We start from the raw sequence: 57,671 nt of genomic DNA, 5'->3' as shown, positions 1-57,671 counted from the left end.
ACAATCCCGATTATTTTTTTAGTTTCAAGTTCATTCTTATCAATACTGTATTGGCCAATTTTCACGATTCCCTGTGTTTTTTTGACATTACCCGCCAGGATGTTGATCAGCGTACTTTTACCTGCACCATTTTGTCCCAGGAGCGCTGTAAATTCTCCCTCTTCAATTTTTAAACTGATATTTTTTAACGCTTCTTTATTTCCTCTCTGATAGGTTTTTGATAGATTGCTAATCTCCAGCATACACTTCCTCCATTTTTCTTTACATACAAAAAACATCACCGACTTTGAAAGGGTTTGGCTCCACCATAATACGCCCGGCCCCTTCAAACGTTGCAATGTTTATATCCAGCCCGACGGGCTGAAACAGGTTCAGCAAGATTGCACAAGAAAATATTATCTTGTCATACCAAATATAGCACCCGAAACAAATGGGATCAGCCATATAATCCAAACAATAATACTTAATTTGTGGAAGTTTGCCTTGGCTTTTTCATCATTCTTTACCATTACCACGGTAGCCCAAAGTGCATGGAAAAGCATTAAAACAATTGCCAGCAGCCCTGTAATGCCATGGAAATTAAGCACAAATCCGCTGGCAGCAATTTTATTCATAATTGTTGTTCCGGTCGTATCAAATGCCAACCCTATATAAAACATGACTAAATGCCATTTTTTAAGCCGACCTTGAATTTTTTCGCTCCAAACCCCTATTGTATAAAATACTAGCGCTAATGTAATTGTTATTATTGCATAAATCAACATAAAAAATACCTCCTTGTAATTTTAAGATCATATCTTCATAGATAAGATTTATTTCAGTATTTCTTTAAGAAACAACTCAAAGGATTCATACCTGAAAAGCGGCGTCTGAACGATTGTTATGAAATTCATGATGATAAAATTTGCGGTTTCCCGAGCCCCTAACTTGATTTGAACATTTTTATCTGCTGCTTCTTTTTTCAGAACCTCTTCAATGATCGCGATCAATTTTTCCATATAACCGTATTCTTTTTGTAATCCGCCTTCTACATACTCCTGATTACCATATAGTTCAGGGGTAAGCCAATACTGTCGAAAATTCTTGATGAAAACTTCTAATTCTTTGAAGACGTTATTTAATTTAGTATAAATATCCGTATTTGAATTTACTATTTCCCGAACGGATTCAAGGTAGTCCTGCCAATAGTCTGTCATCATTTCAACAACCAGGTCCTTTTTTGTCGGATAATAATTATAGATTGTACCTAAAGCTATATCGCAAGCTTTTGATAAAGCTCTCATATTTAGCTTATGATAACCTTGATTATATAATATTTCCTTGGCTTTACTTAATATAAGCTGTTTTGGATTTTCAATTACCCGGGACAATGTACTTCCTCCTCATCTTTCAAATGAACTATGTTCATTCTATGATATTTACCTGACTCTGTCAACAAAATATTTTAAAATTTATTCGCACTTATTTTTTAACACTCTAAATCGACAGACACATATTAGCCCCCAATACCAGAGGAACACTTAACTTAATGCCGGCCGATATTGAGATTGGAACTACCCACAACTTAAATCAAACCGGTGGTTTGAATAGCCCGTACCGGTAGCGGTTGTGGGCGTATTGAATGAAAATATTAATCCCCCAGCTGTACTGGGGAGAATAGAGTAAACGGAAGTGTAACGTATGTCATGAAAAAGCCTCCTATGATAAGATAATACTGGTGTTGTAAGCCAATATTAAAAAAAATAGGAGGCGGTCCCAATGGAGAATTCAAGTTTATCACAGCAATGAATGGTGTGAAACAGTAACGGATGAAGAATATAATAAACTGAACTAAGACTTTGCTGGCGGATCGTAATTGGATGTGATGATACAGTGCTGCATCGCTTACTTGAACAAAACCGAACATAACTTTCGCAGAGACTAAATTCTTAATCAAAAGCAATTAAATTTCTTTTCTCAAAATATCCGGCATCAGTCGATATTGATTTTTAATAAACTGGAAACCTGCGATTCCGATTAAAAAAACGATGCCCACTAAAGTTGCAATGGGTAAATATTGAAATTGTCCCTGAAAGCCTTCCGGTGCCATTAGATACTGATAGATTCCAAAATATCCCCAGGCAATGGGCAGCGGAAAGACAACATTCTTGATGCTTAACGTGATGACCGCCGCCAGCACTACGGCCACAGTCTCCACGATAATCCCCCAGTATTCCGGCGTGATGCCAAATCCTCCCCATTCAATCATGACCAACCATGCCGCTGTGTTGACAACCGTTGCAATCAGAAGCCATCCTGCATACATTCCAAAAGCAGCCGGCAGCAGCCAGCGTTTTCCGGTCTGAATTTTCCCGATTTCTTTGACAATCAGACTCAATATGATGGCAAAACCAAAAATCAAAACGACTGATAAACCGAGCCAGGTATAAGAAAAGCTGATAATCCACAGCATATTGAGGCCGCAGGATAACCAGAAAAGATAAGTGCTGCGATCAATCGCACTGCCATAATAATCATCCTTGTTTTTGACGATCATCACAACCAGGGCGCTGATCAATAGGGCATAGATGACACCCCAAATGCTGAAAGTAAAGGGAGCTGGTGTAATTAAAGTCAAATATCGGTCTGAAACGTCCTTTTGCGACAGACCATTGAAAAATCCGAAAGCTCCCAATCCGTTAATGACCAACGTACTTGCTAATAGAATCAAACTGATCCATGCCTTTGTTAAACGATTCATAACATTCACCTCATTCGTATATTTATTGTCTATATACCAACTTTTCTGTGAATTATTCAGTGACTCAACGCAATTACGATCAGCTGAACCTCCTGAAACCAGAGCGTGTTGATGAAGACAAACAAGTACGGCTATTAAAGTTATGGTCAGTTTTTTTCCATTGATGTGATCATCCGTTTTTCTGCCGATGAAGCCGATCACCATTTTAATGTTATATTTGTCTACTCGCGATCCTGGAATACTTGACGACTGTATTCATATACGTAATTTCTGAATTTCTGATAGGCCGGTTCTCCAAAATTTGCTGCGAAACCAAACTCTGCTGCGACATGGCAATCTTGATAGCGTTTAACCCAGTCTTTCGCGAGCTTTTTAACTTCTTCATCCGAGGCATCATTCGGTATGACCGGATTGCCGACCCCAATAACAATCGGTTGATCTTTATATTTCTGAGCCAGCATATCCTGATCATTTATTTCCGGCTGACCGCACCACATGTCGACGCCGGCTTCGATCATGACCGGAACAAGGGTTTCTACTTTTCCACAGCTATGCTGTTCAAAATACAGTCCCCTTTTATGGACGGACTCTACAATTCGTTTCATATATGGCAACAGCATTTCTCTGGCAGTATTGATTGAAAAGAAAGGCCCTCTTTGATGCCCCCAGTCATCATGCAAATAGATACAGTCAATGTCGTACAATTCAGCCATTCTTCCAATATAATCATCATAAAAATCACACAATTTATCAAAGAATCTATGCACGCCTTCTTGCTGATCCTCATCAACAAGAGCGATTGCGGCTTTGTCAACATCCATGAGACACATCAGTCTTTCCCAAAGGCTCATTTGAATTCCTAACTCTCTCAGTTTGTCAATTTTCAGATAGTCATCATTTTCTTCTTTATAGAGTTTCCAGTCCATTGCATCAAGATCAGGTATACTGACGTAATCTTCCCAATGATTGATATCCGGCACTTTGGGATTTCCTGGCCGTACACTTGCACCTGAGATAGCATAATCCCATTCCCAATCGAGGTCGAACCAACTACTGTGTACAACTTTCCCTAATGCATCATAATCAATACTTGGGCCCCCGTCAAAAATTTGATGATTTGCCACATTATCGGGATTTACTCGCGGTCTGAATTGCACCTGATCACAGAAAATCCAACCGGTTTCAGGAATCCAATAAGGCTTTTTTCCATCGAGTAATAATTTCCAATTCTCCCGCTGCGTGATCGGTCTATTGTATCTTGGACTCTGGGGTACCATAAATTGTGCACCCATCACTGCGAATTTTTCGACGCCCGGATACATCCCCACAATTTCAAACTCATCTACGCTAAATGCTGGTCTTGACATAAAAACTTCCTCCTGAATTATATTTTTCGTAAATAAACGCGTTTATATTATGATATTACATCGCACAAAAATCTTTGTCAAGCAAAAAATAAACGCGTTTATAAATTGGATAAAAAAAAGCCAATCTCAGGATCAGCATTTATCAGATCATTATTTAATTAAAGAAATATAAGTTTTTCAAATCTTCTTCAGGTATCGTATTAAAGATTTTTCGTGTTTCGGCAATGATCTTTTCTTGTTGATGATAATCGATTCCCATCAGTTCAAGAAAAACATAAGGCAATCTTTTTATTGCGTTATCAAATGATACCCGCGATTCATTATTGTCAATTGCCTGAAATGCACTGCATACCCCTTTTATATATGTAAATAGATTTAATTGCAGTTCATCAAAAGTTAAATCGGATATTGCATCGATTATATTTTCGTATAAGTTCTGAGTATACCCCGGTATTTGGTTAACCATATTTGAAAAACTCTGAGCTGCCTGTGCTTCAGTATAAAATTTTCGATTAAATTCATCCCGCAACATTTCCGTTATGATTAAATTTTCTAACAATAACAGCTGAACTGGAGCGGCATCTGTTAAATTGAAATCCTTGATATATTGCTGTACCTTCCGAGCATTCCTTTGTAAAATCAAGGCCGCCATTTTGTCTTTGCTTTTAAAATAAATATAAAACGACGCCTGGTTTTTAAAACCCATCGCTTTGGAAATCATTCGGATAGATGTATTGGCATATCCATGAATTTCAAACAAACTTTTGGAACAGTTGATAATTTCTGCTTGCATTTCCTCTTGTCTTTTTGTTGCCACCGTAAGACCTCCTTAGAATTTGTCAATTATTGTTTTTAATATAACATAAAAGGTAATAAAAACCGAGTTTCAATTTAACGCTACCTCGCCTTCAAAGCAGGTGCGGATCTGCATCCCCTGACTTCGGGCAATTTTTGAAAATTTCCTGCCGATGACTTCCCGGTCTTCTGCGGACACTTCCCGAACTCCTTCAAAATTCCGCTTGGTTTTTCTGTACAGATCGATAATGCTGATCACACAGTGATCGGTATAGCCGTTGAGGTTTGCTGCCATCCGCTCAAAACTTTCCAGATGAAAATCCAGCGAGTAGCGTTCCGAAATAAAAATCGGGTCATAGCGCCACCCCACCGCTTGAATTCCGACCGGATGCGATTGTAAAACCATTCACTGTAATATGCCGGGATATCGGTGCGATTGCCGGTGTTTAAAATCATCACTACTCCTTTCTAAACGTTGCTCGTGCCAAAAATGAAACTGCCCTGAGCTTTGTGAGCCGTTTTGCACGACACAACTTCGACACGATCTGGCAGTCCGTGCAGAAAAGCCGCTACAGATACTCGACCCGATTGCGTCCCTGGTTCTTGGCCAGATAGAGGGCATCATCGGCCCGTTTGATCAGGGTTTCGTCCGTATCACCGGGGCTAAACGCCGCCACGCCAAAGCTGATCGTGACCGGCTCTGGCAGCTGTCGGGAATAATCTGCAACGGCCCTGCGCAGCTTTTCGGCCAGGTGAATCCCCCTGTCTAAAGGCGTATTGGGGCAGATAATCATAAACTCCTCACCGCCCCAGCGCCCGCAGATATCAGAGTCCCGAATCGTCTGATGCATCACTTCAACCAGATCCTTCAGGATCTTATCGCCAAACAGGTGACCAAATTTATCATTGACGTACTTGAAATAATCGATATCGCAAATCAGCACCGCGAGGATGATCCGCTTTTTGAGGGAACCGGTAATTTCTGAAGCCAGCATTTCATCCAGCTTGATGCGGTTGTAAGCGCCGGTCAAATGGTCGGTCATCATCACGGTGGCCAATTCACAGTTCTTTTTTTCAAGGTTTGTTAAGGCCTCCTGCATGGTCAGCTCATAATAACTGGTGATCATGACCAGCCCAAAATACGCAAACCCGAGATTGAATAAGCCAACCAACGTATAGCCCTGGAGTTTCCAGACTGGATAATGCCAGATAATAAAAATCAGCACTACCACCGAAAAACCGATCGTCACGATGCGGCCGATTTTTCGGCCCAGCAGAAAATAAGCCGTGACGGGAATAACAATAACCCAGACCAACACATAGTTGTTGAAGCCGGCAAACCAGAACAGGGACAGCAGATTGAAAAACTCAATGGCAACAATCATAATCGCGGTGGCGAAAACCGAATGCCGCTGATGAAAATCATATAAGACCCAACCGGCCAGCACCAGACCAGCCAGATTGCTGGCCAGCACCGGATACAGGGCGATCGCATAGGAAACCCATGAAAAAATCAGCAGAATAAAAATGAGCGTCGGCAACACAAAGTTCATTAAAAACACCCGACGAAATTGCGGGTCTTCAGCCGAAAATTTGAAATTATTGGTCATGAATTGATAGATCCGCTTTTTAAGCATCATTTTCCTCCTCGTCTGACTTCTCACTCGGCCGGTTTTCAACTTGACATTATTTGCTCCCACTGTTTGTGCAGACCGCTTCGCTGCCTTCCCCGCTCGTACATGCTCAAGTTTGAGCCCGGCCTTCCAGCGCCGATAGGCAATCTTGTAAAGTTCTGGTTATTATTATACCCCAGTTTATGAGATAATTCTAAGCAAATTTGCTGTTCTGCGCAACGCGCGTTCCCTGCTTTCACTTTCCCCCTGCTGTAAATGACCAACGGCAATAAAAAATCGATTTAAAATCATTCGCCGATAAGGAGAACCTTGCCTTGAGGGACGGTTCTTTTGGTCTTAACAAGTTGGCATTTGCACGAACTTTCCCCTGAGCTCTGTTGACCTCTATTTTATTAAATTTGCACCCATCTCAAATGCTTTTTGACAATCCAAAGGAAATTGATTTTGTCTGGTCTTAGCCTTTTCTTCTGCTGAGAAGCATTCTACCTTATATTTTAATTAATCATCAACTTGATACGTATCATTTGAATACATCGCCACAACTTAATATTTTTCTGCTATAATCAATATAACATAAGGGCATAAACTTGTGATCAGAACTCAATATGAAACGATTCCGCCTAAAGTCGAATATTCTTTAACAGCGCGGGGTAAAGCGTTACTGCCGGCCTTGAATGCCTTGTATGACTGGGGTAAGGACCAAATTGAAATTGATAAAGTAATGATCAAAGTTTAAGGATTTAGATGTTATTATTTTAAAAGGTCAGCAAAAGGGTATTAATTTATCAACCGATATCAACTTAGGGAGGTAACTAATAATGAATATTGAACAAGTCATCAAAAACCTGAAGAAAATTGACGGTTCCCGGGATATCTGGCAGGACATTATCAAAGCATTCGAGGGATTTTCCTTTAACGGGGTGATCCAAGTCACCATCGAATCCCAGATCGATGATGAAATCGTCCAGGCCTTTATTGATACCGACGGATCACCGGTGATTGAAATCGCTCTGGATCAGTGGGCCGATGGCTCCTATGTAGTCATCGATGCCGCTCAGATCCGCTAAGCAACTTTTATCCAGAAATAAAAATCACGCTATCAATGGTTGTATCTTCCATTGACAGCGTGTCTTTTTAGTTCTGATTATTTCTGAGAACTGGGAAGCTCCGAAACGTCCCGATCCAGGCACTGTCTCGGTATCCCTGAATCTCCTGTTTGACCTCGCCGTACTCGTAGGGAATGCTCTTTCCCGGCGACACCTGATCGATGATCGCAGTCAGCCGTCCTTCAATACTGTCCCGCCAGTCTGAAAAGAGGCCGTTGCAACCGTCAAGCCAGAGATCATAAAAATTCGCCCTAATTTTTAAATCAAAGACTTCATTCTTCTGAAACCAGAATGGCTTGTTTTAGAGGACAAACAAATGAATAAAACAAAACCTATTCTGTACCAGACCACTAAGAAAACGACCCTTGAAAAAGTCACATATTAAGTCTCATTTCTGGGAATACAGAAATACTGTGGGGCTATTATAAATTTAATTAGAAAGATTTTCCCTCACAAAAATCAATAATTTTTGCTGCTCTTTTTCCGGTATCCATTCACGCAATCTCGCTGCAGCTATCGGCATTTCCCATCTTTTTATCTCTTTCACCGAAACATTTGTTATTTTCAAATATTCTTTAAGATAGTCATTATATACTTTTTTCTTCAATCGACTTAAAATAAAATTTGCCAAACGGGGAACCCTTTGGATTTCGCTAAAGTTTAGAATGATACCAGTACGTGCTACATCTGATAATCGATCACCCTTACAGGCCGTCATCCAATCGATAATAATATAATTGCCGTTTGACAGCATAATATTATCTGGATGAAAATCGAAATGACAAAGCATGCTTCCGTCAGGCAGAGAATCCATATATTGGTATATTCTTTGCTTCTCAGTATCAGAAAGTAACGGAGTGCCATCAATATCCCGCTTTAGCTTTTCTTTCACCGTCGGCAGTTTAAAATCAATTGGCTTTTGTATGTTTACATGGCATTGCGCTAACATATTAGAATATTTACCAAATTTCCACGGCTTTGACACCATTTCTTTCAGCATGGTTTTTCCTGTTATTCGCTCATATACTGCGCCAACTCTACTATCGACATGAACGATCTCAAAGGGTTTGGGAGTAGCATGCAATAGATTATAAACGCTTTTTGTAGCATTAAATTCATTGTTGCACAAAATCTCTGGTAAACCATTGCGATATAATTTTAGAATTTTATCTGTTTCCCATTCATATATCTCAGCAGTATTACCTTGGCCTAATAACAATCCTTTTTTTTCCATAATATTTACCCCAATCAATTATTAGCTGATTCGATCACTAATATTCTCTATCGTCTTTCATCCCGTAAGAACCATCGCTGATTTTAGTTTGCATTTCATGGTTTCGATAAAAATCATCACACCTACTATCTGCTCCCAAATGATACTGTTACAAATGGTCTGTCCCCCGAGTCCCCTTGTATCGACTTCTCAGACAGCTAATGCTCAAATAATGTATTTCATTAATGCATAAGATATTTTTTCATCAACAAACCCTAAATCTTTATATAGTGAATAACCATCTTCTGTGGCTTTTAATTCAATAAAATCAATTTTTTGCTCTTTTGAATACGATAACAACATCTCCATTAACAACTTAGCAATTCCTTGTCTTCTATATTTCGTACAAGTATAAACGCTTAACACTTCTCCAATAATTCCAGTAATAGATCTAGGATTTGCTGGTTTTTCTATTTTTAATAATAATGCCGTTGCTACAATCTTATTTTGTTCTTTCGCAATAAATGCAATCATATCTTTACCTATATGCTTCTTGAAATATTCAGGTAATTGTTGTTCAATTGCCTGTTTTTGATCACTTGTAACCTTTTTGAAATCTTCAAAAATATATAACATTCTCATTTGGATCAACTGTTCAATATCACTGTCAGCAGCTATCGAAAATTCCATATCTCCCTCCAAGTTATTTTATAATATACTCAAAAGCCTTCCATATACTAGATACAATGAGCTTATTGAGTTAACAGGGCATATTAATTAAATAAAAGCGGTTACGGATATATAAAAAAGTCGCATTTTTACCAGTTTCAAGACTTCGTCCGCCTTCAATTTTTTAAATAGAAGTTAATGACCATATCAACTAAATCATCGCGCTGCTTTTGGTTATGAAAGTCAATTCCAATTTCATCATAAAGCAGTGGACTTCTTAAAAAAGCCGACTGAAGTGTCATTAGCATAAAACATGTCCTTCTTTTCACTTCCTGATCATTTATATCCTCACGACAGGCTTGGCGTAATAATGGGAAATAAGCCACTGCTGTCTGAGCTGTGTTATCATTTTGATTGACCCCCGTCAAATCAGTCAGAATGGACATACGTGATATGTTTTCATGCGCTTCAAGGTATGTACAGGTATACTTTGCCATATACCGTAACTTCTCTTCCGGTGTCATATCAGAAAGAGAGTCATAAACACCTTTAGTTTTGTTAATCACCTCACTGATAATCTTCTGAACACACTGCTTAATTAAATTCTCTTTTGTCTGATAGTGATAATTAACAAGGCCGGCTCCTATCCCGACACGTTCACATATGTCACGGATAGTAATATCCTCAGGATTGCTTCCTTTTTCCTCAATTAACTTTATTGTCGCTTCAATAATTTCATTTTTAACATCTTTTTTCATAAATTCTGTCCTTTTACATTTTATTTTACAATAAAGTATGCAAATCGTGCAATAACCGATTTTGCAATTATTGCCACGGCCATAACAATCAAAGCCATCTGAGAATTGCTGATAATTGGGACATTCCACTTAAATACCTGGGTCAGAAATGTCAACATGGCAATTATTCCAATTATGTATCCTAAAATAGATAATGGATGCGCCGGAACCGAAGCGATGAATTTTCCTACACTCAGAGTACACAGCAACATACCCAAAATTCCAAGAACAATTGTTGCCGATCTTGCTCCCTGAATAAAAAAAACTTTCCATCCAGACAATCCAATGACGACCATTCCAATTGCAATAATGATTTCAAAGATAAGGATCGAGATATCTTTCATTTCTATTTGCCTTCTTTCAAAAATAATAGCTGAACACCATTTTGAATACTGTTCAGTTATTATTTTAGTGCTTTTTATTTGTTATGTCAAGACCGCATAAAAACAAAATATCAAATTAATAGATGATTCGATCACTAATATCCTCTATTGTTTTACAGCCGGTCAGAACCATCGCTGATTTTAATTCGCTTTTTATGGTTTCGATGTAAAGTTTCACACCCTCTGTCTGGCCACCGAAAGATGCGGTTACAAAGGGTCTTCCGATAAGCACGCCATCGGCTCCAAGAGCAAGCATTTTCAGCACGTCAACGCCATTTCTAACGCCGCCATCGGCAAGTATTGTCAGCTTTCCTTTTACCGCTTCGGCAATTTCAGGAAGGACATCGGCAACACCTGGCGTTTGATCAAGTACTCTTCCCCCATGATTTGAAACAACAATGGCACTGACTCCAGCCTCCAGGGCCAGCTCTGCTTCGTCCACAGTCATTATGCCCTTCAGAATAAACGGAAGCTGTGTACTTTCAGCAATTTGTCTTATTTCCTCAACTGTTTTGGGTCCCACTGGTTTTCCGTGAAGGGCCAACGTAATCAGTCCCGCTGCATCAATATCCATTCCAACTGCGTATGCACCTGCAGCTTCCGCTAACTTTATCTTTTTGATTACATTGCTATTTTCCCAAGGCTTGATGATAGCAATGCCACATCCATCAAATTTCTTTAACTGTTCGAGATTTGTGGTTAAAAACGAGTCGACGGCCGTATCTCCGACCATTGGATAAATTCCGGCATCGACACATCCTTCGATGACCCACTGGATATATTCTTCTTCGGAAAACTTGCCACCCATATTCAAGGTTGTCCCGGATACCGGTGCTGCAAATACCGGGGCATCCATTCTTTTACCAAACAAGACGGTTGATGTATCTGGATTTTTGGCATTGTGAATGACTCTCATATTTAACTTATAGGCATCTAACGATTCAACATTTATTTTAAACGCTGCTCCGGTACCCTTACCACCCATGCCCGGGACTTGGCCGGCACAAGCTTTTCCGTTACAAATCGGACAGACTTTGCAGCTTCCCTTTAAATTCTCACGGGCTTTTTTTTCAACTTCTTGATAGTTCATATTATCCTGCTCCTTATTAAAGTGATTTTGCGATTTGATCAATGCAATCCGCAATCTCTTTTTCCCGATTTTTGCTCTTCCAACTGATGATAAAAGAATTGTCCACTTTTGCGTTTTTCGCTTCAACCGCACTTCTGATCTGACGAATTGCTTTATTTCCTCCAGTAAATTTAGAAGCCATCTGCTTCGTCACAAAGCTGAAAACCTTCTTCCCGCTGAGGCTTGATACCTGTGTCAGATACGCTTTCATCACCCATGACAAGGAGAATGCCCATACCGGACTCCCAAAAATGATGACATCATAATCAGATACATCCGGAAGATGCCTGAATTCTATTGAATCTTTCGGCCCAGGGTCGTCACTCACCGGAATGACCCGATCAATCACAACATCCAGTCCCCTCTTGACAAGAGCATCCCGCAATCTTTCAGCTATCGAAAATGTGTTGTTCGTTTTCGAAAAAACAATGATTCCAATTTTCATCATAATCCTCCTCTTGCTTTTTTTATCATCTTCTCTGTCTATATACCATACATCTTTTTTTCCCGCTTTTCAAGCTTTGTTCCAAGAATCAATCAATATGAGAAAATTGATAACTGAAGAAAAGGATCGCATGACATAATAAACTTTTTTGAAAAAGTCGAACATTTTATATCGCAATTTTCTGTGAAAAATAAGATCGAAACAAATAAAAAATTAATCAAAAAAACATGTTATAATATTTATTATTATTCTTATCCGATCAAGAAAGGAAATAAAATGTATAAAGAACTTGGTGAGCTGTTTGGTTGGCTTTTGATAGGTGCATTTGCATGCACCATCTTAAATTATTGCATGAAATTTATTAACAAAAAATGGGGCAAAAAAATTTCGGCCAATGATTTTGGTAAAAAGGCAATGAAATTATTTATGAAAATTTTTGTTCGGAATCACAGATTTTTTGGTGTATCAACCGCAGTGCTACTAATTGCCCATTTTGCAATTCAATTTAGCCAATTTGGAATTAATCTTACTGGATTCTTGGCAGCAGCATTTATTATTTTGCAGGTAGCTTTAGGTATCTATGCAAATCTTTCACACAAACCTCGAAAGGGTGCGTGGTTTGTTACACACCGATTAATTGCTATTTTGATAGTATTTGGAATTGCGTTCCATTTGTTAGCTCCATATTCGCTAAATAATGCCATCATAAAAAATTCATCCACTGTTGTACAGTCAACGGAAACAACTAGTAATTTAGCGCGTTTTACAAAGGATGACTTGGCAACGTTTAATGGCAAAAATGGCAATGCTGCATATGTTGCGTATAAAAACGTGGTGTATGATGTTACAAACAATAACCAATGGGTAAACGGTCAGCACAATGGTCATCATGCAGGCAGTGATTTAACCCAGGCTATTTCGGCTTCTCCTCATGGAGACAAGGTATTTAAGGGTCTTCCAGTAGTAGGTGAATATATAAATTAGAATGCCTGGGTGACGTATCGGTTTTCCAAACAAAAAGGAGGCGTAAATTAATGAAATATTACAAATCCAATCAATATAAAATAGAATTCGCTCTTTCAAAGGATTCAGCTATTTCTTATGAGCAGCATAATCATGTTTCGATCTATGCTGTGGGTTTAATCCTGGATGGAAGAATCGTTTTGAAGCGGGAAAAAGATGAGTATGAATGTACTAAAGACGATTTGTTTATTATCTCACCCTACAAAATCCATTCAATTCACTCATATGATGACACCTATACGATGGTAACCTTATGCTTGGGGACTGAATTTCTGAACAACTATGATTTGGAAAGCGGAAAATTTATCCTAATTAGTCTTGCCTATGACCTTGTCCGGATTGCTCCGAATAAAAGTATCAAGAATCATATTCACGAAAAACAGCTGGAAACACATGAAGTAGTCGGCGGTTCCGGAACATGCATAAATGACGGAACCCGTATTGAGTATGAAACCGGCATAATCTCTATGATGCCGGCCGGCATCGAACACGCAGTCACTGCCGGTGACGATGGTCTTTATCTGTTCGCTAAGTTTTTTCCGGCATCATGCTGACTGATCACTATGATGTCAGCAGCATAATGCATCCAGGAGACCTTATGTTTCGTTCTTCAATTTATTCACCACTGCCACCCGGTTGTTGACCTCCAGTTTTCCGTAGATATTATTAATATGGGTTTTAATTGTGGCCAGTGATACACAGAGTTTCTCGGCAATCTGCAGATTGGTGCTGCCCTCTGCCAGTTCATCCAGCACTTCTTTTTCCCGTTCAGTCAATCCATCAATCTGCTTTTTTCCTGAACATTTCTTTTCTTCCGAAAGACCCTTTTGGGGATCGACTGACAGAACCCGGCTGATAAAGTTTATGGATTCCGCTGTCAGTTCTTTTTTAAAATCCATTTTGAACGCATTAAAAACCTCCGCCACTAATTTTCGTTCAAACCAGAAAGGCTGAGCAATGCCATTTTCAGCAGCATAGGTAACTGCCTCAATGAAGAGATTTCGGATGACCCGCTGATCACCATTGGTTTCAGCCAGCATCCGAAGCTTCAGGAGATCCCCCTCCACAATTTTCAGCTTATTCTGGCTTTTCCGAGCATTGGCAATAAGATTTTCAACCAGCTGAAAAGCCAATTCTTTATTTCCCAGTTCAAACTGGATGCTGCTGTAAAGCAGCTCACAGTCCATATTATCGACGAAATCCTCGGATGTTTCATAGATTCTGGCAAACTTTTGGGCCAATTCATGGTGCTGACCCCGATAGCTGGGATAGCGCAATAACCGTGCCGAAAAATAACTGTTTTCAAAGGCTTCCTGGCCCATGACCGCCATCAGGAGACTTTCGGTTTTATCATCTTTGCCGGCAACATAATAGTATTCAGCCAGGGTATATTGATAGGCCTGAAAGATACTGTTCATCCTCAGACAAATATCCAAAAATCTCTTTGGTTATATAATCATTTAAAACCCGGTCAGACAGTTTCATGCTCCCCATTGAGGGAAGATTGCCATGTTTTTCGGAAATTGCCAACAACTGGAGACCGCCGATCCACCCTTCGGACAGCTGGATCATCGCGGAAATCTCATTTTCATCTTTTTTGAGCTTCAGCGTTTGTACCAGAAAATCCCGGCTTTCTTTTTCAGTCAGACGGATGTCATCCTCTTCGATGAGCAACAGCCTGTTTTCAATGGCCAGTTGGCCGAGATAAATAGGCGGCATTTCCCGGGTCAGCAGTACCAGGTGGAGCTGATCCGGCATATTTTCGATAAAATAATCGATGGTGGATACCAGAAAGGCATCCGACACAATTTGAAACTCGTCCAGCACCAGAACAATTTCTTCTTCGGTATTCAATCGACTCAGAAAGTACGAGATCATCTGAAAGAGAATCTCCTTCTGCATATTGCTATCAAGGAGATTCTGACAGTCCGTCTGTTCATCCATCAATTCACTGAGGGAATTGACCAGGTAATTCCAGAAAACGAAGGCCTGGTCTGCATGTTCATCTAAAGTGATCCATTTCAGTTTTTTGATTCCCCGTTCAATAGCAAAGCTTGACAGCAGCGTTGTTTTCCCGCAACCGGCTCCGGCTTTGACAATGGTCACCTTATAATCCGCCAGGTGTTCGAGTTGCCCAAAAAGATGATCTCTGATAATATAATGTTTTCTTGGTACCGGCATTTTATGTTTGACTGAAATAAACGGCTGAGTATAATCCAATGCATTTCACCTCCATCGTATCATTTTACTTTGCTAATGACTAAAGTACCGTGCGCTTTACGAAAATTTTGTCAATTTCCTATCATTTTACTTTTTATCCCGCCTTCCGTCAAGGCTGCTGATCAGTGGTAGACATAATCTTTTCGTGTGTTGACGACGGCGATTGCCAGAAAAAGCACGGATAAAGCCACTACATAAACCAACTGATACCGGGTACTCTGACTAAGACTGCTTTTTCCAGCGCATCAATAAAATTGATGAAATCTTTTTGTGGTAGCAGGTGAATCAATTTGTCAAACAGGGTGGCCTCTTTTGAAAGGGAACAAAAAGAGCCGGCCAGGACGGAGGTCAGTACAATGATGGAGGAACCCAGCATATTGGCGGTATCCGCTACATCAAAGAAGGAATTCAAAAATAAAAAGCCGTGGAGAGCAATGCCAGAACGCCGATGAGCCCGGCATAAACCGGCAGTGAAAAACCAATATCGATCCCCATCAGAGCCACTGCCCCCACAACCAGAAAACTAGGCACGGCAATAATGATAAAGATGAAAGCACCATGTCCCAGGATATATTGGATAAACGGAATCGGTGACAAGGCAATGCGTTTGATCAAGTGTTTTTCCTTGTCTTCGGCGAAAAATCGGGCATAGAGCACCCCCTGCATCAGCAAAAACATCATCATAAAGCCCATAATATTGGTGCCGGTCTGTCTTACCTGACTGTCATCCGGGACAAACCCGTCCGGATTAGTCAGCGCCGATTCAAGCATGGTTTTGAATGCCATGTTTTTGATGGTTGTAATTTCATCATTACCATCACTGTTAGTCGTAATGACAGCATCATAGCGACTTTGCACCAATGCTGAAGTTTCCGGAGCTTTTTCCAGAACCGTCACATTAAAATAGGGATTCGCCAGCAATGCTGAGTCGCTCTCAGACAGTACCTGCTGATCCGGTGCCACCAGTGCAATGTTCCCCTTTGTTTCGATTCCGGTAGTCAGCAGAATGGCGGCGGATACGGCCGCCATCATCAAAATCAATGAGATCACCAGATACATTTTTTCTTCCCAGAGCCGTTTACAATTGTTTTTAAATACTGCTAGCATATGCAATCCTCTTTTCTGAATGTTTTAGCACAAATAATGAAAACCACCAGGGTTGCCAGAATTAACCCCAGAACCGTAGGATAAAACCATGAAAAATTGTGGTCATAGATCATCGAAAAGCTGGTATTCGCCAGCCATTTGGCTGGGGACAGATAACTGAGACCTCGCACCAACGGTCCGTAACCATCCATGGGAAATAAAAGCCCCCCCAGAATAGCAAAGATATTGATGACAATACTGAGAATCTGATTGGCCATGATGATACCGCTGTCCATGATCAGAATCCAGGTGGAAATTTCTTCCACCTCTTCCATATAATGGGTAGTATAAAGAATCGTCATGCCCTGCTGGCTCAACTTTTTGATGGAGCTGAGAATGTGATTTCGGGATTGGGGATCAATTCCCACCGTGGGCTCATCCATAATCAACAGCTCCGGCTCATGAGCAATGGCACAGGCAATATTCAACCGGCGTTTCATCCCGCCGGAAAAGGTTTTGGCCTTATCCTTTTTTCTTTCCAACAGGCCGGAAAAATCCAGAGCTTTATTGACCTTTTCTTCCAGCACACGGCCTTTCAAGCCGTAGAGTGATGCAAAAAAAAGGACGTTCTGTTCCGCACTGAGGTCCTCATAAATGGCCAGATCCTGAGGAACCACCCCCAAATTTCGCTTAAATTGATTCAGACAGTCTTTGATGTTTTTTCCCTGATAGCGCATGTCACCCCCATCATAACCCAATATCCCGCAGAGCATGTTGATGGTGGTGCTTTTACCGGCCCCATTAGGCCCCAGCAGACACAGGATCTCGCCTTTCTCTATTGCAAAAGAGATTTCTTTAACAACCTGCTTTTCATCAAAACTTTTTTTCAATTGGTTCACTGATATAATCGTGTTCATTCTTTTTTCCTTTCCTGTCATGTTCTTGTGTTGATTGTATCGGAAAACGATAAAAAGAAAATCAACCGAAAGGTTGATCCTCAGGGTTGATTTTCAGGGTTGAGACGCGTAGCATAATTTGTATAAAAAATACAGTTTGGCTTATTGCAATGATATAATGCAAATGAAAGAAATAAAAAAGGAGATGAAAATTTGAGCAATGATATACTATTGAGCATTGGTGAACTCGCAAAAATAGGTAAAGTCTCTCATAAAACTTTGCGTTATTATGATTAATTAGGTCTTTTAAAACCAGCATTAGTCAATCAAAATAATAACTATCGCTTTTATAAAAAATCGCAGATTACCCGATTAACAACGATCAAACAATTGCAGGAATTGGGTATTTCACTGGAAGATATCAGCACCTTTTATAATCAGAATACGCTTTCGAATATTTTTGACCATTTAAGCAATCTCTTAGCGACACAAGAAACGAGTATTAAAAATGAAATAGCCTTGCTTTCTGCCAAACTTAAAAAAATCCAAATGATGAAATCACATTACGCCGATATCACAGCTAATTTGGGCGGTAATGATCCTGAAACCATTTTAATAAAAGAAATTCCTGGCAGAATCATCATATATAAAGAATACAATGGCGAATACACATCTTCAATTTTTAGAGAATCTTATAAAATGATTTTAGACCGCATGCAGGAACAGGGCCTGGATTTTAGCAATATCTGTTCTCCACCTCTGGCAATCAGAACTATTTCCAAGAACTCACAGCAGGTCAATTTAAAAATAGGTTATGCAATAAAATCACCATTAGGATTTGAGGATTTTCAAAAAATAACTTTACCAGCCGGACATTATGCCTGTGTTCTTCATAAAGGCAATTACAATTCACTTCGAAAAATAGCTTTTTATGAAACATTCAGTCTAACCTCCACTCTTGAAATTTATTATATCAGTGAGGTGACTACTGACATTACAAATATTTTTTTAACCGAGGTTCAAATTTTTATAAATAATGTTTGACCCTCTCCCTAGGGAAGACTTTATTATTAAATTAATAAGAACACTAAGGAGAAAATCACGATGGAATATTCTATTTTTAAAGACACATTGGTGGATATGCCCTATCCGGAAATTGAAGAATCAATCAAGCAAAATGCCTGTGTATTGCTGCCAGTATCAGTTGTTGAAGAACATGGTCCACATCTCTGCACCGGAACAGACATTTATCTGACTCAATCTTTATGTCAGAAGGTTAAACAAAAACTGGAAGCTAAAGATCATCAAGTCGTTATCGCTCCCCCCTTTTATTGGGGTGTAAACAGTATTACAAATGGCTTTGTCGGTTCTTTTTCTATCAAGCCCGAAACAATGACCACAATACTTCTGGAGATTTTGGAAAATTTAAAAAAATGGGGGTTCGAAAAGATATTCTTATTGAATTTTCATGGCGATTTTATTCATATTAAAACAATTGCTGATATTGTCGCCAAAGCAAACGAAAAGAACATTGAAGCCTATTTTTTGATTGATAATAATTTAATTAGGCGAATGGATTTAAATAAAGACGCTTCTTATCTGGTAAAAGTCGAATTAGATCCAAATAAGACCGATCTTGAAACCAATGTTATTGATATTCACGCAGGAGCGACAGAAACAAGCTGGATGGCACTTTCCTACAAAAAACTGGTAAACACTGAAAAAGCAAAAGCTTTAAAACCAACCAACCTGACCTTAGCCGATTTACAACAATGGGTTAAAGGTGGCGAAATTGCCAAAAACATTACCCCGTTAGGCTATTGTGGAAATCCATCAAATATTGACTTGTCAAAAATAAAAACCATGGAAGATACAATTGCAGAAAAATATGCGACAGCAATAATCAATGTCAGTAATCATTGAAAATAGTCGATATATCAGAGCTGCATCTATATATATGACTGAGCACCCCAAAATTTTATACAAAAAATCCGCCATGTCAAGATCGCCCCAAGGGCGTCAGAATGGCGGTTCTTTTTTTAATTCACAATAATTTGTTTTAAATATTTGACAACCATGTCGGCGAAACTATTGATGTCCTTGATATAAGCAAAGTCTCTACCATAGCTCAGTTTTTTTTATGAGAACCTGTTCTTTTTCTAGAAAAACTTCTAAAACCATAACGCACCTTGTGCAGGCTTGTATTCATTTATCAAATAAAATTGCATTTTGACAACCGCTAAAGGCATCTTGAGCCTATAGCATTGCCTTATGAAAAATATCACGCTATAATTTATATAGGATAGGAAAGAAGGTGAGATGCTTGAAATTAAAGATACATCAAGTTCCCAATGCTTCTGAAACTGAAATTGTAATAAACTGTCAAGTCGTTGATGAAAGACTTGAACAGCTCATCAAATATATCACGCAGTACACCTATACACTGCGTGCTAAAAAAGAGGGAAAATTTTGTTTTGTTCCAGCAGAAAAGATCTATTATATTGATTCTGTTGATAGTAAAACATTTTTATATTCAGCAGAAACTGTCTATAATAGCGCTGAGAGTTTAATAATATTGGAAAACAAACTCTTAGATTCTACATTTGTTAGAATCAGTAAAAACTGTATTTTAAATATCGCTTACCTAGAATCTGTACATGCATTATGGAATCACCGACTTGAAGCAAGTCTCTTCACCGGCGAGAAATTAATCGTAACACGGCATTATATTGAGAGCTTAAAAGCAAAAATCAAAGGTTAGGAGGAAGTCGAAATGAATAAACTACAACATACGCTTGTTTCAAGAGCAACATTATCTTTCACATTAGCTGTTGTCTTTTCAGCGCTTTATAATTTGTCAACTAATCATCTTCAATGTGACTACTTGTTTTTGCTGGAAATACTTGGGTTGATTGTGTGTTTAGAACTCATTGACTATGTTTTTAATCATATATCATTTAACTCTAGAATTCTATATTTATGCACGGAATATGCCTTGATGTATGTTTGCTTTCTGATTTTTTCATTTATAGGACATTGGTTCAGTTTTACTAGCACCAATTTGATCTTTTTTTCAAGCATATTCGTGATATTTTTTGACCTACTACACTTTTATTCTTATTGTTTGCTAAAAACAGAAGCAAACAACATAAATAATCATCTTCTAAAGAAAAAAATATAATATATGGAGGTATTTCTTATGTATTTTTTTGGTGATACATACTTTCAAAGTTTTTTATTAAAAAATGTTTTTCAAATCATTCTCATTCTGGTAATCATAGCTGAATTAGCCGTTCTAGTTATTACTACATGGAACCATCATGATGGTGGCGAAAAAAAAACGATCCAGGACCGTGGTTCTATGCTGTTTATTATACTCGGCTTCTGGCTGGCAATATTCATGAATCCAATCTGTATTAATCAATTTTCATTAATACTGCCTGAGTATTTCTTTTGGCTTGGGATCGTCCTTACACTAGTGGGCATATTCACACGATTGTATTCTGTTTGGACATTAAGAAAATTCTTTACCTTAAGTGTTCAAGTTAGCGCCAAACAGAAAATTGTAAAAGAAGGGCCCTACAAATATGTACGTCATCCCGCCTATACCGGAAGTATTTTGACACTTTTTGGTATTGCCATTGCATTTCGCTCACCATTTGGTATCATTGCAACAGTAATCATTATTGCTGTTGTATATGGCTATCGCATTAAAATTGAAGAAAAAGCATTAGAAAAAAATTTCGGTTTGTCTTATGAAGATTATGAAAAACAAACCTGGCGATTGATCCCCTACATTTTATAAATCACTCTTTCATAAAAAAATACATGGAAGATACAATTGCAGAAAAATATGCGACAGCAATAATCAATGTCAGTAATCATTAAAGATAGCCGATATATCAGAAACGCATCCATTAACATTCGATAAGTTCGGAATCTGTGAAAAAGTTGCGTTTTGAAACTAAACCCCCTCTATCGTTTCAATGTCTTTAACTTCACCGCTCTCCCTCTGCACAATTTTTTGTATTTTTTTATTCATACCCTTATATTGATACACAATAGCAATAAATGCGGGAACAATAAAACTGATTGCAATTGATATACTAATTCCATTGATTCCCAACGCCGTTAATGACAGAAATTTAGCTAATGGGAGACGAAGAAGAAGGAAGTAAAACGCCATAAAAATCATCGATTTAACCTGTTGTTGTAAACCATTAAGCTCTCCGATGAAAGATTGAGTGATACAGTTTAAAACATATCCAATCGCAATAATTTCAAAATATCTCGCTATAATCACTTTGGCGGCTGAACTGACGCCAAACAATCCGGCCATGTTTTGTGAAAAAATGGTAACAAGCGTAACCAGTATCAAATCCAAACTAACTGAAAGGAGCATTCCCCATTTTAAATATTCTTTTATTTTCTCACTTTTTTTTGCTCCATAACACCTGCCAACCGCGCTTGTAACAGACATATTGATTGTTAATGCAGGATATAATACGATGACCTCAAGTTTAGATGCTACACCATAGGCTGCTAAAGATACGACACCAAAGCTGCTGAACAATGCTTGAATCACTGCTGTACTAATAGTAGGGATACCCTGCTGTACTGCTGATGGGACGCAAGCCTTTGTGATCTCATTCAACGATTTAACATTTATTGCTTGCACATCAAATCTAAACATTTTTCGTCTCAATACATATAGAATCATAATCAGAACTGATACTACTTGAGATATTAATGTTGCAATGGCAGCGCCGTTAAGCCCTATTCGCAAAATCAAAATTGGATCGAGAATAACGTTAAGCACCGTGGTTATGATAATTGTTATCATCTGTATTGAAGCATTCCCATAGCTTCTTAATACTGCTGAGAAGTACATATAAAGTTCGATCAATGGGAAACTCAAAATGCAATAAAACAGATAAGTTCTTGCCGCCGCAAATATTTCTTCTGGAGTATTAATGGCAGTTAATATTCCATTCATACCCAGAATGCAGGCCAACGTTAATGCGACGCTAAATAAAAACAAGCTAATCAGTGAGGTCGACAGAGTAGAATCAACTTTTTCATTATCCTGTGCACCTAAATATTTGGAAAGCACAATCGTTATACCATTCGTTGCACCTATTACGATTGCGGAAAAAAACATAACCAATGGTACCGATGCCGATTGTGTGGCAAAAGCCTGTTCACCCAACAAATTTCCGACCCATAAACCACCTATAATGTTATATAAAGTAGTGCAAAAATAAGCGACATATAATGGCAGATACATGGTTAATAAGTTTCGAGCCGAATTTCCTTTTGTAAAATCAATTACTTTGTCATTTTCCATAGGTAATCCTCCAATAAAATAATAATTTGAGTGAAGCATTCATTCAAATTATGAAAAAAAATAGTCGTATTGCAAACGAACACTATATACATTTAAAATGAATCATTCATTCGTAAAAAACAATAACTGCACTGTATCGTCTTTTTATTAAATAGTATACGCATGTAAAAGAGCATCAAGCACTACTTTCTTTGCCATCTCTTGGGATATAGTCGTGTTTGTTTCAAAAGCATCATATCTTACATGCATGCTCCACCATGAAATTGTCTCAATGATAAGCCTAGCATGATGCTCTGGACATTCGAGTTTACGGAACTTACCTTCCTCAATAAACTTAAAAACATACTTTTTTACATCTTCACAAAAATGTTTTCTGAAATTCACATAGTTTGTATAGAGCATTCCACAGTCAGTACCATTTTTTTGTAAAATTAGAAACCCTACTCCGTATTTCGCGAGGACATCAAAGACATCTGAAAGCATCTGCTCAAAATCATAGGAATCATCGTTATCACCCAAATGTTTTTCAAAATCGCGATTGATTGCTTTGCTGAGTTCTAAGACATCATCTTCCAATGTATTAAAATCGCTTTCTTTCACCGGTAACTGAATATCACTTTCCAAATAATCACTGTTCATGATACTTTTTAATACAAAATCGAAAATAGCCTTTTTACTTACAAATAAAGTATATATAGCACCTACTGAAATGCCGGTGGCATTCGCTATATAACTAATTTGTGTCCTTGCATACCCTTTGTTGATAAAAAGTTTGCTTGCTTCTTCAAATATCATTTTTAATCGAATATCAACCACAATAACACTTCCGTTTCATAAAATGAATGGTTCATTCATATAATACTCTTGCATAACCATTTTGTCAACAGTTTGACGACTGTTTGCAGATTATTTCTGGAATTTATGGTTTCAACATAAATTTTCACATCCTCTGACTTACCCCCAAATGATGCTGTTACAAAGGGTCCTCCGATAAGGACACTATCAGCTCCAAGAGCGGGTATTGTCAGCTTTCCTTTTTACTCTTCTGCAATTTCAGAAAGTATATCGGCAACTCCTGGAGTTTGATTGAGTAATCTTCCTCCATGATTTGATATTTTTAACATCCGCCATATCAAGATCGCCTCAAGAGCGTCTGAATGGCGGTTCTTTTTAATTCGCTATAATTTGTTTTAAATATTTGATAACCATGTCGGCAAAACGATTGATGTCCTTGATATAGGCAAAGTCCTTGCCATAAATTAATTTTTCTGCCATTAAATCCTGCTCTTTTCCGGTAAAAACGCCAAGAATCAGAATACCCTGCTGTCTGGCAAAGCGAACCTCTTTGGCGGTGTCTGATATGGCCACCCGTCCGCGATACGCTTCTTTCAAATCATTAACCTGGCCCTTGCCAACTTTAATGTCATTAGGGCGCCCATCGCTTAATACGATCAGAATTTTATTCTCCTCCCGACGTTTCAGCAAATCCTCACAGGTCGCTTTGATGGCCAGGCCGTCCCGGTTATTTCCGGAACAGTAATATTCAAAAATATTGTCGTTGATAGACAATGGGGATTCATAATCCCTAAAACGCTTGATAACCGTATAGTCAAGAAAGCTGGAAAACCCGAGAACCCGATTGGGAATACCTACCAGGGTCAGCGCCTGGGCAAGAATGTAAGACTGAATCGCCACCCGGGATTGATTTCGGCGCTGGGACCCACTGGAATCCATGAGAATATCCACCACAAAACTGCCCTTGTTGTTGTCAATATTTTTCACAAAAACCTTGTGATTGCTGCTGCGATTGATCCGCCAGAGTTTATTCGCCACCAGTTGACCGGCGTCTGACGGGATGGCATCCATGATTTCTTCCTGAACCAAGGTACGGGACATGCTTTCTTTTAGTTTATTCACGTTCCGCTTGCACACCTTGAAATTTGCCCGAAAGACTTCGATATTTTTCGTTTGTTGGCGTTTGACATATTTCTGCTGAAATTCGTTTTTTGAATCACTTCGAAGAACCCCGTCGGTCATGTGAATACGGCAATTGCCATGCTCTCCCTGACACACTTGGTTTTGCAGTTTTTTAACTTCGCTGATGGGCAGAAACGAATTTCCATAATAATAAGCGACTTTCTCATAAATTTTTTCCAGGTCTTCTTCCTGAACTTTTAAAACACGGCTGTTTCCCTCATTTTTATTGACATTCGACATTTCTCCCTGGGATTCGCCCAGGAGGGCATCGGCAAGCTCTTCAACCGAAGCTTCGATTTCGGATTCTTCCAGATCGTCTTCATATAATTCTTCCAGCATAAAATCACTGAAGTCCCCCCGCAAGCTGTTTTGCTTATCTTTGGAATCTTTTCGATCACTGCCATCTTCTTCAATAAAAAGCGGAAAGTATTCGAGATAGATAGCTTCAATACCTTTGAGAAAATCAACGGTATCTTTCCGATTCTGTAATCCCAGCAAGTCTTTTTTGAGTTTGCTTGTTTCCGAATCAAGCATAACACTCTTATCCATTTTTTCAAGAATAATCGCATGCTCCACTTTCTCTAAAAGGTTTTCGGTATGAAGCTTATAGTAATTTGCAAAGATATCATCATAGGCCTTTTTTCTGATGTCATAGACTCCGGGACGTTCGGCAATGATTTTTTCTTCAACAAGCACATCGCTGCCCATGGAGATGAGGCCCAGGACAATGTCTTTATCGAAACCAGCTCGATAACGGCTGATGACGTATTTCTTAACTTTTGTCCAGTCAACAAACTTCCGTCGTCCTCCGGCTGTTACCGCATGGTACAATGCCACATTTTCCGAAATAAAACTTTTCTCGCCACTGTCCATGTTTTCATCATAATCTCCTGAAACCGTCCACATGAGATTGGCTATGCGATTGTCAAATTCATAGTCTTCATAAATCCATTTGGTATCCTTCAAGTCGTTTGCCTCCCTTCCCTAGGATTCAGAAATTTAGAGATTGCCAAAAACATCCGTGGGTTCCCAACTTTCTCTGATTCGTGTTTTGATAACGTCCAATACAATTTCCTTTTCATACTGATCAAATGTTTTTCCGACGACCCCCATATCAACTGCCAGCATCGGCTTTAAGCCCCGCCGAATCGTTTTGAGGCTTCCGATAATACCACGAAGATCGACGGATTTAGTTGAAATTTCCGAGTTTTTTGACTTCTCCTGAAGATCCAAAAATATTCCGGCAAACTGGGGCAGGATTTCTTCATTGGCATCTGGAAAGTATCCCTTAAGGATGACCATCAATGTTTCTTCTTCAATCTGGGGAATATCAATGGTCATAAAACGGGAAACCAGGGCTTCATTAAGCTCTTTTGTTCCGGCATATTCATAATTCATGGTTCCAATAAAACGAGTTGCCTCATGTAGTTTTATTTTTTCATAGCCGGGCACATCAATGACCTTCCGATAATCCAGCGCTGAATGAAGCACCACTAAGGCATCATTTTTAGCCATATTGATTTCATCGAAAACTCCAAATCCGCCATTAATGGCACACTCATAAACAGAACCGCGACGCAGTTTTACCTCATTGTCGATAAAAGTATCGGTTCCGATTAAACTGGTGCTGTCGGTGTTCACATGAAATGAAGTATTCCACTGGGGTCGATTGAATAATTCGCAAATATTATCGGCTAAAACATTTTTACCAGTTGCCTTTGGTCCTGAAAGCAGTACATTTTCTCCCTCCAGAATGGCTGTGATGCACATGGCCCAGATATCTTTTCCATAAAATACATTCTCTGTATTCGGTACCCGGTCCTGAAGCTTTTCATCCAGCTTATAGAATTCTCTGAAATGTTTCACATCGTCCAGTAATTTTTCATTTATTCCTTGTTTCAATAATTCTTCGGTTAATCTCATCTATACTTTCCTTTCTGTCAATGCCTTGCATCGATTGTTGTTAATCTGTTGTTTAGAATGAATTTAATATACCATATAACCACTATAAATCAACCTAAAAAGTTTGAAAAGCAAAAATTTATCACTTATTAGATCATTCGAAAATATTTTTTTGTAAATTGTTATCTAAAATTTAATACACTCCCAATAGCACCCTGAAGGCTCTATTGGGAGTGTAGACAAATCTAAATAAGGCGACGCTGCCTATTATCCTGAAATTTATTGAAATAACTTATATTTTTCGTTCAATGACTTTTTTAGCCGCAGCAACAATATCCTTTGCGGTCAGGCCGTATTTTTCCATGAGCGGTGCAACCTTCCCGGATTGTCCAAAAACATCTTTAATACCAACTCGCTCCATTGGTACTGGCGCCACTTCGCAAAGTACTTCGGCAACAGCTCCGCCAAGGCCACCAATAATGCTGTGCTCTTCTGCCGTCACAATCGCTCCGGTTTTAATGGCGGCCTCTTCAATGGCATCCACGTCGATCGGTTTGATTGAACCCATGTTGATAACCTGTGCTGATATTCCGTCTTTTTTCAGCAGTTCTGCCGCTTCCAAAGCGGGTCCAACCATTAAGCCAACCGCAATAATGGTCACATCTCGTCCCGTTTTTAACAAGCCTGCTTTTCCGACTTCAAATTTATAATCTTCGTCAAAAATAACGGGAACATCACTGCGCCCTAAACGGATGTATACCGGTCCGTCAATTGCAATGGCCGCATCCATCATTTTTCTTGTTTCGATGGCATCGGCCGGACATAAAACGGTCATATTTGGGATAACCCGCATCAGCGTAATATCTTCAATCGACTGGTGAGAGCCACCGTCTTCTCCGACCGAAATACCGGAATGGGTCAATGCAATTTTCACATTAAGTTTTGGATAACAAATGCTGTTGCGGACAATTTCGTAGGCCCGTCCAGCTCCAAAAATAGCAAAGGTACTGGCAAAAGGAATTTTCCCCGTCGTTGCCAACCCGGCGGCCATCCCCATTAGATTTGCTTCTGCGATCCCTACATTAAAGTGCCTGTCCGGACATTCTTTTGCAAATATATTTGTTTTTGTTGCGCCCGATAAATCCGCATCCAAAACAACCAGATTCTTTATTTTATTTCTTAATTCAACCAAGTATTCGCCATAGGCTTGTCGTGTTGATTTCATTTCTGCCATATTTATGCCTCCAATTCTGCCAATGCCTGTTGAACTTGCTCAGCATTTGGTCCCTTTCCATGCCATCCGGCATTGTTTTCCATAAAAGATACGCCTTTTCCTTTGATGGTCTTGCAAACAATAACCGTTGGTTTATCCTCTGATTTTTTTGCCACTTCAATCGCTTTTCTCAGTTCATCAAAATCATGCCCATTTTCAACCATGATGACATTCCAACCAAAAGCTTTAAATTTTTCATCAATAGGATAGGGTGACATAACATCACATATTGCTCCATCAATCTGAAGGTTATTATTATCCACAAAAGCGATTAAATTGTTGAGCCGGTAGTGACTGGCGGCCATAGCAGCTTCCCAGACAAGACCTTCTTCTAACTCGCCGTCGCCCAGCAAAACATAAACTTTATAATCTTTTTTATCTATTTTTCCGCCAAGCGCCATACCCGTTGCTGCCGAAATACCCTGGCCCAATGAGCCGGTTGACATATCAACCCCCGGAACCTTGTTCATATCAGGATGACCCTGCAAAATAGAACCAAGCTGTCTAAGGTTCTGTAACTCTTCTTTTGGGAAAAACCCTTTTGCTGCCAAGGTTGCATATAGTAACGGTGCGGCATGACCCTTTGATAACACAAAACGGTCCCGATCTTCGGCGCGAGGATTTTTCTCGTCCACATTCATTTCTTCAAAATAAAGCAGTGTCAAAATTTCTACAGACGATAAAGATCCACCGGGATGTCCTGAGTTTGCTTTGCCAATCATTTTTACTATATCTTTACGAATTTCCCTAGCGGTTTCTTCTAAAAATGCCATGTATTTCTCCTTGTATTTAATAATTAATAATTAATAATTAATATTGCTTTCAATCTTGTGTTATTGATCTAATATATCCCGTCGAATGTTCTTTTCGACTCCATCTTCAAGATAAACCCGCGGCACCCGTTTATTTAGCATACAGGTCATTTCATAGTTGATGGTGCCAACTGCATCTGCTAAACTGTCGGCTGAAATATTTTCGCCAAATATCTCGACTTCATCATAAAGACGAATATCGTCAAGTTCGGAAACATCCACCATGCACTGATCCATGCAGATGTTCCCGACTACCGGTACCTGTCGCCCTTTAATCCAGACTTTGGCCGAACCACTGAGCATTCGGGTAAATCCGTCCGCATAACCGATTGGTAATGTCGCAATCAGACAGTCCTCTTTTGCGACAAAGTGGTTGCCATAACTCACCGAATCACCGGGGTGAATCATTTTCAGATGTACAATGGTGGATTTCAAGGTCATCACTGGTTTTAAAGCGATTTTTGATCGATCCACTTCATTGGATGGGTATAACCCATAAAGAATGATTCCCGGACGGACCATATCAAAATGAAGGCCCTCCAGATCAAAAATCGCGGCGCTGTTGGCAATATGTTTTAACGGTATCTGAATATTCTTTTCTTCCAGCTTGGCAATGACGTCTTTAAAACGTCGAACCTGCTCCATGGTGAAGGTTTTATCTTTTTCATCAGCGGTTGAAAAATGACTGTACAATCCCTGTATTTCAATACCTTTCAACTGGCTCATGGCTTCAATCGCTTCAGGCGCTTCACGCCAGTCAAGCCCAATCCGTCCCATTCCCGTGTCGATTTTAATATGGAGCGGATGTTTAATACCTGCTTCCAGACAGTAATCTGACAGTGCTGAAGCAAAATCCATTTGATAAACACCGGGAATCACATGCCATTTTATCAGCTCCGGGATGAGATCTTTGGGCGTGAAACCTAAAAGCAAAATCTCACAGGAAATTCCCCCTTGACGCAAAGCAATGGCTTCATCCACAAATGCAACCGCCAGCATATCCACTCCGGCATTGCATAACGCCTGGCCGCATTCCAATCCGCCATGACCGTAAGCATCTGCTTTCACGACGCCTAAAATTTTAACATCGGGTCCCACGATTCTTCTGACTTCTTCATAATTGTGTGTCAATGCATCTAAATTAATTTCTGCCCATGTGGGCCGAAGTCCCAATTCTTCCATCTTTTATTCAGCTCCCTGAGCCATGCTCAAAACAATGGCCACCCCATTTTTAATGGAGTCTTCCAAATTTTTTTTATAATCATTTGAAAGGTTGGCATCCGCTTGATCCGATATTGACCGAATGACCAGGTACGGAACCTGGTTAAATACGGCAACCTGACCAACTGCCGCCCCTTCCATTTCACAGCAAAGTCCGCCAAATTCAGCGAAAAGTTTTTCTTTAATCGCTTTGGAATCCACGCCTAAATCGGCGGTCATAATCCGACCGATCCGGTATGGCGCTTTTAGTCCAACGGCTGCTTCTTCGGCCAGCTTGATTAATGTTTTGTCGGCTTTAAAAAAGGTGATGTCCATATTGGGGATTTCTCCAAGGGGATGTCCAAAAGCTCTGGCATCCATATCATATTGACAGCTGTCTTCAGAAATCACAATATCGCCAATCTCAAGATCAGGATGAACGGCCCCGGCTACGCCCACATTAATAATGGCTTTGACCTTGAAAATGTCAATCAGAACCTGAGTGCACATGGCCGCATTAACTTTTCCGATACCGCATTGCACCGTCACAACTTCTTTTTGTTTGAGCTTTCCTTTGAAAAATGTCATTCCCGCATGGGTGATTTTAAAACAATCCTCCATGACCGATTTGATTTCTCTGACCTCACTATCCATGGCTGCAATAATACCAATCATTTTATTATTTCCCCTTTCACAAGACTCACCACTGCACTGGCAGCTATTCCTTCTTGCCTTCCTGTAAAGCCAAGACCTTCTTCTGTTGTTGCTTTAACACTCACCCGATCGCTGGGTAAATCCAGGGTTCTGCTAATATTTTCTTTCATGATTTCAATATAAGAACTTAGTTTTGGGGCCTGTGCAATAATGGTTGAATCAATATTATTGATCCAATATCCTTTTTCGCCGACAAGCTCCCCCACTTTTTTCAAAAGCATCAGACTGTCGCAATCTTTGTACGCTTCATCGCTGTCTGGAAAATGCTTTCCAATATCACCAAGGGCCAAAGCACCTAAAAGAGCATCCATAATCGCATGCACCAGAACATCCGCATCTGAATGCCCCAAAAGGCCAAGAGGATGCGTTATTTTTACACCGCCTAGAATAAGCGCTCGCTTTTCAACCAAACGATGGACATCATAGCCTGTACCTACTCGTATCATCTTACTCCTTCCAAACATTTCGTCAAATAAATTTAATCATATTTTCTATCGTTTGTACAGGTCTTTTCAAGCTGTTTCATTCTGTACAGGTTTACATTTTCTTTTTTATCAAATAAGCTCTATTGGTTCAGCTGTCTTTTATAGAAATTATAACATAAAAAAACGATAAAAAAGCTCCATCAACGGATAACTTAAATTCCCTTTAAGTTATCCGTTGGTGGAGTCCGTTTTAGACAATCTTCTGGACTTTCAACAAATCTCGGACGACTTCTCCGGCAATCAGCAGACCCGCAACGGCTGGAACAAACGCAATACTCCCGGGCGGATTCTCCCGTGCCAGCGGTTCTTCTCTTGAATAAAGTACCTTAAGAGATTCAACTCCCCGGTTTCTCAGTTCTTTTCGCATGACTTTTGCCAGCGGGCATATCGATGTTTCATAAATATCCGTGATTCCAAAAAGACTTGGGTCCATTTTATTTCCCGTTCCCATGGAGCTGATCAGAGGCACCTTGTTATCTTGACATTTAACCGCTAAATCAATTTTTGCGGTCACCATATCCACGGCATCAATGACATAATCATAATCTTCCAAATGAAATATTCCTGAATTTTCCGGCGTGTAGCATTCGTACATGGGATGAATAATACAAAGCGGATTGATAGCAATCAGTCGCCGCGCCATGACATTCACTTTTTTCTTCCCGATTGTTTTTACGTTCGCCATAATCTGACGATTAAGATTTGTTGGGTCAATGACGTCCTTATCTACGATTGTCAGGAAACCGACGCCGCTTCTTATTAGTCCTTCAGCCGCAAAAGAGCCTACTCCGCCAACGCCGAATAAAATCACTCGGGAATTTTGAAGCATTTCAAGTCCTGACTTACCAATGAGTTTTTCAGTTCGATCAAAAATTCCTTCTTCGGTTATCATCTTACATTCTTTCCGGCGCCGAAATGCCCAAAATACTCAGCGCATTTTCAATAACCTGCTGAGTTGCTTCTATCAATGCGACTCTTGCCTTCATCAGACTTTTATCCTCAACCCGCACATGACAGGCGTTATAAAAGCTATGAAAAGCTGACGCCAAATCAATGGCGTAATGGGTAATTCTGCTAGGATCCAACTTCTCTTCAGCCATCAAAATTTCATCTGAAAATAAAGAAAGAATTTCCAAAAGATTCAACTCTTCCTTTTCGGACAAGCGCTCAGGATCCAAAGCTACCGTATTATCCAATTCTTCCGCCATCTGCCTGATGATGCTGCAAATACGGGCATGAGCATATTGCACATAAAATACCGGATTATCGCTGGATTGTTCCATCGCCAAATCCAGATCAAAGTCAAAATGACTGTCAGGGGATCTAAGATTAAAAAAGAATCGCGTGGCATCAACGCCCACTTCATCAATTAAATCGGTCAGCGCAATCGCTTTTCCCTTTCGTTTTGACATTCGGGTCACTTCACCGTTTCTGATCAGTCTCACCAACTGCATCAGCACGACATCGAATTCATCGGCATTGATTCCAACCGCTGTCAGAGCTCCCTTTAGTCGGGCAACATGGCCATGGTGATCGGCTCCCCATACATTAATGCAGCGATCGAAGCCTCTGGTGATGTACTTATTCACGTGGTAAGCGATATCGCCCATAAAATAGGTGGGTAATCCATTAGCCCGAATAATGACATCGTCTTTATCTGATCCGAAAGAGGTTGACTTAAACCACAAGGCGCCATCTTGTTCATAGGTAAATCCGCCTTCTTTCAAACGGGCAATGGTCTCTTCAATGGCACCGCTATCATACAAACTTTGTTCTGAAAACCAGACATCATAATGAATGCCATAAGCTGCCAGATCACTTTTTATTTGCGTCAGGTTCTTATTCAGCGCATAATCGATAAGTATTTCTTTTCGTTCACTCGGTTCCAATGATCGATGCACATCCCCATTTTCGGCAATGAAATTTTTCATATGTTCAGTGATGTCATCGCCCTGATAGCCATCTTCCGGAAAGGGTATATCCTCACCAAATAATTGTCGATAACGGGCATCCAGAGAATCTCCAAATTTGACGATTTGGTTTCCGGCATCATTTATGTAAAATTCCCGGGTTACTTCATATCCAGTCCAGTCTGCCACAGATGCTAAAATATCCCCAATGGCTCCTCCGCGAGCATTTCCCATGTGCATGGGGCCCGTCGGATTCGCCGAAATGAATTCTAAGTTAAAGGCTTTCCCTTTGTTTTTCTGACTTCGACCGTAATCTTTTTTCATTTCAGCAATTTCTTCCAGCACTGCATAATGCCATGATTTTTTTAATTTAAAATTAATAAAACCCGGTCCTGCTATTTCTACCGATTCTACATAAGAACCTGCTGTATCCATATTTGCCATCAATGTTTCCGCAATAAAACGGGGCGACTTTCTGGTTTGCTTTGGCAATTGCATGGCAATGTTCGTTGAATAATCGCCATGTCCTTTTTCTCTGGGAATTTCCAGAAAAATATTCGGCATCGTTTCAATGGCAAAGGCCCCTGAAGCTAACGATTTATTCAGAGCACCTGCCGTGATTTCTTTTATCTGTTCATTGATCTTTTCACGTATATACATGCTTTTTCCTCTCACTCTTCTTTTTTATGTCTTGCTATCAACACAAGTTTAACGTTAAAGGAGAAGTACCCTTGGCACTTCTCCTTTACTGGTTTTCTTGTCCCTGGTATTATTGGGTGATTTTGATGTTTAAGACATTCTGCGAATTGGTAACACCCTCAATTTCAATATTGTAGTCGATTGATACCCTGGTTGGTTCTTTTTCGTCGTTATAATTTATAAAAACGTCCTTGGTAAAAATTCCCATGGTTACATCCCCATACGGTGTGGAGTACCAGGTGAGGTTTCTTTTTCCCGTTTCAAATTCCATAATGGAATTGGTGGTTCCCAATCGAATGACGGATACCTTCTCTGCATCAACACATACGGTAGTGGTCGTCCCTTCCATCCCTGAAACTTCGGATTCTATATAGGTAACACATGACCGATTGTTTTCTTTATACAGGTCTCCTTCGGTAAGGAATTCTAAGGTTTCTTTATCTTCTTCGTTTTTAATCTTTCCCGAAATGGATAACCATACTTTTTTTCTTTGTTCAGTCATTGATCTCCTCCTGGAGGTATAATTTCTCACACTATTAAACCATTGATTGGTTTTTTTATCAAGAAAAATTATATTCTTAAGTTTTTATTTGGTTATGGTCACACGTTTGCGATCCGCCGTTGCAATAATAAGGTCGACAAGTTCTGTATACCCAATTCCGGTGGCTTCCCACATTTTGGGATACATACTGATATTTGTAAATCCCGGCAACGTATTGACTTCATTAATCAAGATGCGTTCATCTTCGGTGACGAAAAAATCTACCCGAGAAAGGCCGGAACCTTCAATCGCATCGAAAGCTTTGATGGCATATGCTCTTACTTTTTCCGTTAATTCCTTTGAAATATTGGCCGGGATCTCAACCCTTGAATCTTCATCCGCTGAATATTTTGCTTCATAATCATAGAATTCTTTTGAAGGAATGACTTCACCCGGAATTGATGCTCGGGTTACCCCGTTTTCATCAAGTACCCCACACTCAATTTCTTTTCCTTTAACAAACACTTCCAGGATCAATTTATTATCATATTTAAAAGCTTCTTCAATGGCGGATAAAAGTTCTTTTCGATCATGTGCTTTAGTTATACCCACACTTGATCCCATATTCGCAGGTTTAACGAAAATAGGGTATCCCAAAACTTTTTCTGCTTCTGCTATCCTTCCATCAGCATCTTTTTTCCAGTCTTTTTTCCTAAAATAAACATATTTTCCGGTCGGTATCCCGACACTTTCAAACATAATTTTTGAAAAGACCTTATCCATTCCCACTGCTGAACTTAACACCCCGCAACCGACGTAAGGTTTGTTCAACATCTCAAAAACCCCTTGAATCGTGCCATCTTCACCCATTGGCCCGTGAAGGACGGGGAAGAAAACATCAATTTTCGTCATTTCAGGATGGGCAAAAATCGAAAAATCGCCAATAAGATTCTCTAAATCCTGTTCCCAAGAGCCATCCTTTATTTTTTCATGATCTCCTGAGTACAAATACCATTTTCCGTTTTTGGTTATCCCGATGGTTACAATATTATATTTTTCCTGATTAATAACCTCTAGTACATTATAGGCTGAAACACAAGAGACTTCATGTTCTCCGGACTGCCCTCCAAAAACTACGCCTATATTAAGTTTGTTTTCCATATTATTTCCTCACTTTTCTCTATTGATTTCGACAAGATCCTATTTTATACATTCTAAAAAATCTTCTTCTGAAATGACGCGAATACCATTCTCTTTTAATAAAGCCGTGACAATCCCATCGCCATCGATTAAACTTTCACTAAAAGTACCATCGTAGATTTTTCCACAACCGCAAGAAGGACTTTTGCTCTTTAAAACGGCAATTTTTGCTCCTGATGTTCGTGCCACTCCAAGGGTTCGCTCGGCTCCCAGATTGTAAAGATCAGTCACGTCAATTTTTTTATTATTATACACTTTTCGTTCGCCATTAACCACCACTATTTCAGCCGGGTCTCTCGGAGTCGACAGTCCCGCCAACACCTCTGGGCAAACCGGAATCGCTTTTCCATGCAGTAAAAGCTCACGCAATTCCTCAACAAGGCTGCCTTCTTCTTTATAGTTAATCTTCATCCCCAATAAACAGCCTGATACTAAAATTGGTTTTTTCTTGTTAATTGCTTCCTTTAAACTATTGAAATCTTTTTGATTCATCGCTATTCCTTTCAATCTTTTTCATTCTGATGGTTTAAACTATCTTCCCGATAAATCCAGGCGCCGCGTTTAAAGACCATTTTATAAACCATATCTTTTAATACGATTTCACCTATTTTAATGACGGAATTGGGTGCAATGGTCACATCATGGGTTATCCGAGCGCCCATTCCAATTTTTGTATTTTCACCCACACTGGCTCTTTTTCCCAAAATAACCCCAGGTTCCAAAATACAGCCATTTTCAATCATACTTTTTGCTTCTATAATGACTCCGGTGCCGATGTCGCAGCTTTCTCCAATCACGACATCTTCCCCGATTACTGCTCCTGCCCCAATCGTCGTATTTTTGCCAATATTGGCCTTTTCCGAAATCACTGCACTGTTGTGAATCGTCGTCCCAGTTTCTTTATTTTGCATCTTAAATCCTCCTACTTCTTTCGGATTCTAAGACCCTTGGGATAGTGGTTCTTGATAATCCCCTCACTGGCTTTTCCAAAACCAAGGGCATAGCCATCATATCCGACTAGTATCCATCCTTTTTTTGCATTTATATTAAGTGCTTCCCCTTTTAAATACTGGTAAGCCTCAGACTCTTCTTTCAGATCACAAACATTTTTCGCTTCTGATAATTTTAGTGCCATTCCTAAAGCGTAGCTTGGTTCAAAGCGATTCTTTTTAAAGGTTCCAAGGTGAAGCCCGGTTCGCAGCAACTTAAGGTTGGCAATTGTTTCCAAGTTAATCCCTTTTGGGATTGCGTAAAGATGTTCACCCAAAAGATACAAACGGTCCTCAAATTCTTTATAAAACGATTCTGCTAAATAGTTTTTGGCAAAATCAACATAATCGATCAATTCTGTTCGGGATGCTTTTTTCAGGCGTGATTTTGAATACCCCTGTTTCACATTTTTCGAATCTGAACTTGCCTCTGTTTTAATCAGTTTGGCAATAAAATGGCCTTCACCTTTAACATTCATCGGCATAATCCGAAGGGTTTTTTCAATAGCTTTCTCGTTATTCAGAGTCCATGCCACCCGGCCATGATCTTTAATTCCCGGTAGTTCAATGCTTTCTAATTTATAGGGGTATTGATTCATAAACGCTTCAATGATCTGTTCGTTTTCTTCTGGCGAAAATGTACAAGTCGAATAAACCAGGACGCCGCCCGGTTTCAACAACCGATGAGCACTTTCTAATATTTTTTCCTGCTTTCCCACGCAACGCGAGACGCGTTCCAGACTCCAATCCGAAAGTGCGCCCGGATCCTTTCGAAACATTCCTTCTCCGGAACATGGTGCATCCACTAATATTTTATCAAAGCTTTGGTAAAATGAATCCACCAATCGTTCGGGAAATTCATTTGTTACAATGACATTCGTCATTCCCATCCGTTCAATACTCGTGGATAAAATGCCGGCCCGGGAATTGACCAGTTCATTTGAAACTAAAATCCCCTGTCCCTTAAGTTTTGCTCCAATCTGAGTGGATTTTCCTCCTGGTGCTGCGCACAGATCCAATACCCACTCACCCGGTTCTGGAGCGAGCACTTCAACCGCCGCCATCGCCGTGGGTTCCTGAACATAATAAAGCCCGGCATAATAATAAGGGTTCTTCCCCGGTCGAACCTCATGGTCGATATAGAAGCCATCGGAGCACCAATCGACGCTCTGGGTTTCAAACGGTAATTTCCTGGCTAAATCTTCCGGTGTCAGCTTTAGGGTGTTGGTTCTAATCCCCTTGCTTTCCGGTTGATCATAGGAATCAAGCAAGCCTTCATAGGATTCACCCATAAGACTTTTCATTTTTTCTTTAAACGCTTCCGGTAAATTCATCCTGACTCCCTTATTCTTTTTCTCGATTATACTCGTTTCATTATACGTAAAGCTTTTGTTAATTACAATAATTTTCTAAAAAAGCGCGTTGCTCTGTTTTGCGATCAGTCGCCAATTACAGGCAAGCTTATGGTTGGCTTGTTGCTTTCTGCCCAAATAAAACACCAACAGCTTTAGAAAACTGTTGGTGCGCGGTTGTGACTATTTTATAATTGCTTTAATCATTTTTTAGGTTTTGCAAAAATCATCCGTCCAGCAGCCGTTTGTAAAATGCTGGTAACTAAAACAATCGTTGAATTTCCAATGTACTTTTTACCATTTTCAACGACAATCATCGTGCCATCATCAAGATAGGCAATTGCCTGGCCGTTTTCTTTCCCGCCTTTTACAAGCAGAACTTTCATTTCCTCGCCCGGTAAAACAATCGGTTTGACGGCATTCGCCAACTCGTTAATATTAAGAACGTCAACCCCTTGAACCGTGGCAACCTTGTTCAGATTATAATCATTTGTTAGAATTTTTCCTTTGGTTAATTTTCCCAGTTTCACAAGTTTAGAATCCACTTCATGGGTATCTTCAAAATCTTCTTCCGTGATCTGAACTTCTATTTCCAGGTCTGTTTGAATTTTATTTAAGATGTCCAAACCTCGTCTGCCACGATTTCTTTTGAGTTCATCTGATGAATCTGAGATAAGTTGCAGCTCATTCAGCACAAAAACTGGTATAACCAGGGGTCCTTCAATAAAGCCTGTCTTGCAGATATCAAAAATTCGTCCATCGATAATCACACTGGTGTCTAATAATTTTGGGATTGCCGCTCCTTTTCTTTTCGGAGAGCGTTTCTGACTAACTGGCGCATTTGCTTCTTTTTCCCGTTTGACACTTTGAAAAGCAAGCAAAATCTCTTCTCGCTTTTTGATTGCCAGAATAAATCCAAGGTAGCCCAAAACAATATAGCTGACAATCGTTAAAATTGTACCAACCCATGGAAAAGGAATTTGAACAAAAGCAAAACTGATTAACATTGCAATAACCAAACCAATAATCAAACCGCCTAGGCCAAAGCCGATATCGATAAGCCGAACATTTTCCATGCTTGCTTCAGCAATTTTTGCCAGCTTTTTAACGCCTTTGAGCATTAGCGGAAATAGGATGAAAAAAATAAGTCCAAATACAATAATGAGAGCCACATAAACGAATACTTCAAATTCCGTACTCAAGCTCAAATTGAATGGTTCCAGAATCCATGTATTCGAAAAGATCACACTCGCCAATGCCATACCGACAAGCATTCCAATAATAGCAAAGGATACTCTAAGTATCTTTTGTATCATTATATTCACCTCCTTTCATTATGTTTATCTAAAATTATAACATCTAATTCTTAAAATTACACTATTAAACATAACAAAAGGCGTGAAATCACGCCTCGCTGTTTACTGAACTATTAATTAATTCTAATATTTCATCTTTATCCCGATTTTGGATTAAAACCATTTCACTGACGATAAAATTTCTGGCACTATTCAACATCTTCTTTTCTCCGGTTGAAAGACCCTTTTGGCGATCCAGCAAGATAAGATTTTTTACCACCTTTGCCACTTCAAAGATATCTCCGGTTTTTAATCTCTCAAGATGTTCGCGATACCGTCGGTTCCAGTTTTTTTCCATTTCATCCATTGGCAATTTTAAAGTCTCTATCATATCGTCAATTATGGGTTGAGTAACAATATTTCTAACCCCAATTTCATCAACTTTATCCACAGGCACGAGAATCTGCAAACCTTCAGACACAATCTGCATGATATAATAAGGTTTCGTTTCTTCAAATATCTCACGTTCTTCAATCGCTTCAATAACACCTGCTCCGTGCATTGGATAAACAATTTTATCACCGACTTTATACATTTTTAACACTCCTATCGTTGATTCATGTTTTTATTATACCATAAAAAAAACGAATAAGCTTTTCATTCTATAAAAATTTTATCCTTATGTCAATATTTATTTTAAATAATCATCGTTAAACTGATCCGTTTTCGTTTCAAGTCAACCGCGAGCACTTTAACGGTAACCACGTCCCCAAGTGAAAGAACTTCCGTCGGGTGGTGTATGTACCGATCGGTAATTTGAGAAATATGCACCAGGCCATCTTGATGAACTCCGATATCTACAAACGCACCAAAATCAATAACATTACGTACCGTACCAATCAGTTCCATATCGACTGCCAAATCTTCCATCGATAAAACATCCGATCTTAAATGAGGCTTTGGCGCATTCTCCCGGGGATCTCGCCCTGGCTTTTGTAATTCTTTCATAATATCACGTAGGGTTGGCACACCGATTTCCAATTGGCTGGCCATTTCAGAATAGTTCATATCCTTAAACAACTCTTGGTCTTTGTTTCCCAATTGTTCTTTTTTAATGCCTTTTAGTTTCAAAAGTTTTTCCACACTTTTGTACGTTTCCGGATGAACCCCGGTGTTGTCTAAAACATTGTCGCCGTCATCAATTCGCAGGAATCCTGCGCACTGTTCAAAAGCTTTGGACCCCAGTCCTTTAACCTTAAGCAATTCTTTTCTGTTTTTTAATGGGCCAACGGTATCACGATAGTCCAAAATATTTTTGGCAATGGTTTTATTTACGCCTGCCACATACTTTAATAACGAAACCGAAGCACGGTTAACATTAACCCCAACATTATTTACCGCATCTTCCACCGTAGCTTCCAAAACACGTTCCAGCTCTTTTTGATTAACATCATGTTGATATTGTCCCACACCAATATGTTTGGGATCAATTTTCACAAGTTCAGATAATGGATCCTGAAGTCGTCCGCCAATGGAAATTGCCCCGCGAATGGAAACATTAATATCCGGATACTCTTCCGTCCCCAGTTCCGATGCTGAATAAACGGATGCACCGGCTTCATTAACAACGATATATTGAACTGGCACACTTGTTTTCTTAATGGCTTCGGCAACGAATTGTTCCGATTCCCGAGAAGCTGTCCCGTTTCCAATCGCAATAATATCAACCTGATGACGTTCAATCAGTCCTAAGAATTCCCTTTCAGCCTTTTCTATCTGGCCTTTTCCAAAGGTGGGATAGATGGTCGCATAATCTAAAACTTTTCCGGCCTTATCCAAAACCGCAATTTTACATCCGGTTCGGAAAGCGGGATCAAAGCCCATGGTTACTTTATCTTTAAATGGCGGCTGCAGCAAAAGTTTTCTTAGATTTAGCGCAAACATCTTAATGGCGCCTTCTTCGGCCCTTTCCTTCAAAGCCGTTCTTATTTCGCGTTCAATCGCTGGCGCAATCAGGCGGGAATAGCTGTCAATGATCGTTTTTAGCAAATACTCTGATGGCTGATCCTGGACTAGTTCCTTTTTAAGATATTCCTCGATTTCTTCCACCGGTGCCAATATTTTTACCGAAAGTGCTTTTTTCTTTTCTCCGCGATTAATGGCCAATATTCGATGATCCTTGATTGTTTTAATCGCTTCGGTATGATCGAAATACATTTCAAGTTCAGTGTTTTCTTCTTCTTTACCTTTGACCACGGTGGACCGGATCTGTCCTTTTTCATAGGTTCTTTTACGGATAACCCCGCGGTATGTTCCATTGTCCGATATTATTTCTGCGATGATATCCATGGCATACTGGAAAACTTCATCAATGGAACTGATTTCTTTTTCTTCATCAATGTACTTATTCGCCGCTTCGGCTAATTCTGCTTCGGTCAGTTTTTGCGCTAAAATTTGAATGGCAAACGGTTCCAAGCCCTTTTCTCTGGCCACCGAAGCTCGGGTCTTTTTCTTTTGCTTGTAAGGAAGATAAAGGTCCTCAACTTCCTGTAGCGTTTTAACTTTTATAATAGCGGCACTCAGCTCCGGGGTGAGTTTTCCCTGTTCTTCAATGCTGTTACAAACCTCTTCTTTTCGTTTTTCCAATTTTCTCAGATAAGTCAGGCGAACGTCCAAATCTCTTAAAAGAGCGTCGCTTAAATCACCAGTTACTTCTTTTCGATATCTGGCAATAAACGGGATGGTATTGCCGCCATCAATTAAATTAATGGTGTCTGCGACTTGTTGAGGCCTTATTGAAAATTCTTTTGCTAATTGATTGATTATATATTCCACAAAATTCTCCATTCTTGATTAAAAAAATAATAGTTTTCAACATTTAGATTTGTCTACACTAAAATAATAGTTTAACATTTTTTCGAAATAATCACAAATTTTCTCTATGATTGGGGTTTAAAACAGGCTCTTTAGCACATCTGGACGGTCACATAAATAAGCGGTTGTTTAAATTTATCAATTCTTAAGTGCGGTTTGTCAAACGGTATCGTTCATGATAAAATATCCTCCAGCAAATGAAAAGGAGCACCTAAATGGCAATAAAATTTATTGTGGATTCCATGTGTGATACCAACAGCAATATCTTAAGTCGTTATGAATTTGATATCCTCCCCATTCCCATAACGCTTGATGATAAAACATATTTTGATGGAATCGATATAACCCCTGAAATGATCGTAAATTTTGTAAATAACAATAAAAAATCATTTCCCAAAACTGCTCAAATACAACCTCTCGCCATCATTGATACGATTGAGAAGCACCTTAAAAATGATGACGATGTTATTTATTTGGCCTTTTCCTCAAAACTTTCCGGCACTTATCAGACCGCCCAGCTGTTAGCCAAAGATTTGCAGACGAAATACCCTCATCGCAAAATAACCATTATCGATTCGCTTTCGGCCACCACTGGTACCGCCCTGATTTTATACCAGGGTCTTAAACTAAATAAGCTTAACCGTTCCTATTCAGAAATTGTTGTAACGATGACTTTTCTTTCTCAGCACGCGCAAATCTTTTTTATGGTTGGCGATATTAAATGGTTGGCTCAAGGCGGTCGAATCAGCCGTAATGCCGCTATGCTTGGGGATATGTTGAAAATTGTACCGATCCTTTATTTTAATGATGGCGAAATACTCGTCTATGAAAAAATACGCGGACAGAAAAAAGCGCTAAGGAAACTGCTGGCAACGGTTGAAGAAAAAATGGGGAAAAACAAAGAACAGATTATCGGCTTTATTCAAAGCACTGCTTTGGATCTCCAGGAAAAAGCGAAAAGGCACCTCGAAAAAGAACTGGGAACGAAGAATTTTATGATTCCCCAAGATGCGGGTGCGGCCCTCACCGTCCACATTGGACCTCATTGTCTGGGAATTATGTTTTTTGATGAACTTCCTGATAATTACGTCAACGTTTGTCCGTAGTCTGAAAAAAGTCCGGACAATAACCTATCAATCATGCCAACAAACCGCTTAAGGTTTATCAACACGCTTGATATTAATAAGCATGCAGCATCTAAAAAACCGCCAATTCATGGAAAGTACTCCATGAATTAGCGGTTAATTTTTTCTATTTCTTTGATTTAATCAGATTAATCAATCCTCCGGCCAGAAGCATTTCTTTTTGTCGCTGAGACACTTCCAAATCCATAATATAGGTTAATCCTTTTGTTTTATTAACCAGCTTTGCCTTACCGGCTTTTACTGCATCCAGGGCATTTTCAATGACTAACTCATCCCCTAACGAAATGGTATCGTAATCCGCTTCATTTTCAAACACGAGGGGTAAGATTCCGTTATTAATCAGGTTGTTCTTATGGATACGCGCAAAAGATTTAACCGCAACCCCTTTAATTCCCAGAAATACCGGTGCTAATGCGGCATGCTCACGACTGGAGCCTTGTCCGTAATTTGATCCTCCGACGATAAATCCGCCGCCGTTATCAAGTGCCCGCTGGGGAAATTCCGGATCACAGGGGGCCAGGCAATAGTTTGACAGATAGGGAATATTGGAACGATACGGCAGCAATTTTGCATTGGACGGCATAATATGGTCCGTTGTGATATTGTCTTCCACAACGATTAACGCTTTTCCTGCCACGGTGTCTTTCAACGGTTTTGTCGCTGGAAAAGGTTTGATGTTTGGTCCTTTGACAACTTCAATTTGAGTGCCTTCCGGAGCCGGTTCCATTACCATGGTGTCGTTGATTAAAAAGTTATCCGGCATCGAAATTTCCGGCAGTTTCACCTTTCCAAGCGGATTGGTCAAGACCCCTGCAATCGCCGAAATTGCTGCTGCTTCAGGACTCAATAAATAAACATCGGCTGAGGGGGTTCCTGATCGGCCAAAAAAGTTTCGGTTAAAGGTTCTTAATGAAACCGCGTTGGTTGATGGTGCCTGGCCCATTCCGATACAGGGCCCACAGCCGCATTCCAAAACGCGTGCTCCGGCATTAAGGAAATCTGCCAATGCTCCGTTTTGCGCCAGCATGGTCAATACCTGCTTTGATCCCGGTGCGATGACTAAGGATACATTTTCGGCAATGGTTTTTCCCCGAAGAATTTCCGCGACTTTCATCAGATCCAACCATGAAGAGTTGGTGCAGCTGCCGATTGCAACCTGGTCAATAACCATTCCTTCAATTTCTGAAATTTTAACGACTTTATCCGGGCTGTGGGGACAGGCCGTCAACGGTTCTAAATGATCCATATCAACCTTTACCGCTTCATCAAAAACAGCATCGGTATCAGCTGCTAATGGTTTAAAGTCTGTGCCCCGGCCCTGGGCTTCCAAAAACTTCTTGGTCATTTCATCTGACGGAAATACCGAAGTTGTAGCGCCCAGCTCTGCACCCATGTTGGTGATGGTGGCACGTTCCGGAACGGTTAATGTTTTTACCCCTTCGCCGGTGTATTCAAAGACCTTATTCACGCCGCCTTTTACCGTACATTGCCGCAAGACTTCTAAGATCACGTCTTTTGAAGAAACGCCTGATCGAAGTTTTCCGGTCAATTCAACCTTCACCACTTTTGGCATGGTGATATAGTAAGGATCACCGGCCATGGCAACCGCGACATCAAGGCCGCCGGCACCAATAGCCAGCATCCCGATGCCGCCGCCTGTTGGAGTATGGCTGTCTGATCCCAACAGGGTATCCCCGGGAACTCCAAAGCGTTCAATCTCAACCTGGTGGCATATTCCATTGCCCGGTCGGGAGAAATAAATGCCGTGTTTTTTAGCAACGCTTTGGATATAACGGTGATCATCCATGTTTTCAGGTCCTTCCTGAAGCATGTTATGATCAATGTAAGCCAAGGATTTTTTTGTTTTTACTCGTGGCACCTCCATTGCTTCAAACTGTAAATAGGCCATGGTTCCAGTTGAATCCTGGGTTAAGGTTTGATCGATACGAATACCGATTTCTTCACCTTTTATCATCTCTCCAACGACAAGGTGTGCGGCAATAATTTTTTCTGTTAACGTTTTTCCCATTTAATTTACTATTTCCTTCCTTTAAAAAAGCATGTTTTTATGTGATCCTACTAGCCTCAAATTCTTTTCGCATAATTATACCATTTCTTTGGCTATATTTCCATATTTTTGCTTTCTGTGTTTCTCTTCATTTATCAACTAATCTGTGCTATACTAAAGCTTAACAAACACAATCGATTTTGAGTGGATTTGGTGGGTGCTATGACCTTTTTGAAATGCTTCAGCCGCTTTCTGATAACCCAAGGAAAAAAGAATAATATTGTCAATCTTTCTGCGCAAATGTCTTATCGTGCACTTTTGGCTTTCATTCCTTTCATCATGCTTCTTTACAATCTTATTAACTGGTTTTCCATTGAAATCAACACCACTCTAGTGTCAGTGCTTTCTGAGCTATTGCCAACATCTATCATGGATTATATCTATTTATCGATGGAAAATGCTAATACTATTTCCTTTTCTTTTGGAACCAATTTGTTGATTGGCTTCTTTATATTTTATGCGTCTGTATCTGCCATGCATTCTCTGATTCAATCTTTAAATCGTATTTTTGAACAGGAAGAGACCCGTGGCCTCATTGCCCTTTGGATTCAATCTGTTCTATATCTGTTCTTGTTTCTTTCAATTATTGTTTTGACGCTTTTTTTCTATATTTTTGGCGAAAAATTATTTCATTTTATTTTTACCGTATTCGATCTTTCGGGAATTTTTACCCTATTTATTGCCATTTTTAGTTGTATATATCTCATTATCGTCACCACGTTTATTTTTACTTTTATTTATATGTTTGCTCCTAAAAATCATCTTACCTTTCTAGAAGCCTTTCCCGGCGGCTTATTTGTGAGTATTTGTTGGTTTTCAATTCTTTTTATTTATGCCCTTTTCGCAAATTCAATTTTAGATTATGCAACCTTTTCGATTAACCTGCAAGGACCCTTTTCACTGTTTTTCGTCATCTATATTATTTGCTTTACGCTTACTCTGGGCGGCGTTGTTAATCTTTTTTCAGTCAAAATATTAGCTACCCGAGAAAGGAAGGGACAGGATGATTGAACGCTTGCAAAATTTAAGAATTATTAAACTTGTTTTCTTTTTTAAAAAAGATTTTGAAAATACCGATTTTGCAGGAATTTGTTCGCAAATGTCTTTTTATCTTTTGATGGCCTTTTTCCCTTTGCTTCTTTTTCTCATTTCTTTTGTCGGGAAAATTATCAAGCCTTTTGAATCATATCTGTATGAAATTTTAAAGTTTTTTTTACCGAGCCTTTCCTATACTTATGTTACCGATCTGTTAAATTCCATGACCAGTCAATTTTCCAATTCTGATTACAGTCTTATTGTGATTTCATTTTTCTTTTCCTCCCTGGCTGCCCGAGCTATTATGAATGGGCTTAATCAAACCTATGGTCAAAAAGAAACCCGTAGCCTCAGTCGAATATGGTCATTATCTTTTTTATTCACCATCCTGTTTACTTTAGCAATCATTCTCATCGTCATCGCCTACATTTTCAGTGCCGACATTGGCGCCATTATTTTTGAAAATATTGGCGCCATAGCGTTTTATTCGCCTTTAATCCGTCTCTTTGCGGTTGTTTTTTCCTGGTTGGCTTCGGCGCTTATTTTCAATATGATTTATATGGCCGCGCCGGCCCAACCGCTAAAATTTTTAGAAGGCTTGCCTGGTGCTTTATTTGCAACAGCCGGCCTTAATATTGCTTTTAGAGTATTCACCTGGTTTGTCAACAACTCGACCAAATACAGTGCCTTATATGGAAATCTCGGGGGACTTTTTGCTCTATTGGTTGGGCTGTATTTCATCTGTGTAATACTTAATCTCGGTGGAAAAATTAATTTGTACTGGTCTTTATATAAAAGCAAAGCACAGTAATGTTATAAAACCGTCCGACTGTTACACTTTGTGCTTAATTGTTAAGAAGAATTTACTTAGTTTAAAAAAATGCACTATCATTATCTTAGGATTGTGATAAAATATTGACAATAGCAATATTAAATTTTTATGCTTTCACTAATTATGTTTATTGAAAGGACTGCTGCATTATGAATGAAAAATATGTCGATACTGATCCAGCCCCAAACAGACGTTTTCTTAGTTATCATTATTTTGGTTCACACCTAAATGAAGGCGGTGTTATCTTTCGAACCTGGGCGCCTAATGCTCAAGGTGTCTCTGTTGTCGGTGATTTCAACAATTGGGAGATTCATCAAAATGCAATGATTTTAATTGAGGGTTCTCACGGAATTTGGGAGCTTTTTATACCTGGTTTGACATCAGGTATGCTTTACAAATATACGGTCAAACAACATAACGGAGAAATTGCGTATAAAGCAGATCCTTACGCTTTTTATAGTGAAGTTAAACCCAAAACAGCTTCAATCATTTGGGACCTCTCAAATTATTCCTGGCAAGATGAAAGCTGGCAAAAAAAAAGAAGTTCTGTTAATTGGCTTGAAATGCCAATTAATATTTATGAAGCTCATCTTGGCAGCTGGAAGCGAAATAAAAATGGTGACTACCTTACCTACCATGAACTTGCTGAACAATTAGTCCCTTATCTGCTGAAAATGAATTATACCCACATTGAACTTATGCCCATTATGGAGCACCCTTTTGATGGCTCCTGGGGCTATCAGCTGACCGGATATTATGCCGCCACCAGTCGTTATGGTGATCCCCAAGGCTTAATGCATTTTATTGACACCTGTCACCAATCCGGCATCGGGGTTATTCTTGATTGGGTTCCCGGACACTTCTGCAAAGATGCGCATGGGCTCTATCGGTTTGACGGTACCGAGCAATATGAATTTTCCGAACATCCTCAGTGGGGCACCATGGAATTTGATTATGGAAAATCCGAAGTTCTAGATTTTCTTGTTTCCAATGCCTATTTTTGGTTTGATCTGTTCCATGCTGATGGCCTTCGCATTGATGGCGTCGCCAGCATGATTGAATTGAATCATGGCCTGGAGGGCGAACCCTACCACAATGCTCATGGCGGCACCGATCGTCTTGAAGCCCTGTCCTTTTTACGAGAGTTGAACACCATTATTTTCAGGGATTTTCCATTTGCCCTAATGTCCGCTGAAGACTCCACCTCCTATCCCCTGGTTACCTGGCCGGTGGATAAAGGCGGTCTCGGTTTTAACTTAAAATGGGATATGGGCTGGATGCATGATACTCTGAATTATATGAAAACCGATCCCTATTTTAGGAATCAATTTCATGACCTGCTAACTTTTTCCATGGCCTATGCCTTTAACGAAAATTTTGTCCTTCCGCTTTCACATGACGAGGTGGTTCACAGCAAAAGAACCATTCTTGACAAAATGTTTGGGGATTATAATGTGAAATTTGATCAATTTCGCCTTTTATTCGGTTATATGATGACGCATCCGGGAAAAAAGCTTTCCTTCATGGGCAATGAATTTGCGCCTTTTTTGGAATGGCGGGTAGATGAATCCCTGGAATGGTTCCTGCTCGAATATGAGAAGCACCGTCAAATTCAAACTTATATTAAGGATCTCAATAAATTTTACTTAAAAGAAAAGTCTCTCTGGACCTGCGACCATAGTTGGGATGGTTTTAAATGGCTGGAACCAGATAATCGCGATCAGAGTATTCTTATTTTCAAACGCATGAGCACTGATGAAAACGATGACCTTATTGTCATTATGAACTTTTGCCCCTTAAGCTATATCGATTACCGGGTTGGTGTTCCCGGCAAAGGAAACTATCGTTTAGCCTTTAATTCTGATGAACTTGGCTATGGCGGCACCGGTTTTAAAATGAAAAAGACGATGAAAAGCCAGGCCATCCCACTTCATGAAGAAAGCAATTCAGTATCCATTAACATTCCGCCCTCATCGTTTGTTGTCTTAAAAGGAATTGTTCCCAGGCAACATTCAAAAAAAAGCACTGCCTCTGATACCAAATCCAAACTAAAAAATAAGAACTAATACGATTAGAGTGTTGACAAGCCGCAAGTTAATAAAAATATTGATTCTATTTCTTTAACCTTGTCTGCAATCTCAATTACTTTTAGTCTTGAAAGGAAAAAATATGAATTCTTCAGAAAAACAAACAAAAAAAGAAGCTTTTAAAGCCGACTATATCAATAAAATCGAAGAGGTTTCCGGCAATTGTTTAGAAGAATCGTCAGTTCTTAAACAATATCAAGCTTTAGCTGAACTCGTCATGGATGAGATTACCACCCAATGGGCTAAAATAAATACTCAGTATAACAAACACCAAACCAAACAAGTCTACTTTTTTTCCATTGAATTTCTCATCGGGCGACTACTTAAATCATATATTAATAATATCGATATGGACGAGGTGGTCACTGAAAGCCTTGAAGAACTGGGCTTAGACTATGCCGCTATACAGGAACAAGAGTCAGACCCCGGTCTAGGCAACGGTGGTTTAGGCCGACTGATGGCTTGTTATTTAGATTCATCTGCCGCCATGGGGATGCCTGCCAATGGCAATGGTATCCGCTACAAATACGGACTCTTTGAACAACGCATTATTAATGGCGAACAGGTTGAAGTCGCCGATAACTGGTTGAAAAACGGCTATCCTTTTGAAATCAGAAAACCAGACAAATCTGTTATTGTGAAATATTATGGTTCCATCCATTCTGAAAATATTAACGGTAGCTTAACCTTTATCCATGAAGATTATGAACCAATCATGGCGGTTCCCTATGATATTCCAATAAAAGGTTACCATAATGAAACGGTTAATTCCCTACGTCTTTGGAGCGCCGAACCGATTGATGGTTTTGATCTACCAACCTTTAATCAGGGTCAATTTTTATACGCCATTCGCCAAAAATCCGAGGCTGAATCGATTAGCCAAATTCTTTATCCCAATGACAGTGGTTTTGACGGAAAGCTGCTTCGCTTAAAACAAGAATATTTCTTTGTATGCGCCGGATTAAAGCGCATCGTTTCACATTATAAAAGAAACAATAGTAACTCTGTAGATGGTTTTGGTGAAAAAATTTGCATTCATATTAATGATACCCATCCTGCGATGTGTGGTCCTGAACTCATGCGTATCCTTATGGATGAGGAAGGTCTTGGTTGGAATGATGCCTGGAAAATGACAGTATCGGCCCTTAGCTTTACCAACCATACCGTACTTCCTGAAGCTTTAGAAAAATGGCCAATCAATATGATGAATAAACTGCTCCCGCGGATTTATATGATTATCGAAGAAATCAATCGTCGTTTTATTGAAGAGCTTGATGCCTGCTACCCCAATAATATAGAGCGCAATCATTCCTTATCCATCATTAAAGATGGCCAGGTTCATATGGCAAGTTTGTCTATTGTAACCAGCCATTCTATCAATGGTGTTGCTTCACTTCATAGCAAGATACTGCGGGAAGAAACATTTAATGGTTTTTATCAAGTGTTTCCCGAACGTTTTCATTCAGTCACCAACGGTGTAAGTCCTCGCCGATTTCTCATGCGTAGCAACCCCAAACTAAAAGACCTTTTAAATGAGTCCATTGGCATCGAGTGGGAAAAAAATCTCTTTCAACTTAAGAAACTTTCGAATTATATTAATGATCCTGTTTTCTACGAGAAATTCGATGCCATTAAACTTGCAAATAAGTTTTACCTGGCCGACTATATTACTAAACATATTGACATCAGCGTTGATCCAAACTCAATTTTTGATATCCAGGTTAAGCGTATTCATGAATATAAACGGCAGCTGTTGAATGCTCTTCATATCCTGTACTTATACAATCGACTTAAAGAAAATCCAAACTTGGAAATGGCGCCACGAACCTTTATTTTTGCTGGAAAGGCTGCTCCCGGCTATTATTTTGCCAAAGATATTATCAAACTCATCAATGCAATTGCCTATATGGTCAATAATGACAAAACCGTTCAAGATAAAATGAAAGTTGTTTTTCTTGCCAATTTCAATGTTTCATTAGCTGAAATCATTTATCCTTCTGCTAATGTCTCGGAACAAATTTCAACTGCTGGAAAAGAAGCTTCCGGAACAAGCAATATGAAATTCATGATGAATGGTGCCATTACATTAGGTACCATGGACGGTGCCAATATTGAAATTTCAGAGGCTGTTGGACCGACTAACATTGTCACTTTTGGGCTTACTTCTGATGAAGTGTTCCATTATCAAAAATATGGCGGTTATCACTCCGTTGATGTCTTCGAACAAGACCCGCGGATCCAGAAAGTGATGCATCAGTTAGTCGATGGCACGTTGGGTTTCGGACTTAACTTCCAATCAATCTATGATTCACTTATATTGTATAATGATCCCTATTTTGTGCTTAAAGATTTTAATGCTTATTCTGATGCTCAGAATCGAATTGATCAACTTTTTCGTAACAATAAAACATGGACGAAAATGTCAATTAGCAACATTGCCCAGTCTGGAATGTTCTCAAGTGATCGTTCAATTGCAGATTATCAACGTGAAATTTGGGAAATAAAGTAAGGAGAAAAAATGAATACTGAATGTGTTGCAATGCTTCTGGCCGGTGGACAGGGAAGTCGTTTAGGCGACCTGACCATTAACAATGCCAAACCCGCCGTTTTATTTGGAGGAAAATATCGCATCATCGATTTTCCTCTTAGTAACTGCATGAATTCCGATATCGACGTCGTCGGTGTTCTCACCCAATATCGCCCCTATATTTTAAACAATTATATCGGTGATGGTTCTGCCTGGGCTTTAGATCAAATTCAGGGTGGTGCCCATATCCTCCCGCCTTATATGGGACAAAAAGGAGGAAAATGGTATTCGGGAACGGCCGATGCCATTTATCAAAATATTGATTTCATCGAAAACTTCAATCCTGAATTTGTCCTTGTCCTATCTGGCGATCATATTTATAAAATGGATTACTCCAAAATGCTCTGCTTCCATAAAGCGAAGCAAGCTGACCTCAGTATTGCCGTCATGGATGTGCCTTGGGAAGATGCCCATCGTTTTGGGATCGTTAATACCGATGAAGAAGAACGTATTCAGGCCTTTCAGGAAAAACCGGCAATACCAAAAAGCAACAAAGCATCCATGGGAATTTATGTTTTTTCCTGGGAAATACTAAAAAAAGCCCTCCAGGAAGATGCTGGGAATCGTGAATCCGAGCATGATTTTGGTAATGATGTTATTCCCATGCTCTATAAAAGCAACAAACGCATCTATGCCTATCCTTACTCTGGCTATTGGCGAGACGTCGGTACGATTCAAAGCTATTTTGATGCCAATATGGATCTTTTAGATCCATACTGTGAATTTGATCTAACCGACCGCAATTTTCGGATTTTTTCAAATAATATCAGTCGCCATCCACAATTCATCGGTCCTGAAGCTAAAATAAGCAATAGTCTAATTTGTGATGGTTGTATTATCTGTGGACAAGTCGAACACTCAATACTTTCCCATGATATCCGTATCCATCGGCATACTATTCTAAAAAATGTCATTGTTCACACGGGTGCCATTATCGAAGATGGCGCAATTCTGGAAAACTGTATCCTGGGAGGCAGAGCGAAAATTAAGAGCGATGTCCGGTTTATTGCTGATGAATTAGAATCAGTTCCTCAAATTCACGTTATTAATTCCTGAAAGGAGTGATTTACCATGAAAAATGCAATCGGTCTTATTCTAAATATTGGCTGCGAAGATCCTTCTTTAAAAGAGTTTCTTCAACATCGCAGTTTAAGTACGCTGCCTTTTGGGGGACGTTATCGACTCATTGACTTTACCCTTTCCAATATGGTTAATTCCGGTTTATCCCGTATCGGCGTCATCGGCAGTAACAAATACAATTCTCTTGTTGATCACCTTGGAACAGGAAAAGAGTGGTCACTCAGTCGAAAAACACAAGATCTCTCCATTCTTGCCGGTGCCAATAGCGGTCGACTAGGGCATAAAATGAAAGTCAATCTTAAAGATCTACAAAACAATCGTGATTTTTTAGAAACTGCTTCTGGCGAACATGTGATCATTTCTCCCCCTAACCATATCACCTCCTTTGATTATCGAAATGCCTATGAAATTCATTCACAAAATAACAGTGATGTCACTCTGATTTATAAAAAGGATGATTCAACCTATCATCTGCATGATGATGATATCTATTTGGATCTTTATAATAAACGGGTTTCCTCTATTTATTATAAAAAAGAACAGCAAACTAACTACTTCTTTACAGAAATGCTGATTATTAAAAAATCGATTTTACTCCAATTTTTGGATCTTTGTGAATGCACTGGTGATTGGGATTTAATGGATATGGTCGCAATAAATCTTGATACTCTCCGGGTGTTCAGTGCTGAACACACCGGTTATTTGAAACGAATTAAGACCTTGGAAAACTACATGAAGGCCAGTATGGATTTGCTTGAATACGACATTATGCAAGAGCTCTTCCTTGAAAAAGCTTCGATTCACACCAAAATCAAGGATAATCACCCCAGCATTTATCTCGACTCTTCCAGCGTCTCCCACTCCATTGTTGGAAGTGGTTGCAATATTGATGGCACCATCTTTCATAGTATTATTTTTAGGGACATCATTATGGGCTCTGATTCACAAATAAAGAACAGTATTATCATGCAAAAATGCAAAATCGGCAACCATGTTACCCTGGATTATGTTGTTATGGACAAAGATACAAAAATTAGTGATTATACCACCCTGATTGGCAAACCTCACGATCCCATTATTATCAAGAAAGGTACGGTGATATAAAAATGTTGAACGTCTTATTTGTGGCTTCAGAAGCTTATCCCTTTGCTAAAAGCGGCGGACTGGGTGACGTCATTGGCGCCCTTCCAAAATCTTTTCCTGATGATGTTGATGTCCGAGTTATTCTTCCCTTTTACAGTACCATACCGGAAGAATTAAAAAGGAACATCAAATTCCTTGATCACTTTCATATTCAGATGAATAATACTTTATACTATTGCGGTATTTTATCGTGCGAATATGAAGGGATTACTTTTTATTTTATTGATAACGAGTCTTTTTTTAAACGTCCTTCTCTTTATAATTACTTTGATGATGGTGAACGCTTTCTCTATTTTTGCCGAGCTGTACTGGATTCGATTCCGTCACTCAATTTTGATCCTGACATCATCCATTGCAATGACTGGCAAACGGCCGCAATCCCTTACCTGCTTAAACATCAATATCGGACCGCTTTTCCAAATACAAAAAGTGTCTTTACCATACATAACATAAAATATCAGGGTATTTATGGTTTCAATGATATCAGTAAATACCTTCATCTCGGTTTTCTGCCTTCAGATTTGGAATATTACGGAAAAATAAACCTCCTGAAAGGGGCTTTATACTCTGCTGATCTTATCACTACCGTAAGTCCTACTTATGCCCAGGAGATTAAAAATTCTTTCTATGGAGAAGGTCTTGAGCGTGTCATTCAACATGTCGGCGATCATGTTGTGGGCATCCTCAATGGCATTGATGAAGCCCTTTATGACCCAAAAACGGATCCTGCTTTGTTTATCCCTTATGCTAACCCCCAAAAGAAAAAAAGCGAAAATAAAAAAGCCTTGCAGGAATACCTGGATCTCCCAATACGCGAAGATGTCCCAATGGTTTCAATGATTACCCGTCTGGTTGAACAAAAGGGACTTGATCTTGTGGCCAACGTTATTCATGAAATTTTACAGATGGATTTGCAGCTTGTTATTTTAGGCACGGGGGATTCAAATTACGAAAATTTACTCAGGAGCATCGCTTATAACTATCCTGATAAAATGATTACCATCATTGACTTTGATGAACCGCTTTCCAGAAAAATATATGCTGCCAGCGATTTCTTTTTAATGCCCTCAAGATTTGAGCCCTGCGGTTTATCCCAAATGATTGCCATGCGTTATGGTGCTGTCCCCATTGTCAGAGAAACCGGTGGCCTTAAAGACACCGTCACTTATTTCAATTCTAAAACTAAAGAGGGAAATGGTTTTAGTTTTGCAACTTATAATGCTCACGATATGCTTTTCACCATTCAAAAAGCAATTGCAATTTATCACAATGAACCTAAAACTTTTAATCTCATTGTTAATAATGCTTTTAACTCTCATTTTGATTGGAAGAATTCGGCACAGGTTTACCTGTCTTATTACAAAATTTTAAAGGAAGTATAACATGATGAACTTTATACATAATTCCTGGGATCTAAAATATCGCGATCCATTTGGGGCCCTCCCAATTGGAAGTTTGGTTACCCTGAGGATTTATGGTCAAAATCTCAGCAGCGTTCAGTTACGAACATTATTTAATGAAAATGAGATTTTCTATTCCATGAGTCCTTCAACTTCTTTATATATGTGGGAAGTAACGTTTAAAATACCGGATTCCACCGGCATCTTATGGTATGATTTTAAATTTGAAACAGGCGACGATACCTTTACCTACGGAACAAAAGGAAACCGAATAGGGGGCGATGGACAAATATATAAAGATATTCCCCCTTCCTACCAGATTACCATCTATGAATCAAAACGAACCACACCGGAATGGTATAAACAGGGAATTATGTATCAAATATTTCCGGATCGCTTTAACCGAGGCTCTGATTTTAATCTTGATTGCTTTCCAAAAACGACCATTCTCCATCCCCAATGGAGTGATTCTCCCCATTATTATAAAAATAATACTGATAATATTGAATACTGGGATTTTTTCGGAGGAACTTTGGCTGGAATTACCGAAAAACTAGATTATCTGAAAAGTCTCAATGTTTCAATAATTTATCTTAATCCCATTTTTAAATCAAAAAGTAATCATCGTTATGATACTGGAGATTATATGAGCATTGAGCCTATACTGGGAAACATGGAAAACTTTGAAACACTTATGGAAGAATGTAAGAAACGAAATATTTTTGTAATACTGGATGGTGTTTTCAGTCATACCGGAGATGACAGCATTTACTTCAACCGATATGGTCATTATCCTGGACTTGGCGCTTACCAATCAACTGAATCGCCGTATTATGATTGGTATTCATTTACGCATTTTCCCAATGATTACACCTGTTGGTGGGGAATTGATGCCATGCCGGATACTAATGAACTAAATCCTGACTTTCAGTCATTTATTTTCAAAAATCATGACAGTGTTATTCGTCACTGGATGCGGGCTGGCGTCTCTGGCTGGCGTCTTGATGTCGCTGACGAACTTCCTGACCCATTTATTGAAGGTCTGAAAACAGTCATGTTGGAAGAGAATTCAGGAAGTGTTCTGATTGGAGAAGTTTGGGAAGATGCTTCCCGAAAAGTCGCATATAATCAATTAAGAACATATTTTTCAGGTTTTGAACTCGATGCTGTCATGAATTATCCATTTCGTGAAACCTTTATTTCTTTTGTTATGGGAACCATTAGTGCCCGAATCGCAACCCTAACGATGATGTCTCTTTATGAAAATTATCCCCGTGAACAATTTATGGGAAATATGAATCTTATTGGCTCTCATGATCGATGCCGTGTTCTCACTATTTTGGGAGAAGCTGATGAACATTCAAACCATGAGCGTTATCGTCTAAATAAAGATCAATACCATTTAGCACAAAAACGTCTTAAATTATTAAGTCTGCTTCAAATGACATTTCCAGGCGTTCCTTGTATTTACTATGGCGACGAAGCTGGTGTTCAGGGCTTCGAAGATCCCTACAATCGGGGCACTTATCCCTGGGGTAAAGAGGATGAAGAATTAATTGGATGGTACAAAATAATTACTGAAATTCGGGCAAATAATACCGTTTTTCAGGATGGATCATGGAAACCCTATGAATCCAGCGATGACCTTTTTGTTTTTGAAAGACGTAATGAAGACACCTGTTGTTTATGTCTTTTTAATCGAAGCCTCAAGGCTGTTCATCTTTTTCAACATCAGACTTTTTCTGAATGTGAAGGAATCAGTCTTCTTACTGGCAAACCTACTCCCATGAATCCTGTTGTTATTGAACCCCTATCTTATCAAATTATTTCAATTAATCTTTAAAATATAAAGGGCTGTTGCAAAAACTCTGATGAGATTGTGACAGCCCTTTATATCATCACCGTTGTACTCACTACTCATGCGGCACTTCGTCTCCGCTGCGCTGCGCCTCAGTCGCCAGATGGCAATTTTAAATTGACGTGGGTTGAAAAATGAAGACGTGCAACTCAGTCTCCGCTATCGCTGCGCCTTCGTCGCGGGCTTCGCCCTATAAAAAATAAGTGCCTAAGCATTGATTTTCAAGTGAACTTGAATCAATGGTTTCGCAAATCAAGGTTTGTTGTACTCGCTCATGCGACACTTCGTCTCCGCTGCGCTGCGCCTCCGTTAGGGGCTTCGCCCCATAAAAAAATAGATATATGAACATTGATTTTCAAGTGAACTTGAATCAATATTCATATATCTATTTTTTTGCACGGCTTCATTATTATAAAAGTCCCG

Annotated in this window: 55 protein-coding genes and 4 pseudogenes (1 of these 59 running past the window's edge); 18 read left to right on the top strand and 41 right to left on the bottom strand. The window is 39.4% G+C overall.

Features of this window, described 5'->3' with window-relative positions; genetic code table 11:
• From FZC40_RS14520 to FZC40_RS17500, 9 genes and pseudogenes are all read right to left on the bottom strand, one after another.
• Positions 1-242, bottom strand: partial view of an ABC transporter ATP-binding protein gene (locus FZC40_RS14520; protein ID WP_148605634.1) — the 5' end (the start) only. 664 nt of this gene lie to the left of the window's left edge; the window shows 242 of its 906 coding nt (coding positions 1-242); it begins with the start codon at positions 240-242; the stop codon falls past the left edge of the window.
• A gap of 153 nt (positions 243-395) precedes the next feature.
• A complete protein-coding gene (locus tag FZC40_RS14515) occupies positions 396-764 on the bottom strand; it encodes an HsmA family protein (RefSeq protein WP_148605631.1) in 369 nt (122 codons plus the stop codon).
• A gap of 48 nt (positions 765-812) precedes the next feature.
• Positions 813-1,370 (bottom strand): TetR/AcrR family transcriptional regulator, encoded by a 558-nt coding sequence (locus FZC40_RS14510; protein ID WP_148605629.1) that lies wholly within the window; start codon positions 1,368-1,370, stop codon positions 813-815.
• 572 nt (positions 1,371-1,942) lie between these two features.
• Positions 1,943-2,740: a TspO/MBR family protein gene (locus tag FZC40_RS14505; RefSeq protein ID WP_148605627.1), complete on the bottom strand. Its 798-nt coding sequence runs from the start codon at positions 2,738-2,740 to the stop codon at positions 1,943-1,945.
• A gap of 221 nt (positions 2,741-2,961) precedes the next feature.
• On the bottom strand, positions 2,962-4,107 hold the full coding sequence (locus FZC40_RS14500; RefSeq protein ID WP_148605625.1) for a uroporphyrinogen decarboxylase family protein: 1,146 nt from the start codon (positions 4,105-4,107) through the stop codon (positions 2,962-2,964).
• A 154-nt stretch (positions 4,108-4,261) separates the two neighbouring features.
• Positions 4,262-4,924: a TetR/AcrR family transcriptional regulator gene (locus FZC40_RS14495; protein WP_148605623.1), complete on the bottom strand. Its 663-nt coding sequence runs from the start codon at positions 4,922-4,924 to the stop codon at positions 4,262-4,264.
• 69 nt (positions 4,925-4,993) lie between these two features.
• Positions 4,994-5,308 carry a DUF1848 family protein gene (locus tag FZC40_RS17510; protein ID WP_148605621.1) on the bottom strand — a complete coding sequence of 105 codons (315 nt, stop codon included), beginning with the start codon at positions 5,306-5,308 and terminating at the stop codon, positions 4,994-4,996.
• 163 nt (positions 5,309-5,471) lie between these two features.
• Entirely contained in the window at positions 5,472-6,542 is a 1,071-nt protein-coding gene (locus tag FZC40_RS14480) for a GGDEF domain-containing protein (RefSeq protein WP_148605620.1), read from the bottom strand.
• Positions 6,543-6,920: 378 nt separating this feature from the next.
• A pseudogene (locus FZC40_RS17500) lies at positions 6,921-7,076 on the bottom strand (flavodoxin family protein); the annotation flags it as partial.
• A gap of 40 nt (positions 7,077-7,116) precedes the next feature.
• On the opposite strand from FZC40_RS17500, the pseudogene FZC40_RS14470 reads away from it, so the two are divergent.
• Both FZC40_RS14470 and FZC40_RS14465 read left to right on the top strand, forming a co-directional pair.
• Positions 7,117-7,272, top strand: a pseudogene (locus tag FZC40_RS14470) (winged helix-turn-helix transcriptional regulator); the annotation flags it as partial.
• Between the two features lie 82 nt (positions 7,273-7,354).
• Positions 7,355-7,603 carry a hypothetical protein gene (locus tag FZC40_RS14465; protein ID WP_148605616.1) on the top strand — a complete coding sequence of 83 codons (249 nt, stop codon included), beginning with the start codon at positions 7,355-7,357 and terminating at the stop codon, positions 7,601-7,603.
• Between the two features lie 469 nt (positions 7,604-8,072).
• Here FZC40_RS14465 and FZC40_RS14455 read toward each other — a convergent pair whose 3' ends face one another.
• The 6 genes from FZC40_RS14455 to FZC40_RS14430 all read right to left on the bottom strand — a co-directional run bounded on the left by FZC40_RS14455 (position 8,073) and on the right by FZC40_RS14430 (position 12,278).
• Positions 8,073-8,876, bottom strand: a complete 804-nt coding sequence (locus FZC40_RS14455; RefSeq protein WP_148605614.1) for an aminoglycoside phosphotransferase family protein — start codon at positions 8,874-8,876, stop codon at positions 8,073-8,075.
• 204 nt (positions 8,877-9,080) lie between these two features.
• Positions 9,081-9,545: a GNAT family N-acetyltransferase gene (locus FZC40_RS14450; RefSeq protein WP_148605611.1), complete on the bottom strand. Its 465-nt coding sequence runs from the start codon at positions 9,543-9,545 to the stop codon at positions 9,081-9,083.
• A 155-nt stretch (positions 9,546-9,700) separates the two neighbouring features.
• Positions 9,701-10,282 carry a TetR/AcrR family transcriptional regulator gene (locus tag FZC40_RS14445; RefSeq protein WP_148605609.1) on the bottom strand — a complete coding sequence of 194 codons (582 nt, stop codon included), beginning with the start codon at positions 10,280-10,282 and terminating at the stop codon, positions 9,701-9,703.
• A 20-nt stretch (positions 10,283-10,302) separates the two neighbouring features.
• A complete protein-coding gene (locus FZC40_RS14440) occupies positions 10,303-10,665 on the bottom strand; it encodes a hypothetical protein (protein ID WP_148605607.1) in 363 nt (120 codons plus the stop codon).
• A gap of 115 nt (positions 10,666-10,780) precedes the next feature.
• Positions 10,781-11,794: an alpha-hydroxy-acid oxidizing protein gene (locus tag FZC40_RS14435; protein ID WP_148605605.1), complete on the bottom strand. Its 1,014-nt coding sequence runs from the start codon at positions 11,792-11,794 to the stop codon at positions 10,781-10,783.
• A 16-nt stretch (positions 11,795-11,810) separates the two neighbouring features.
• Entirely contained in the window at positions 11,811-12,278 is a 468-nt protein-coding gene (locus FZC40_RS14430) for a flavodoxin family protein (RefSeq protein ID WP_187389070.1), read from the bottom strand.
• Positions 12,279-12,554: 276 nt separating this feature from the next.
• Here FZC40_RS14430 and FZC40_RS14425 point away from each other — a divergent pair, with 276 nt between their 5' ends.
• Together FZC40_RS14425 and FZC40_RS17185 are read left to right on the top strand one after the other, a co-directional pair.
• Positions 12,555-13,262 carry a cytochrome b5 domain-containing protein gene (locus FZC40_RS14425; RefSeq protein ID WP_243135834.1) on the top strand — a complete coding sequence of 236 codons (708 nt, stop codon included), beginning with the start codon at positions 12,555-12,557 and terminating at the stop codon, positions 13,260-13,262.
• Positions 13,263-13,312: 50 nt separating this feature from the next.
• Complete coding sequence (locus FZC40_RS17185) at positions 13,313-13,855, top strand: cupin domain-containing protein (RefSeq protein WP_186843835.1); 543 nt, start codon at positions 13,313-13,315, stop codon at positions 13,853-13,855.
• Positions 13,856-13,897: 42 nt separating this feature from the next.
• Here the strand turns inward: FZC40_RS17185 and FZC40_RS14415 are convergent, their stop codons facing one another.
• From FZC40_RS14415 to FZC40_RS14395, 5 genes are all read right to left on the bottom strand, one after another.
• Positions 13,898-14,719, bottom strand: coding sequence for a helix-turn-helix transcriptional regulator (locus FZC40_RS14415; RefSeq protein WP_148605600.1), 822 nt, complete (start codon positions 14,717-14,719; stop codon positions 13,898-13,900).
• Positions 14,679-15,521, bottom strand: a complete 843-nt coding sequence (locus FZC40_RS14410; protein WP_148605597.1) for a MalT transcriptional regulator family protein — start codon at positions 15,519-15,521, stop codon at positions 14,679-14,681. The genes FZC40_RS14415 and FZC40_RS14410 overlap by 41 nt, the downstream gene beginning before the upstream one ends.
• A 190-nt stretch (positions 15,522-15,711) precedes the next feature.
• Positions 15,712-15,933, bottom strand: a complete 222-nt coding sequence (locus FZC40_RS14405; protein ID WP_148605595.1) for a hypothetical protein — start codon at positions 15,931-15,933, stop codon at positions 15,712-15,714.
• Positions 15,930-16,628 (bottom strand): ABC transporter permease, encoded by a 699-nt coding sequence (locus tag FZC40_RS14400; RefSeq protein ID WP_148605592.1) that lies wholly within the window; start codon positions 16,626-16,628, stop codon positions 15,930-15,932. Before FZC40_RS14400 ends, FZC40_RS14405 begins: the two co-directional genes overlap by 4 nt.
• Entirely contained in the window at positions 16,622-17,524 is a 903-nt protein-coding gene (locus FZC40_RS14395) for an ABC transporter ATP-binding protein/permease (RefSeq protein WP_243135833.1), read from the bottom strand. The genes FZC40_RS14400 and FZC40_RS14395 overlap by 7 nt, the downstream gene beginning before the upstream one ends.
• A 291-nt stretch (positions 17,525-17,815) precedes the next feature.
• Here FZC40_RS14395 and FZC40_RS14390 point away from each other — a divergent pair.
• The 5 genes and pseudogenes from FZC40_RS14390 to FZC40_RS14370 form a co-directional block, all read left to right on the top strand.
• A pseudogene (locus FZC40_RS14390) lies at positions 17,816-18,547 on the top strand (MerR family transcriptional regulator); the annotation flags it as partial.
• A 60-nt stretch (positions 18,548-18,607) separates the two neighbouring features.
• On the top strand, positions 18,608-19,426 hold the full coding sequence (locus tag FZC40_RS14385) for a creatininase family protein (protein WP_148605588.1): 819 nt from the start codon (positions 18,608-18,610) through the stop codon (positions 19,424-19,426).
• Between the two features lie 400 nt (positions 19,427-19,826).
• Entirely contained in the window at positions 19,827-20,264 is a 438-nt protein-coding gene (locus FZC40_RS14380; RefSeq protein WP_148605586.1) for a LytTR family transcriptional regulator DNA-binding domain-containing protein, read from the top strand.
• Positions 20,265-20,276: 12 nt separating this feature from the next.
• Entirely contained in the window at positions 20,277-20,684 is a 408-nt protein-coding gene (locus FZC40_RS17825; protein ID WP_148605584.1) for a DUF3021 family protein, read from the top strand.
• An 18-nt stretch (positions 20,685-20,702) separates the two neighbouring features.
• Positions 20,703-21,308 carry a methyltransferase family protein gene (locus FZC40_RS14370; RefSeq protein ID WP_186843834.1) on the top strand — a complete coding sequence of 202 codons (606 nt, stop codon included), beginning with the start codon at positions 20,703-20,705 and terminating at the stop codon, positions 21,306-21,308.
• A 159-nt stretch (positions 21,309-21,467) separates the two neighbouring features.
• On the opposite strand, the gene FZC40_RS14365 is transcribed toward FZC40_RS14370, so the two are convergent.
• From FZC40_RS14365 to FZC40_RS14275, 20 genes and pseudogenes are all read right to left on the bottom strand, one after another.
• Positions 21,468-22,850: an MATE family efflux transporter gene (locus tag FZC40_RS14365; RefSeq protein WP_186843833.1), complete on the bottom strand. Its 1,383-nt coding sequence runs from the start codon at positions 22,848-22,850 to the stop codon at positions 21,468-21,470.
• A 147-nt stretch (positions 22,851-22,997) separates the two neighbouring features.
• Positions 22,998-23,666 carry a helix-turn-helix domain-containing protein gene (locus FZC40_RS14360; RefSeq protein ID WP_186843832.1) on the bottom strand — a complete coding sequence of 223 codons (669 nt, stop codon included), beginning with the start codon at positions 23,664-23,666 and terminating at the stop codon, positions 22,998-23,000.
• Positions 23,667-23,701: 35 nt separating this feature from the next.
• Positions 23,702-23,965 (bottom strand): annotated as a pseudogene (locus tag FZC40_RS17820) (alpha-hydroxy-acid oxidizing protein); the annotation flags it as partial.
• Between the two features lie 55 nt (positions 23,966-24,020).
• Entirely contained in the window at positions 24,021-25,793 is a 1,773-nt protein-coding gene (locus tag FZC40_RS14355) for a cobaltochelatase CobT-related protein (protein ID WP_148605574.1), read from the bottom strand.
• Positions 25,794-25,826: 33 nt separating this feature from the next.
• The gene (locus FZC40_RS14350; protein ID WP_148605572.1) at positions 25,827-26,750 is read right to left on the bottom strand and encodes an AAA family ATPase; all 924 of its coding nucleotides are present in this window, start codon (positions 26,748-26,750) and stop codon (positions 25,827-25,829) included.
• A 271-nt stretch (positions 26,751-27,021) separates the two neighbouring features.
• Positions 27,022-27,963 (bottom strand): transketolase family protein, encoded by a 942-nt coding sequence (locus FZC40_RS14345; protein WP_148605570.1) that lies wholly within the window; start codon positions 27,961-27,963, stop codon positions 27,022-27,024.
• Positions 27,964-27,965: 2 nt separating this feature from the next.
• On the bottom strand, positions 27,966-28,775 hold the full coding sequence (locus tag FZC40_RS14340; RefSeq protein ID WP_148605567.1) for a transketolase: 810 nt from the start codon (positions 28,773-28,775) through the stop codon (positions 27,966-27,968).
• Between the two features lie 60 nt (positions 28,776-28,835).
• Entirely contained in the window at positions 28,836-29,996 is a 1,161-nt protein-coding gene (gene alr, locus FZC40_RS14335; RefSeq protein ID WP_148605565.1) for an alanine racemase, read from the bottom strand.
• 3 nt (positions 29,997-29,999) lie between these two features.
• The gene (locus tag FZC40_RS14330) at positions 30,000-30,689 is read right to left on the bottom strand and encodes a 5'-methylthioadenosine/adenosylhomocysteine nucleosidase (RefSeq protein ID WP_148605563.1); all 690 of its coding nucleotides are present in this window, start codon (positions 30,687-30,689) and stop codon (positions 30,000-30,002) included.
• On the bottom strand, positions 30,686-31,171 hold the full coding sequence (gene ispF, locus FZC40_RS14325) for a 2-C-methyl-D-erythritol 2,4-cyclodiphosphate synthase (RefSeq protein ID WP_148605643.1): 486 nt from the start codon (positions 31,169-31,171) through the stop codon (positions 30,686-30,688). The genes FZC40_RS14330 and ispF overlap by 4 nt, the downstream gene beginning before the upstream one ends.
• Before the next feature lie 232 nt (positions 31,172-31,403).
• Positions 31,404-32,105 carry a tRNA threonylcarbamoyladenosine dehydratase gene (locus FZC40_RS14320; protein WP_148605561.1) on the bottom strand — a complete coding sequence of 234 codons (702 nt, stop codon included), beginning with the start codon at positions 32,103-32,105 and terminating at the stop codon, positions 31,404-31,406.
• Position 32,106: 1 nt separating this feature from the next.
• On the bottom strand, positions 32,107-33,783 hold the full coding sequence (argS, locus tag FZC40_RS14315; protein ID WP_148605559.1) for an arginine--tRNA ligase: 1,677 nt from the start codon (positions 33,781-33,783) through the stop codon (positions 32,107-32,109).
• Between the two features lie 109 nt (positions 33,784-33,892).
• Entirely contained in the window at positions 33,893-34,324 is a 432-nt protein-coding gene (locus FZC40_RS14310) for a YwiB family protein (protein WP_148605556.1), read from the bottom strand.
• Positions 34,325-34,408: 84 nt separating this feature from the next.
• Complete coding sequence (locus FZC40_RS14305) at positions 34,409-35,464, bottom strand: D-alanine--D-alanine ligase family protein (RefSeq protein WP_148605554.1); 1,056 nt, start codon at positions 35,462-35,464, stop codon at positions 34,409-34,411.
• Between the two features lie 39 nt (positions 35,465-35,503).
• Positions 35,504-35,995: a 2-thiouracil desulfurase family protein gene (locus FZC40_RS14300; RefSeq protein WP_148605552.1), complete on the bottom strand. Its 492-nt coding sequence runs from the start codon at positions 35,993-35,995 to the stop codon at positions 35,504-35,506.
• Positions 35,996-36,006: 11 nt separating this feature from the next.
• The gene (locus FZC40_RS14295; protein WP_148605549.1) at positions 36,007-36,414 is read right to left on the bottom strand and encodes a DapH/DapD/GlmU-related protein; all 408 of its coding nucleotides are present in this window, start codon (positions 36,412-36,414) and stop codon (positions 36,007-36,009) included.
• Positions 36,415-36,425: 11 nt separating this feature from the next.
• Positions 36,426-37,826 carry an RsmF rRNA methyltransferase first C-terminal domain-containing protein gene (locus tag FZC40_RS14290; protein ID WP_148605546.1) on the bottom strand — a complete coding sequence of 467 codons (1,401 nt, stop codon included), beginning with the start codon at positions 37,824-37,826 and terminating at the stop codon, positions 36,426-36,428.
• A 221-nt stretch (positions 37,827-38,047) separates the two neighbouring features.
• The gene (locus tag FZC40_RS14285; protein ID WP_148605544.1) at positions 38,048-39,160 is read right to left on the bottom strand and encodes a PIN/TRAM domain-containing protein; all 1,113 of its coding nucleotides are present in this window, start codon (positions 39,158-39,160) and stop codon (positions 38,048-38,050) included.
• Between the two features lie 88 nt (positions 39,161-39,248).
• Entirely contained in the window at positions 39,249-39,734 is a 486-nt protein-coding gene (locus FZC40_RS14280; protein ID WP_148565354.1) for a CarD family transcriptional regulator, read from the bottom strand.
• 101 nt (positions 39,735-39,835) lie between these two features.
• Positions 39,836-41,986: a Tex family protein gene (locus FZC40_RS14275; protein WP_207724278.1), complete on the bottom strand. Its 2,151-nt coding sequence runs from the start codon at positions 41,984-41,986 to the stop codon at positions 39,836-39,838.
• 242 nt (positions 41,987-42,228) lie between these two features.
• On the opposite strand from FZC40_RS14275, the gene FZC40_RS14270 reads away from it, so the two are divergent.
• On the top strand, positions 42,229-43,119 hold the full coding sequence (locus FZC40_RS14270) for a DegV family protein (RefSeq protein ID WP_148605540.1): 891 nt from the start codon (positions 42,229-42,231) through the stop codon (positions 43,117-43,119).
• Between the two features lie 145 nt (positions 43,120-43,264).
• Here FZC40_RS14270 and FZC40_RS14265 read toward each other — a convergent pair whose 3' ends face one another.
• Entirely contained in the window at positions 43,265-45,187 is a 1,923-nt protein-coding gene (locus FZC40_RS14265) for an aconitate hydratase (RefSeq protein ID WP_148605538.1), read from the bottom strand.
• 201 nt (positions 45,188-45,388) lie between these two features.
• On the opposite strand from FZC40_RS14265, the gene FZC40_RS14260 reads away from it, so the two are divergent.
• The 8 genes from FZC40_RS14260 (at position 45,389) to FZC40_RS14225 (ending at position 57,233) form a co-directional block, all read left to right on the top strand.
• Positions 45,389-46,237: a YihY/virulence factor BrkB family protein gene (locus tag FZC40_RS14260; RefSeq protein WP_148605536.1), complete on the top strand. Its 849-nt coding sequence runs from the start codon at positions 45,389-45,391 to the stop codon at positions 46,235-46,237.
• Positions 46,230-47,072 carry a YihY/virulence factor BrkB family protein gene (locus FZC40_RS14255; protein WP_148605534.1) on the top strand — a complete coding sequence of 281 codons (843 nt, stop codon included), beginning with the start codon at positions 46,230-46,232 and terminating at the stop codon, positions 47,070-47,072. Before FZC40_RS14260 ends, FZC40_RS14255 begins: the two co-directional genes overlap by 8 nt.
• Positions 47,073-47,242: 170 nt before the next feature.
• On the top strand, positions 47,243-49,159 hold the full coding sequence (gene glgB / locus FZC40_RS14250; RefSeq protein ID WP_148605532.1) for a 1,4-alpha-glucan branching protein GlgB: 1,917 nt from the start codon (positions 47,243-47,245) through the stop codon (positions 49,157-49,159).
• A gap of 103 nt (positions 49,160-49,262) precedes the next feature.
• Positions 49,263-51,689, top strand: a complete 2,427-nt coding sequence (locus FZC40_RS14245; RefSeq protein WP_148605529.1) for a glycogen/starch/alpha-glucan phosphorylase — start codon at positions 49,263-49,265, stop codon at positions 51,687-51,689.
• A 9-nt stretch (positions 51,690-51,698) separates the two neighbouring features.
• Entirely contained in the window at positions 51,699-52,823 is a 1,125-nt protein-coding gene (locus FZC40_RS14240; protein ID WP_148605527.1) for a glucose-1-phosphate adenylyltransferase, read from the top strand.
• A 15-nt stretch (positions 52,824-52,838) separates the two neighbouring features.
• Positions 52,839-53,951, top strand: coding sequence for a glucose-1-phosphate adenylyltransferase subunit GlgD (glgD, locus tag FZC40_RS14235; protein WP_148605525.1), 1,113 nt, complete (start codon positions 52,839-52,841; stop codon positions 53,949-53,951).
• A gap of 2 nt (positions 53,952-53,953) precedes the next feature.
• Positions 53,954-55,372 carry a glycogen synthase GlgA gene (gene glgA / locus FZC40_RS14230; protein WP_186843830.1) on the top strand — a complete coding sequence of 473 codons (1,419 nt, stop codon included), beginning with the start codon at positions 53,954-53,956 and terminating at the stop codon, positions 55,370-55,372.
• A 1-nt stretch (position 55,373) separates the two neighbouring features.
• Positions 55,374-57,233, top strand: coding sequence for a glycoside hydrolase family 13 protein (locus FZC40_RS14225; RefSeq protein ID WP_243135830.1), 1,860 nt, complete (start codon positions 55,374-55,376; stop codon positions 57,231-57,233).
• Positions 57,234-57,671: the final 438 nt, after the last annotated feature.

The organism is Acetobacterium tundrae (genome assembly GCF_008086615.1).
Taxonomy (GTDB): domain Bacteria; phylum Bacillota; class Clostridia; order Eubacteriales; family Eubacteriaceae; genus Acetobacterium; species Acetobacterium tundrae.
Note: the sequence above shows the minus strand (reverse complement) of the source record. Positions and strands in the feature narration are given on the sequence as shown.

Coding starts and splice junctions, on each gene's coding strand:
- FZC40_RS14515 (WP_148605631.1), bottom strand. CDS start 764: ATGTTGATTTATGCAATAATAACAATTACATTAGCGCTAGTATTTTAT.
- FZC40_RS14505 (WP_148605627.1), bottom strand. CDS start 2,740: ATGAATCGTTTAACAAAGGCATGGATCAGTTTGATTCTATTAGCAAGT.
- FZC40_RS14500 (WP_148605625.1), bottom strand. CDS start 4,107: ATGTCAAGACCAGCATTTAGCGTAGATGAGTTTGAAATTGTGGGGATG.
- FZC40_RS17510 (WP_148605621.1), bottom strand. CDS start 5,308: ATGGTTTTACAATCGCATCCGGTCGGAATTCAAGCGGTGGGGTGGCGC.
- FZC40_RS14480 (WP_148605620.1), bottom strand. CDS start 6,542: ATGATGCTTAAAAAGCGGATCTATCAATTCATGACCAATAATTTCAAA.
- FZC40_RS14465 (WP_148605616.1), top strand. CDS start 7,355: ATGAATATTGAACAAGTCATCAAAAACCTGAAGAAAATTGACGGTTCC.
- FZC40_RS14455 (WP_148605614.1), bottom strand. CDS start 8,876: ATGGAAAAAAAAGGATTGTTATTAGGCCAAGGTAATACTGCTGAGATA.
- FZC40_RS14450 (WP_148605611.1), bottom strand. CDS start 9,545: ATGGAATTTTCGATAGCTGCTGACAGTGATATTGAACAGTTGATCCAA.
- FZC40_RS14445 (WP_148605609.1), bottom strand. CDS start 10,282: ATGAAAAAAGATGTTAAAAATGAAATTATTGAAGCGACAATAAAGTTA.
- FZC40_RS14440 (WP_148605607.1), bottom strand. CDS start 10,665: ATGAAAGATATCTCGATCCTTATCTTTGAAATCATTATTGCAATTGGA.
- FZC40_RS14435 (WP_148605605.1), bottom strand. CDS start 11,794: ATGAACTATCAAGAAGTTGAAAAAAAAGCCCGTGAGAATTTAAAGGGA.
- FZC40_RS14430 (WP_187389070.1), bottom strand. CDS start 12,278: ATGAAAATTGGAATCATTGTTTTTTCGAAAACGAACAACACATTTTCG.
- FZC40_RS14425 (WP_243135834.1), top strand. CDS start 12,555: ATGTATAAAGAACTTGGTGAGCTGTTTGGTTGGCTTTTGATAGGTGCA.
- FZC40_RS17185 (WP_186843835.1), top strand. CDS start 13,313: ATGAAATATTACAAATCCAATCAATATAAAATAGAATTCGCTCTTTCA.
- FZC40_RS14415 (WP_148605600.1), bottom strand. CDS start 14,719: ATGAACAGTATCTTTCAGGCCTATCAATATACCCTGGCTGAATACTAT.
- FZC40_RS14400 (WP_148605592.1), bottom strand. CDS start 16,628: ATGCTAGCAGTATTTAAAAACAATTGTAAACGGCTCTGGGAAGAAAAA.
- FZC40_RS14395 (WP_243135833.1), bottom strand. CDS start 17,524: ATGAACACGATTATATCAGTGAACCAATTGAAAAAAAGTTTTGATGAA.
- FZC40_RS14385 (WP_148605588.1), top strand. CDS start 18,608: ATGGAATATTCTATTTTTAAAGACACATTGGTGGATATGCCCTATCCG.
- FZC40_RS17825 (WP_148605584.1), top strand. CDS start 20,277: ATGAATAAACTACAACATACGCTTGTTTCAAGAGCAACATTATCTTTC.
- FZC40_RS14370 (WP_186843834.1), top strand. CDS start 20,703: ATGTATTTTTTTGGTGATACATACTTTCAAAGTTTTTTATTAAAAAAT.
- FZC40_RS14365 (WP_186843833.1), bottom strand. CDS start 22,850: ATGGAAAATGACAAAGTAATTGATTTTACAAAAGGAAATTCGGCTCGA.
- FZC40_RS14350 (WP_148605572.1), bottom strand. CDS start 26,750: ATGAGATTAACCGAAGAATTATTGAAACAAGGAATAAATGAAAAATTA.
- FZC40_RS14345 (WP_148605570.1), bottom strand. CDS start 27,963: ATGGCAGAAATGAAATCAACACGACAAGCCTATGGCGAATACTTGGTT.
- FZC40_RS14340 (WP_148605567.1), bottom strand. CDS start 28,775: ATGGCATTTTTAGAAGAAACCGCTAGGGAAATTCGTAAAGATATAGTA.
- alr (WP_148605565.1), bottom strand. CDS start 29,996: ATGGAAGAATTGGGACTTCGGCCCACATGGGCAGAAATTAATTTAGAT.
- FZC40_RS14330 (WP_148605563.1), bottom strand. CDS start 30,689: ATGATTGGTATTATTGCAGCCATGGATAGTGAGGTCAGAGAAATCAAA.
- FZC40_RS14320 (WP_148605561.1), bottom strand. CDS start 32,105: ATGATAACCGAAGAAGGAATTTTTGATCGAACTGAAAAACTCATTGGT.
- argS (WP_148605559.1), bottom strand. CDS start 33,783: ATGTATATACGTGAAAAGATCAATGAACAGATAAAAGAAATCACGGCA.
- FZC40_RS14310 (WP_148605556.1), bottom strand. CDS start 34,324: ATGACTGAACAAAGAAAAAAAGTATGGTTATCCATTTCGGGAAAGATT.
- FZC40_RS14305 (WP_148605554.1), bottom strand. CDS start 35,464: ATGGAAAACAAACTTAATATAGGCGTAGTTTTTGGAGGGCAGTCCGGA.
- FZC40_RS14300 (WP_148605552.1), bottom strand. CDS start 35,995: ATGAATCAAAAAGATTTCAATAGTTTAAAGGAAGCAATTAACAAGAAA.
- FZC40_RS14295 (WP_148605549.1), bottom strand. CDS start 36,414: ATGCAAAATAAAGAAACTGGGACGACGATTCACAACAGTGCAGTGATT.
- FZC40_RS14290 (WP_148605546.1), bottom strand. CDS start 37,826: ATGAATTTACCGGAAGCGTTTAAAGAAAAAATGAAAAGTCTTATGGGT.
- FZC40_RS14285 (WP_148605544.1), bottom strand. CDS start 39,160: ATGATACAAAAGATACTTAGAGTATCCTTTGCTATTATTGGAATGCTT.
- FZC40_RS14280 (WP_148565354.1), bottom strand. CDS start 39,734: ATGTATAAAGTCGGTGATAAAATTGTTTATCCAATGCACGGAGCAGGT.
- FZC40_RS14275 (WP_207724278.1), bottom strand. CDS start 41,986: ATGGAGAATTTTGTGGAATATATAATCAATCAATTAGCAAAAGAATTT.
- FZC40_RS14270 (WP_148605540.1), top strand. CDS start 42,229: ATGGCAATAAAATTTATTGTGGATTCCATGTGTGATACCAACAGCAAT.
- FZC40_RS14265 (WP_148605538.1), bottom strand. CDS start 45,187: ATGGGAAAAACGTTAACAGAAAAAATTATTGCCGCACACCTTGTCGTT.
- FZC40_RS14260 (WP_148605536.1), top strand. CDS start 45,389: ATGACCTTTTTGAAATGCTTCAGCCGCTTTCTGATAACCCAAGGAAAA.
- FZC40_RS14255 (WP_148605534.1), top strand. CDS start 46,230: ATGATTGAACGCTTGCAAAATTTAAGAATTATTAAACTTGTTTTCTTT.
- glgB (WP_148605532.1), top strand. CDS start 47,243: ATGAATGAAAAATATGTCGATACTGATCCAGCCCCAAACAGACGTTTT.
- FZC40_RS14245 (WP_148605529.1), top strand. CDS start 49,263: ATGAATTCTTCAGAAAAACAAACAAAAAAAGAAGCTTTTAAAGCCGAC.
- FZC40_RS14240 (WP_148605527.1), top strand. CDS start 51,699: ATGAATACTGAATGTGTTGCAATGCTTCTGGCCGGTGGACAGGGAAGT.
- glgD (WP_148605525.1), top strand. CDS start 52,839: ATGAAAAATGCAATCGGTCTTATTCTAAATATTGGCTGCGAAGATCCT.
- glgA (WP_186843830.1), top strand. CDS start 53,954: ATGTTGAACGTCTTATTTGTGGCTTCAGAAGCTTATCCCTTTGCTAAA.
- FZC40_RS14225 (WP_243135830.1), top strand. CDS start 55,374: ATGATGAACTTTATACATAATTCCTGGGATCTAAAATATCGCGATCCA.